Origin of the sequence: Pseudomonas sp. Leaf58, assembly GCF_003627215.1 — a bacterium.
Classification (GTDB): Bacteria; Pseudomonadota; Gammaproteobacteria; order Pseudomonadales; family Pseudomonadaceae; genus Aquipseudomonas.
This window is the reverse complement of the sequence record NZ_CP032677.1, coordinates 2,627,855-2,684,158: the sequence shown is the minus strand read 5'-3', so window position 1 is coordinate 2,684,158 and position 56,304 is coordinate 2,627,855. Positions and strand designations below refer to the sequence as shown.

Here is a 56,304-nt window from a genome sequence, read left to right as displayed (position 1 = left end):
ATGCTCGACGCGCAAGCGCGCCAGTTCATCACCGCGAAAGCCGCGCCAAAAACCCAGCAACAGCAAGGCAGCGTCGCGCCGCGCCCGGCGCAGGGCTGCCAGGTCGTGGCGTTCGCGCGCTTGGCGGGCTTCCTCTTCAAAACAGGCCACAGCCGTTTGCAGGTGTTGCAGCAACAGCGGTGCGGCCTGCTTGGGGGGCGTCGGGTGCAGGGTACGGATGCCGCGTAGCACCTGGCGCACCAGCGGCGCCTTGGTCGGGTCGGGGAAACCTTGGGCGACGTGCCATTGGCTGAGCGCGGCCAAGCGCTGGCGCAAGGTGCTGACCGCGTGCGTGTCGGCATGGTCGGCCAGGTAGCGGGCGATGCTCTCGGCCGTGGCCGGCAGAAAACCGCCCCAGTGGGTTTCGAAATGTTCGATGGCGGCCTGGTAGCTGCGCCGGGTGTTGTCACGGGTGGCGGCGCGAAGGTAGCGCTCGATGTCGGTCATGGTGCGGGAGTCGGTGTGCGATGGGCACACGATAAACGAAATGGGACAGTTGTGCAGGCCGGCACGGCCTTTGTGTGCGCCTGCGAAGGGGCCGCAAATCGGCCCTCGCAGAGTTGCCGGCAAAGTGCTTTATGGCGTGCCCTTATCTGCCAGAGGTGTTTGCAGGCGCGCGGTCTCTTCCTCCATGTAGCTCATCAACGCACTGACTTCGGCGTCACCCAGACGCATGTTGGGCATGGCCAGGCGGTTGTACTGTTCATACAGCAGCAACGCCAATGGGTCTTTCTCGGCCAGCATCTCATCAGGGGCTTTGAGCCAGCGGGTCAGCCAGCTGGCGTCGCGCTGGCGGGTCACGCCCAGCAGGTCCGGGCCGATGCCGGGTTGCCCGGGCTCGGCAGTGCCCAGGGTGTGGCAGGACGAGCAGCGGGTGCGGAAGATCTGTTCGCCACTGCTGGGCGGGCGCACTTCGGGCGCCTGGGCATAGTCCAGTGGCTTGGCGTTGGCTTGTTTCCAGTTATGCAGGCTGTTGCCCAAGCGGTCGGCGAGGATATAGGGGCTTTCGAAGGGGGAGGCTTTCATCCAGCGACCGGTGGCCTGGTTACCGATGATCAGGCTCAGGTTGTGGTCCTTGGAACGGCCGTTTTCCAGGCCCTCGATATAGAGGCCCAGGCTACGGCGCAGTTGCTCGATGTCGGCCGGCTCGCCGGTAAGCAGTGTCCAGCCGGGGCCAATGCCGAACTTTTCGGCGTAGCGCTTGAGGGTAGTGGGGGTGTCGTTGTAGGGGTCGATGCTGATGGAGTAAAGGAAGATATCCTTGCCGACCCGGTCACCGAGGATCTTTTGCACCTGGCGCAGGCGGGCGGTTTCCACCGGGCAGGAATCGGAGCAGCCGGTGAAGATGAAGTTGATGGCGACCACTTTGTCCTTGATCAGGTCGTCGAAAAACCGCACGTTTTCGCCGTCCTGGGTCAGCAGCGGGACATTCGGGAAGTAGTCAGCGCCCCAAGGCGATGCGGTTTCCTCAGCGACGGGTTGTTGCGGCTGCAGCGGCCAGAAGGGGATGCTGGCAGCGAACAGCGCGATTACCAGCAGGAAACGCCATGAGCCGGACATGATGCGGTCCTCGTCGATAACGGTATAGGGGTGGCTACTGTGCAGCCCATCGCCGGCAAGCCATGCGCCCCCTGTGGGAGCGGGCTTGTCCCGCGAAGGGCCGCACAGCGGCCCCCTTTTTCACCTATTTGATGCTGATTGGCACCGTCACGCTTTGCCCCAGCGCCGATTTCACCGTCACCGTGGCCGGCGTGGCCGGGCCAACGCCGGTGGTGGTTACCGACAACCGCCAGCGGGCGCCGCTGGTAGCGGTACTCAGCGTGGCAGCGCCCAGGTTAAGCGGGCCACTGGTGGTGGCTGCGGTCACGGTGATGCTGTTGCCGGTGGCCACCGAGGTAGTGCCGGCCAGGTCCCAGGTGTAGCGGTTGCCGCTGCGTACCTGCACCGTGGCACTGGTGACCTGGATCTGGTCCATCGCCACCAGCGGGCTGACCGCGATGCTGACCGTGGCCGGTGCCACCGACTCGGCGCCCTTGGCGTCCCGCGCCGTGTAGTTGAAGCTGGCGGTAAACGGCGTGGCGACCGTGGCCGGTGGGGTGTAGGTCACCGTGGTGCCGTCGGTGCTGGCAATACCCTGGCCGGAGTCCGGCTGGGTAAGGCCAATGACAGTCAGCGGCAGGTGGCCTTCCGGGTCGGTGTCGTTGGCCAGCACGTTCAGGGTGACAGGCTTGCCCGCCGTGGTTGCAGCACTGTCGTTGGCGGCGACGGGAGGCTTGTTGGCTGGGTCGTCGGTGCCATCATGGCCCTTGGTGCGGAAGGTCGGCAGACCAACCGAAGCCATGTACTGCACGCCATCCCAACCCGGCAGCGGGGTTGGCATAACTTGGAACTGGCCGGGGTGCTCAAGGTCCCAGCGCAGCAACATCGAGGAGTCCTCGTGCTGGGTGTTGTGGCAGTGTTCCATGTACGTGCCGGCGAATTCGCGGAAGCGGATGGCCATTTCCACTTCTTCCGACGAGTCGGCATCCGGGCCGATGCGGTAGACGTCCTTGCGCGCCCATTTTTCCCATTCTGGCGGTGCCTTGCCGTCGCGGCTGAGGATCACGCCTTCTTCGAAGTGCACATGCACCGGGTGGCTCCAGCCATTACCGCCGTTGATGATTTTCCACACTTCCAGGGTTCCGTCGCCGCTGAAGCCGCCATCGGTGGACTGGTTGGCCAGTTGTGGCGCCGCGCTGATGCGTCGTGGGTCCATGCTGTAGCCAAAGCCGCCGTCGGTCTTGATGGTCCAAGGGGTGGTGTCGGTGCCATCGGAGCGACCAAAGATGAACTCGCGATGGCGGGCATCCTTGAGCTTGGCCTGGTCGGTGGCCGAGTTGCGGTCAATCGGCAGCGGGATCATTTTCAGGCCTGCGGCCTTGCCCGGCTTGGCCGGTTCGTAGGCCAACGGATCCATGCTCAGGTCTTGGCCGGTATAAGGCTGCACCAGCAGTTGCAGGAACTTGCCGACGGCGGGGTCGCCGTTATCCCAAACTGGGCCCTTGCTGGTCTGCTTGATGACTGCCTTGTATTTCTCGGCCAGCACGTCGGCCAGCGAGATCGTACCTTCAGGGCCTTTGCCGGTACGGTGCTCTTCGAGGTTGACGAAGTACAGCTTGTCGCCCGCCTTGATACCGTTCTTGGCGAAGTTGATGATGATGTCGTAGCGTTCGGCAATGCCTTGTAGCGGCAGGATACCGTTGTTGTCCTTGGTATCACCGTCGCCGTTGAGGTCCATGGTGCCGTCGAATGGCACGGCGTGTTCCATGATGTTGCCGTCGTTGGCAATCATGTGGAACGGCACGCGGGCATACGACACGTTGGAGCCGGAAGGGCCCTTGAACTCGCCACTGCTACCGGCAATTTCACGCACCACGGCAAACTTGAAGTAGCGCGACACCGAACCGTTGAGGATGCGGAAGCGATAGCTGCGCGCGCGGACCTTGAGCTTGGGCTGGTACTGCCAGTTGACGAGGATCTGGTCGCCGAGGAAACCATCGGTGTTGAACGGGTTGAACCACAGCTGGCCGTTGGCATCCCAGGCCTTGTCGGCGACTACCAGGTTGACGTCGTAGTCACGGTTACCCCACGGCATGGCCGAGCCGCTCGGGAAGCGCAGGTTGACGCCATCCTGCAGGGCTTCGTTGCCGCGGTCCAGGGCGCTGTAGTAGTTCATCATCACGGCGTTGCCTTTGTAGACGTTCTGCGCCGTGAAATCCATCATGTGGTCGTGGAACCAGTGGGTACTCATGGTTTCGCGCCAATCACCGCGAATCTTGATGCTGCCGTTTTCGCAGGTTTTCAGGCCTGGCGAGGCGTCGTTGACGAACAGGGTTTCGCCCGGCGAGCAGGGGAATGCGGCACGGGGGTCCTGGGCGCGGGTATTGATGGTGTCGTAACCGGCCAGTTGCACCGGCCAGCGGTAGTCATAGTACTGGCCCGGGAAGAAGTAAGCGTTGGCAAAGCCGTCGCTCTCGGCCGGCGAATGGCCGTTGTGCTCGTGGGTAGAGATGGTGTGCAGGCCAAAGCCGCCGTTGGCCGACGGGTCGATCGGCAGGGCGTTGTAATGGCGCATCAGGATCGGCTGGCCATAGCGCACCATCAGCAGCTTGGGCGGGAAGGTGCCATCGAAGGTCCACAGCGACTTGTGGTTTTGCAGCGGGAAGTTCGGGTGGAAGCGGGTATCGATGCCCTTGGTAGTGCCCAGGGTGGTGGGGATGTCGGAGGTTTGGTAGTACAGGCCGCCCGGTGCGAATTCGCCAAGGGCATAGTTGTGCATTTGTTTGCGGTCACGCAGGCCAAGGTTGATGCGCGCGCCGGCCTGGGCGGTCTTGAACCCAGCCTGGGGATAAAACTCGTTCCAGCGCTGGTGCGACCAGCCTTTTCCTGGCGGCCGGCCTTCTGCCGGCGAACCGACGGGGTGGCGATTGAGGAACATCTCGATCTGTGCCTTCCATGGGTTGCGATCAAGCACGTTTGAGTATTGGGCCGGGAATGGATACAGGCCCGGCTGCTTGAGAAACGCTTCCAGCGCAGTGCCGCTGGGCCCGCTGCGGGCCACTACGTTAGGGTCTTGCGCTGGCGACGCGCCCAGGGTGGGGACCGGGAAGGTCAAGTCGGGTGGTGGCAGTGTCGGGTCGAGCTTTTCCGGGCCGAATTCTTCAAACAGCAGCAATTGCTGGGTAAACGGCTGGGCACCGTACAGCGGGCTGGGCTTGCCGTTGGTGGGGTACCTGTCCGAGGTTTGCATGAGTGGCGGCAGCACGTTGTCGGTGGTGACCGTGCTGCGGTCGCCCCAAGCGCCATCAGTCAGCTCCAGCGAGCCTTCATTGGCCTCGGGTAAGGTGCTCAGATTGAGCAATGCCGGGGTCGGATCGTCTGGTTGGTCGGAGTAGGCCGACGGGTCGGTCGGCGGGGGCATGCTGTTGTCGTCAAGGGGGGAGGCGATGGCCGTGATCAGCCCAAGACTGACCATCAGCACAGTGACGGAGGACAGCTGGAATGCGTGCCTGGTAGGGCGGATCAGGGGTGTTTTCATTGCGTTATGCCTCGCTCGGGGCTACATGGCTCTCAGCCATCAGTGGCGTTTTGCCTGGTTTAAGGGCCTGAGCAACGGCTGTGCCAACAGATATTTCAGTAATGCTTTGTTAAACAAATCCTTGTAGCGCCTGATGTGCACTAAATAATGGCGCGTCAAGAATGGGTATATGTCCCCATTAGCGGGTCACCCATTGCCCATTATTTGGGTGGCGCGGGTAGTGACAGCGCCGTTGTGCTGGGGTATACCTGAGCGCCACCAAGGGGAGCCCGGCATCGGGCTGAGAAACCGCTTCATGCTGCAGCGCGGTGACCCTTCGAACCTGATCCGGATCATGCCGGCGAAGGGATGGGGCTTGTAACCTGCCTTTTGCCGGCCTCACTGCGAGGCCCGTCCATGCCCACCCTCACGGTCTCGCTGTCACCCCTTTCAAGGACAGCTTGATGACCGAACGCTTCAGCCAGACCCTGCGCCGCCAGAGCGAGCCCACCTGGTCGGCGGCCGTTGGCCACCGCTTCGTGACCCAATTGTGCGACGGCAGCCTGCCGGACCCGATCATGGTCAGCTACCTGGTGCAAGACCACCGCTTCCTCGACAGCTTCCTGACCTTGCTGGGCGCAGCCATCGCCACTGCCGACACCTTCGAGGCGCGCCTGCGCTTCGGCCGCTTTGCCGGGATGATTTCCAGCGACGAGAACACTTACTTCCTGCGCGCCTTCGAAGCCTTGGGTGTTAGCCCCGCACAACGCAGCGAACCGGCTGATACCGCACCCACCGCAGGGTTCAAGGCAATCATGCGCGAAGCGGCGGCCACCCGGTCCTACGCGGCCGCGCTGGCGGTACTCAACGTTGCCGAAGGCCTGTACCTGGACTGGGCGCTGAAGGCGCCAAAGCCGATGCCCGGCAACTTCGTCCACGCCGAGTGGATCACCCTGCACGACAACCCGGCGTTCCAGGACTTCGTCGCCTTCCTGCAGGCCGAGCTCGACCGCGTTGGCCGGCAGGAAGCCGCGCTGGCGAGTGACTTCTACCAGCGCACCGTGGCGCTGGAGTTGGCTTTCTTCGACGCCGTTTACCCAGAGGACCAATAAGCATGGATATCTTTGACCGGCTCAAGGCGGCCGCTGCGCCGCAGTGGAACAGCTATGTCGACCACGACTTCGTGCGCCAGATGGGCGAGGGGACGCTAAGCGAGGCCGCGTTCCGGACCTACCTGGTGCAGGATTACCTGTTCCTTATCCAGTTCGCCCGTGCTTGGGCGCTGGCGGCCTATAAGAGCCGTCGCCCGGCTGACATTCGCGCTGCGCAGGCCGGGCTGGCAGCGATTCTGGACGAAACCGAGCTGCACTTGCGCCTGTGCGCGCGCTGGGGGCTAACCCAGGCGGATATCGAGGCGGCGCCTGAGCACCAGGCCACGGTGGCCTACACCCGCTATGTGCTGGACTGCGGCGCTGCGGGTGACTTGCTGGAGTTGCATGTGGCGCTGGCGCCTTGTGTTGTCGGCTATGCGGAAATTGGCCGGGCGCTGTCCGAACGCATTGGTGACTTGAGCAACCACCCGTACCGCGAATGGATTGGCGAGTATGCCGGGGCGGGTTACCAAGCTGTCGCAGCGGCGGCACGCAAGCACCTGGATGAATTGGCGGCACGGAGCATGACCGAGCAGCGGTTTACCGAACTGGTGGGGATTTTTGCCCAGGCCTCCAGCCTGGAGGCGGATTTCTGGCAGATGGGCTTGGCTAGCCAGTAACGCGCTGCATACCCCTAGCAACCTTACGACGCCCCGCCGGCTTGAAGCCGAGCGGGGCGTTTTGCTGTTTGGCGTACGGGTTTTGCCCCTAAAAAGCCTAAACATGCCATTCACATGCGATAAGCCGTGATTATTCCACCTTAGGAAAGGTTTGCAGGCAGCTTTGCATATCGTCATAATTGGTACGTAATTACATAGTACATAACACAGTACAAAATCGTAGGAGCAAGCATGGCCCGGGGCGGTATTAACAAGGTGGTAGTGCAGCAGGCGCGCCAGGCGCTGATTGCCCGGGGCGAGAACCCCAGCATCGATGCCATACGTATCGAGCTGGGCAATACCGGCTCCAAGACCACGATTCACCGCTACCTCAAGGAGCTGAACGGCCAGCAGCCGGTAGCCGCCGAGGGCGGCATAGCATTGAGCGACGTGTTGAGCCGAATGGTTGGGCAACTGGCAACCCAGTTGCAGGACGAGGCCGACCTGAGGATCGAGCAGGCCGAAAGCACCTTCACCGCACAACGCGAACAGTTGGAAGCACAGCTGGCGATTACCCAACAGGCGCTGGCTGCCGCGCACCAGCAGCATCAAATTGATGTCGCCGCACTGGCCGCCGAATCGGAAAAACTGCTTTCCACCCAAAGCACGCTGCAAGCCGAACAGCTGCGCAGTGCCAGCCTCAACCAGTCGCTGGGCGAATTGCAGGTGCGCCTGGCCGACAAGGACGAGCAGGTGAAGTCACTGGAGGATAAGCACCGGCATGCCCGCGACGCGCTGGAGCACTATCGCACCGCCAGCCGCGAACAGCGTGAACAGGAACAACGCCGCCACGAAGCGCAACTGCAACAGCTGCAAGTGGAAGTGCGCCAACTGCAACAGGGCTTGATCGTCAAGCAGGACGAGCTAACCCGCCTGCACCGCGATAATGAGCGTTTGCTGGGTGAGCACCGTCAGGCGGCCAGCGCTTGCAGGGCACAGGATGAATTGCTGGAGCAGCGCGATGCGCAGATCCAAGGCTTGCGCACCATCCTGGCCCAGGCACAGGGCGCCAGCGAGGAAATGCGCCGGCAGCTGGATGTGCAGGCAAAAAGCCTGGAGGAGCGGCGCGACCTGTGCGCCCAGCAGGCTCGTCAGTTGCTGCTGCTTGAAGAGCAACTCGCCACGCGAGATGCGGCGTTGAAGGAGTGTCAGCTGCAATTGTCGGCCGCTGTGGGGACGCCATAAGCCACAGACAGAAGCGCTCAATTTAGCGGCCCGGTGTCGCAAAAGGGCCGCAAAAGCGGCCCCGCGGTCTTGCCTAACAAGGGGGTGTGTTCAAGCCTCGGCTTGTCTGGCCGCTTCCACCCCAGCCGCCGACAGTTTGATCGGGTAGTTCACACTGATCTGGTGGTCGTGGCCCACCACCACGCTGCCATCCTGGATCAATCCGGCCTCCTGCAGGGCTTTCAACATGCCGGCCACCGCCTTCTCGCCGCGGTAGTTATCCAGTACTTCCTTACCCAGCCCATGAGGGTGAGCGTGCAGCAGGCGGGTCAGCACTTCGGCTTTCAATGCTTCATTACTCATGCGGGCCTCACTTGTCGTGTTTGGCCTGAAGCGCCTTGGCGTGCTTCAGATGCTGTTCCAATTTGGGCAGGGTTTCACTGGCGAAGGCCTTCAGCTCAGCCTTGTCTGACGATGCCGCTTCCTTCTTGAACAGCTCCACCGCCTTTTCGTGAGCGTCGACCTGGTTGTTGATGTACGACTTGTCGAAGGACTCCTCTCGCCATTCCAGGATCATTTTTTTGACCTTGTCGGTTATTGCCGCCTCATCGGGCACGGAAATATCCAGCTTGCGGGCGATGTCGCCCAGTTTCTGGTTAGCCTTGGTATGGTCAGTGACCATTTCCTGGGCGAATGTCTTGATTTCGCTGTTCTGGCTTTTTTCCTTGGCCAGGTTGCCGGTGACCACTTCGGCAATGCCGGCCTCTGTGGCCGCCTCGACAAAGTCATCGGAACTGGCCGCCAGTGCGTGTACCGATGCCAGGCCCAGCACCATGGAGAACCCGACGCGCTTGATGAAGAGATTGCTCATGCTTCACTCCTTAAACCGTGGCGCGACATCTGCGTCGCTTACGGTTGAGGGCAAAGCCGAGGCAAAGGTTTAATCTTTTTCGTGGCGGCGCTCAGGGAGCGCTGAACTATAGTGAATGGCGGCAAACGCAGTATGGCTAGGGATTTCAATGTGCGCAGCCAGGAAACAAGAGGAAGAGGGACTGTTCGCGGTAACCGGCGAGGGCCGCGCCGTGGCGTTGTTTCGCTTGGTCCTGGCGTTCATGTTGGTGGTAATGCTGACCTTCGTCATGGTGGAAGGCTGGCGCATCTGGCGCGACTACCGGCATGCCTTTAGCAACGCAGAGAACATGGTCACCAACCTGGCCCGGGCCACAGCGCAGCACGCCGAAGACGCCATCCGCCAGGTGGACGTCATCACCGCAGCGTTGGCCGAGCGCCTGCAAGGTGACGGTTTCGACCACATCGATCGGCCGCGCCTGCATGCCTTGCTGGTCCAGCAGAAAAATATCATGCCGCAGTTGCACGGGTTGTTCGTGTATGGCCCGGATGGCAGCTGGATCGTCACCGATCAGGCGGCCCCCCCGGCCAACGCCAACAATGCCGACCGAGATTATTTCATTTACCACCGCACCCATGCCGACCGTGGCGTACATATCGGCTCGGTGGTGCGCAGCCGTTCCACTGGCGACCTGATCATCCCCATTTCACGGCGCCTGGAGTACCCCGATGGCAGCTTCGCCGGGGTGCTGCTGGGCACGATCAAGGTGGGGTGGTTTGTACGTTATTACGGCGATTTCAAGATCGACGAGCGTGGCGCGCTGGTACTGGCCAAGCGCGACGGCACCGTTCTGGTCCGGCGCCCGTTCCTTGAGCAAGTGGTGGGTCGCAGCCTGGCCAGCAGCGAAATCTTCCGCAACCATTTGCCATATGCGTCGGAAGGGGTGGCCGAGGCAGTGGCAGTGGTCGATGGCACACCACGGCTGTATGCCTATCGCGCGCTGTCCAGCTACCCATTGGTGGTAGAAGCAGGCTTGTCGCGGGAGTCAATCGTCGCACCCTGGCGGCACGACGCGATCAAATCGGTGGCCGTGTTGCTGCTGTTGCTGGTGGGGCTGGCTGCATTTGGCGGCGTGGTACTGCGCCAGTTGCGCGAGCGCATTGTCATTGAGCGGGCATTGCACCAGGCGCACCAGACGCTGAAAGCCCTGGCCTTGACCGACAGCCTCACCGGGCTGGGTAACCGCCGGCGGCTCGATGCGGTTTTCGAGCCGGAGCTGCGCCGGGCACGACGCCAAGGCTACCCGCTGGCGCTGGTGATGCTCGACCTGGATTACTTCAAGGCCTACAACGACCGCTACGGGCACCCTGCGGGCGACCAGTGCCTGCGGCGCTTTGCCGAGGTGCTGCAACAGGCCTTGAAGCGGCCGGCCGACCTGGCGGTGCGCTACGGCGGCGAGGAATTCACCCTGCTGCTGCCTGATACCGATGGCCACGGGGCGCAACTGCTGGTGCAAGAGGTGCAACAACTGTTGCGTCGGCAACCGCTGGAACATGCCGGCAGCCCGTTGGGGCGAGTGTCGTTCAGTGCCGGGATAGCCGTGGGTGACCTGGCACGCGAGGGGGTGACAGCCGAGCGCCTGATGGCGGCAGCGGATGCGGCGTTGTACCAGGCCAAGCAGCAGGGCAGGGATGGTTATTGTGTGGCGCAAAGCGCGATGGTGGGCGCGGGTCAGTAATGCCTTTATCGCTCCAGGTAGTTTGTTTGCGCGGCAAAATCGATGAAGCGCTTGCTGGCCAGCGACAGGTATTCCCCCGAGCGCCAGCACAACCTGAAGCTCATTAGCTGCGCCGGGCGAAACGGCACACCGACGATGCCCGGCGTACGCTGTTGTACCGAACGCAGCAGGGTCGCCACGCCCATGTTGTCCAGCGCGGCCTGCACCACCAGCGAAACAAAGTTACTCTGCAGCGCGACTTGGTAAGTGATCCCATGTTCGGCGAAGAACGCATCCAGCAGGTGGCGTTGCACGAAGGTACGGTCGAACACCACCATGTCGGTATTGCGCAGGTCCTCGGCGGTGAGAAACGCCTTGCCGGCATAGGCGTGGTCGGGGTGCATGCACGCCAACATCTCGTCACTGCCCAGCAGGATCGATTCTTTGTCCGGCGGCACGCGCCGGGACTCGAGCAACGCCAGGTCGATTTCCCGTTGTTCCAGGCGATGACCAATGTCCTCGGCACTGCCTTCGAACACGGTCATGGCAATGCCCGGGTGCAGCTGGCGGAAGGCGTTCATAAGCCCAGGCACATAGTGCAGGCCGAACATCGGTGGGATGCCCAGGCGGACTTCGCCGCGCTTCAGGTCGGCCATGTCGCGTAGCTCTTGCCGGGCCACATCCATTTCGCGCAGGGCCGATTCAATACGGGGCAGAAAGCGCTCACCCTCGGCCGTCAGGATGACCTTGCGCGTAGTGCGGTTGAACAGGGTTACGCCCAGTTCTTCTTCCAGGCGGGTAACCGCCATGCTCAGCGCCGGCTGGGCGATATGCAGGTGCTGCGCGGCCTTGGTGAAGCTGCCCTGGCGCACGATCTCGACGCAGCAGCGCAATGCCTTGAGGTTCATTGTGGGGACTACCAATCCTAGGAGCTGCATTTATAACGAAGTGTGATCTCAGGCATCATAACAATATATTTATTATTATTAACCAGAGGGCCTACGATGCGCGCCACTGAGACATCCTGCAACATCTCAGTCACGCAGCTTAATAAATCTGCAATCCCACGAAGATTTTGAGGTAGTACCCCAAATGGCCAAGGCCGCCGATGTCGTTGTGCAATGCCTGGAAAACGAAGGTGTCGAGTATGTATTCGGCATTCCTGGTGAGGAAAACCTCGACCTGCTCGAATCCCTGCGCAAGTCGAAGATCAAGCTGGTACTTACCCGTCACGAGCAGTCCGCAGGTTTCATGGCTGCTACCTATGGTCGCTTGACCGGCAAGACCGGCGTCAGCCTGTCCACCCTCGGCCCTGGCGCGACCAACCTGGTCACCGCCAGCGCCTACGCCTACCTGGGTGGCATGCCGATGATGATGATCACAGGCCAGAAGCCGATCAAGAAGTCCAAGCAGGGCCGCTTCCAGATCATTGACGTGTGCGGCATGATGGACCCCATCACCAAGTACACCCACCAGTTTGCCTCGGCTGACAACATCCCGGCCCGTATGCGCGAAGCCTTCCGCCTGGCCGAAGAAGAGAAGCCGGGTGCCGTGCACCTGGAACTGCCGGAAGACATCGCTGCCGAGCAGACCGACGCACTGCCGATCCCGCGCAGCCTGCACCGCCGCCCGTTGGCCGAGCACGTGGCCATCGAAGCTGCCGTCGAGAAGCTGCAAAACGCGCGCAGCCCGATCCTGGTAATCGGCGCTGGCGCCAACCGCAAGATGACCGCCAAGGTTCTCAAGCAGCTGATCGACAAAACCGGCATCCCGTTCATCACCACCCAGATGGGTAAAGGTGTGGTCGACGAGCGCCACCCGCGCTTCCTGGGTAACGCGGCATTGTCGTCAGGTGACTTCGTGCACCGCGCCGTCGAAGCTGCCGACCTGATCATCAACATCGGCCACGACGTGATCGAAAAGCCGCCGTTCTTCATGGTCCGTGGCGGCACCGAAGTCATTCACATCAACTTCCGCTCTGCCGAAGTCGATGCCGTATACTTCCCGCAGGTAGAAGTGATCGGCGACATCGCCAACGCCGTGTGGCAGATCAGCGAAGCGCTGAACGACACCTCGCACTGGGACTTCACCCGCCTGCTGGCGATTCGTGAAGCCAACGAAGCGCAGATCGCCGAAGGTGCCGACGACGACCGCTTCCCGGTCTACCCGCAGCGCCTGGTTGCCGACATCCGTCGCGTGCTGCCGTCCGAAGGCATCGTCGCCCTGGACAACGGCATCTACAAGATCTGGTTCGCCCGTAACTACAAGGCGCACAAACCCAACACCGTGCTGCTGGACAACGCCCTGGCGACCATGGGCGCGGGCCTGCCATCGGCGATGGCCGCGCACCTGGTGCACCCAGAGCGCCCGGTGATTTCGGTGTGCGGCGACGGCGGCTTCATGATGAACAGCCAAGAGCTGGAAACTGCAGTGCGCCTGGGCATGCACATCACCGTGGTGATCCTGCGTGACGACGGCTACGGCATGATCCGCTGGAAGCAGGCCAACATGGGCTTCACCGATTTCGGCCTGGACTACGGCAACCCGGACTTCGTCAAATACGCCGAAGCCTACGGCGCCAACGGCCACCGCGTGGAAAGCGCCGAAGGCCTGCTGCCGCTGCTCGAGCACTGCATCAAGACCCCAGGTGTGCACGTGATCGACTGCCCGGTCGATTACAGCGAAAACGACCGCATCCTCAACAGCGAGCTGCGTGAGCGCGCGCTGGCGGTGTAAGGCCTGACAGGGGCGGCGCCACCGCAAGGCTGGCGCTGACCCCCTGGATTCAGCATCAATGCAACAAGCGCCGGGGCTGCTACGCAGCCCTCTCGCGACCCGCCAACTCAGCTATTTCTGCTCGACCGTGTCAACGCCTTATCCCCGTGCTTGCACCGCTGCCGGAGTCTTCTACGCTCTGGAGGGGGCAGGGGGAGCCGGTATTCATGGAAAGAACGAGCGCGCGATACATAGGTATTCGCGGCCTGATGCTGTCGCTTTTGTCGACCAGCGTCCTGGTCACCCTGGTCACTTGCCTGGTGGTGGCATATGGGGTGCTGCGAGATTCGCTGATCCATTCAGCCCTGGAGTCCCACAAGGCTTATGCCTACAAGGTGGCGTCGGGTATCGACCAGTTCATCCATTCAGTGCATGAGCGCCTGCAATACAGCAGCCAGTTGATCGGGCAAGACTTCAGCAACCAAGCCCTTGTGACCGCTGAGACGAAACGCCTGCAGGTGCAGGATTCCGAGCTTCAATTCGTGATCGTTGCCGATGCCTCGGGGAATATTCTCGGTGGTTACCCGCACCTGGACGTTGCGAAAGCCGCGAAACTTACCGATGCCGTCAGGCAGGCGGCAACGGCAGGGCGCCCGCTGGTTAGCCAGGCGTTCACCGCACCGGAGGGCCATTTCAGTGTGTTCATAGCCAACCCCATCCACGATGGCAGGGGCAAGGTACTCGGATTGATTGGTGGGGTGGTGAACCTTCAGCAAGGTGGGGTAATGAGTGTCCTGATTGGCGGGCATCAACTCGCCGACGCCTTTGCGTTCGTTGTGGATGAGAACCTGCAGATCCTCTACCACCCGGATGCAGCCAGGCTGGGGGCGGTGCTAAACGCCAGCGCCACTGCCCACGCAGCCTTACGAGGGGGAGAGGGGGAGCTGCAAGCAACGGACTACCGAGGCATACCGATGTTGGCCGGGTACGCCGAAGTCAAAGGTGCGCATTGGGCGGTGGTAACCCAGCAGCCGCGGCAGAACGCGCTGAGTCCGTTGCGTAACCTGATGCACGACATGCTGTTGAAACTGCTCCCGGTGAGCCTGATCGGGTTGTTGCTGATCTTGGCGGTATCCACCTGGGTTAGCCGCCCACTGCGCCAGTTGGCCCACACTGCCCACCACGTGCCTGAACTTGAGACAAGCCGGGAACTGCACGCGTTGAATGCTTGGTACGCAGAGGCTGCGGCCATTCGCAGCGCGCTGCTGGCCGGGGTTAAGTCACTGGACCAGAAGATCAGCAACCTCAACCACGCTGCAGAAAGCGACCCGCTGACCGGGTTGGTCAACCGCCGCGGCATGAATGCAGCGCTGGCGATCCTCGACCAGAACGCGCAGCAATATTGCGCGCTGGCGTTGGATATCGACCACTTCAAGCGTGTGAACGATACCTGGGGGCACGACGTAGGGGATGTAGCCCTGCAGCATGTCGCGGGCATCATCCAGTCCTGTTCACGCGCGGGCGACTTGGCTTGCCGCGCGGGTGGAGAAGAGTTCTGCCTGCTCTTGCCGGGCGCCAGCCTACAGATAGCGACCGAAATTGCCGAACGCATTCGCATGACGATACAGGCCAGCCCGTTGGACAAGGTGGGGGCGATGACGATTTCTATTGGGGTTGCCTGCCGCACGTCCGTTGAGCAAACGTCGGCCGCCATTCTCAAGTGGGCAGATGAGCGCTTGTACCGGGCGAAGGACACCGGGCGTAACCGGGTGGTCAGCGCAGAGTGATGGCCTCTGGCGCGCAAGAGCACAAATGTACTCTTGTCGAGCAACCCTTGTAGCTTGGCAGCGATCAATGGTCTTATCCCGCGCTTAGCCCGACTGGTAATGAAAAATGAACCGCCCGCTGTTTGTTTCCATCGATGGGCCCAAGGGCACCGGCAAAACCACACTGCTGGAAGCTGTTACCCAAGCCCTGAGGGCTGACAACTACAAAGTGATCCGGCTTTGCGAGAAAAAAAGCGACCCCTACCGGGGAGAAACCATGGCGCTGGTCAACCAACTCGTCAGAAACCCTTCGCGGGACCTGGAGTTAAACGTGTGTGAGCGCTTCGCCGAAAGCCGTGCCTGGATTTCCCGCCAGGTGCTGCCCAAGCAACCGCCGGGTAGCATCATCCTGATTGATCGTTGGTACCCGTCCGATGCTGCATTTCGCCGCATAATCCCGTTTGCCGAAATATTGCGCCTGAACATCGAGCGACAGGTGCAAGTACCGGATTTGCATGTCGGGGTGGTCACAGCCCCGGCTACTTCATGGGCAAGAGCCGCAGCGAGAACGCGTGGGCTGGGCAGTACGGTGATCCATAGCCTGGACGAACAGGTGGCGTGTACCGAGGCCTTCGAGCGTGCGGTGATGGAGCACGGCTGGGTACTGTGCCGTAATGAAGGGACGATCGAGGATGCAGCAAGCCAGGTAGCGGCCGAAATCGACAGCGTGCTTCGATCGCGCCCCTAAACCATTTGTGCGCCATGAACAACCGAGGAGAAAACAATGATCAAAACCGCTGATTTACTGCCCGACGTAACGCTTTACGCATACGGTAACGGGGAGGGCGCCTGCGCGGTTGGCCCGAGCGCTTTTTCCCTGCGCGAGCGCTGCAAACAGAAAAAGGTAGTAATTTTCGGCTTGCCAGGTGCTTTCACCCCCACCTGTTCTGAACGGCATGTTCCGGGCTACGTGGCCGCGGCACCGGCGCTGTTCGCCGCTGGGGTTGCCGAGATTCTGTGTGTTTCGGTCAATGATGCGTTCGTCATGAATGCCTGGGGCCTTAGCCTGCAGGTGGGTGATGCGGTTAATCTGATTGCCGACGGCAATGGAGAGTTCAGCGAGGCCCTGGGGCTGATGCAGGACCTTTCGGCGCGTGGCATGGGCCGGCGCTCGCAACGCTATGCCATGCTGGTCGACGACCTGGTGGTCAAACACATCGCCATCGAAGCACCCGGCAAGTTCGAGTGCAGCGATGCCGCGAGCATGTTGGCTTTGTTGCGCTAGTTCATGCGTCCTGAAAAAAACCGCTCCCAGTGAACCTGTGGGAGCGGATACTGCAGAGGCCTATCAACTACTACTGGCTGCTTCCCGGCCAGGTGACCTCAACTCAACCCCCTCCCAGCGGGCAATCACCAATGGCGCGATTGCATTGCCAAGCACATTCAGCGTGGTGGTACCGCTTTCAATCACTCGGAAGATACCTGCCACCAGCGCTACCGCCTCAAGCGGAAGCCCGGCGGATGCCAACGTGGCGGACAGGATGATAATTGCGAAGCCTGGAACACCGGCTGCGCCCTTGGAGGTGAGCACCATGGTGACCACCAGTAGTATTTGCTGAGACAGGGAGAGGTCTATGCCGTAAAGCTGCGCGATGAAGATTGTGGCAACTCCCAGGAAAATAGATGCACCGTCCAGGTTGAAGGCATAGCCGACCGGCACGACAAAACTGACGATGCGCCGGGGAACTCCATAGCGTTCGAGCTTCTCCATCAATTGGGGCATGACCGCAGCGGAAGCTGCACTCGAGCAAGCCAGAATCAACTCATCTTTGAAATAGCGCACAAGCTTCAGCAAGTTCTCACCGATCAACAGGCAAATGCCGCCGAGTACGACCAGCGCAAATAGCGTCAGCGCCAGGTAAACGACCCCGATCAACTTCATCAGCGGGAGCAGGGAGGCGAAGCCGAACGTCGCTACCGTGGAGCCGATCATACCAAACACCCCAATCGGGGCGTACGCCATGACATAGTTCACCAGCTTGAACATCGCATCGGCAGTGCCTTGCAGCGTTGCCACAACGGGGGCGCTTTTTTCGCGCGGCAGTGCATTCAGGGCCATACCAAACAGTACTGCGAAGAACAGGATGGAAAGCAGCTTGCCTTCGGACAGCGCCTGGAAGAGGTTGTCTGGCACGATATTCTGCAGGATCAACAGGGCGCCTTTGGCGGGTTCCGATTTAATACTCGCCTCACCATGCACGATGCCGGCGATCACTGTGCCCGAACCCGGCTCCAGAAGATTGGCCAGCACCAGCCCGACAACGATAGCCAAGGTGGTAATTGCGAAGAAATAGCCGAGGGATTTGACCCCCATACGGCCAAACGACTTGTTGTCGCCACCGCCTGCAATGCCGAGCACCATGCAGCAGAAAACGATGGGCACGACAATCATCTTCATCATTTTGATAAAGATGTCCCCCAAGGGTTTGAGCACCTCACTGCTAACCCATGCTTGATGCTCTGGGTGTGTATTCAAAAACCACCCAACTCCGATGCCGAGCAATAAACCGATGACGATCTGCCAGACCAATGGGACTTTTTTCATAACGCCAGCCTATTTTTATTGTGAGAGGGGGTGTGCTGCGCTGTGGGCAGTGACTGCAGGCGTGAGCGAGCCGCTCACGCCCAGTGCACGCGGGCAAACAAGTTATTTAGCGAAGATCTGCCCCCTGTCCTTGAAGGCTTTGAACTCCAGAGCGTTACCACACGGGTCGAACAGGAACATGGTGGCTTGTTCGCCCACCTGGCCTTTGAAGCGGATATAGGGCTCGATAACGAATTCGGTACCCAGGTCGGTCAGACGCTGGGCAAGTGCTTCCCACTCGTCCCACTGCAATATCACACCAAAGTGCGGGGCTGGCACATTGTGGCCATCTACCGGGTTGCTCAGTGCATGTTCCTGATAGGCCATCTTGGGATGTTCGTGAATGACCAGTTGGTGGCCGTAAAAGTTGAAGTCAACCCACTGGGCTGCCGAACGGCCTTCTTCAAGGTTGAACACCTCGCCGTAGAACTTGCGTGCCGCTGGAATATCGTAAACCGGGATGGCGAGATGGAAGGGGGACAGGCTCATCAGAGACTCCTAGGGGTTATGGGTAACCAGGTTGTTGTTGGGGCGGATGCTTGTTTCTTGTTGTCGCCGATTCTAGGAGTGGCTAAATGATAAAAAAATCAATATATTTTTCTTAAAAGCACAAAGGAAATTGATGAATGATCCGCGAGCTCAAGACACTGATCGCTGTGGCCCGCGAAGGCACGTTCGCTGCGGCCGGGCTTAAGGTAAATCTGACCCAGGCAGCCGTGAGTGCGCAGATGCAAAGGCTCGAGGCCGAACTTGGGTATGAAATATTTGAACGCAAAGGACGCAACGCCCAGCTAAACCGGCGTGGGCAACAGATTTTGGCGCAGGCCCAGGAAGTGATCCGGCTCTACAACAGCCTGGGTTCCAGTGCATTGGGCGCGGCGCCTACCGTACAGGTAGAGGTGGGTGCCATCGCGTCGGTACAGCGGACATTACTGCCACAGGCACTGGCGCAGTTTCATGGTGCGCGGCCTGAATGCCGCACGCGGATCATCCCTGGCTTGTCATTGGAGTTGCTCAGTGCGGTAGATGCCCGGGAAATCGACATTGCCGTGATCATCAGGCCGCCGTTCGAACTGCAAAGTGACCTTCACTGGACAACGCTGGCGAGCGAGCCCTACAGGCTGATAGTTCCAGCTGGGCTCGCCGATGGCGAGTGGACTGAAATGCTTTCGACGCAGCCCTTCATTCGCTACGATCGCTCGTCATTTGGCGGGCGACAGGTCGATCGCTTCCTTCAAAAATCTCATTTCAACACCCAAGACGTGTGTGAACTGGACGAGCTGGATGCAATCACCGAATTGGTGGGGAAGGGTGTTGGAGTGGCATTGGTGCCACAAACCGTCACCCGAAATGCCTGGCCTGCGTCCGTGCGTGCCCACGATCTTGGCGCCCACACATTTCATCGCGATATCGGCCTGGTTTACCCGGCAAACGTTGCCTTGAGCGTGCAGGTTGCGCTTTTGATCCAGCTGATCATCGAGGCGGCTGTTCAGCAGGCTTGAAGGATTGTGTGACCTTTGCGAATCGTGGACACTCCCCGTAAGCCCCGAAATCCATGGCCTCCAGCATTTCAATTTGCACTCAGGACACTTTTTGACGGAAAGTGTCCAGGTTGTTTGCAAAGTTTGCCCAGAAAGTGTCCGATTTAACTGGCAGATCGAGCTGAAAGTGTCCGCATTAGCCGCGCAAACTGCGGAAAGTGTCCAAATTACCTTACGCTTTTTTTGCCGTCCTGGCCAAGAAGATAGAGTCTAAAGAAAAATTTTGCACAAAAATGATTTGTGATTTCGATGCGAATGTGGCGAGATTGCTGAGCATATATCGATGGCATAAATACGATTTTTGTCAATATATATAATAATACTCCATTATTCGTCTCGTTTGGCAAATTTCTCATAAGCCCAGTTCAACCCCTCAAAGCCTGACGCCATTGGGCTCCCAGTATTTTTTTAGGCGTTTACAGCAGTAAAATAAATCGCCTCAATTGCTAGTCAATATATGAATAATTCAACTTTCACTCTTTTCTGAGTGGGGCTTGACCTTGCCGGTCTAGGAAGTAAAACTAGCTCGGCTTTCGCAGTGCCGCTCTTTAAAAACCTTCAAGTGATAACCACTACCCAAAACCAACGGGCTGATGCCATTTACCAATGGCAACTCGTCAAATGGTAGGCGGAATGACAAATCGCAATAAAAAACCTGAAAAAGACAATGAGCCAACGATAGCGCCCTCGCTGGTCGCAGAATCCAAATCGAGCTCAAAGCTAAACCTGGATAGTTCGGATAAGACCATTGCTCGCTTCGATCTTGCTAGTGACCGGATTCCGACGATCAAGCTTTATCTTTCCGGTCAAATCAGCGCTGTCGAGGCGGCGAAGGCGATCGGTATGAAGCCATCAGGCTTTCATAAAATTATCCGGCGAGTGAGGGCACGTGGCGGTGATCTAAGTGCCGTTACGTCCAGCATGCCCGGACGTCGTCCGACGCCGTTCGAGCTTGGGGGAGAACTTGAGGCGTTGATCGTTGACTCCATCAAGGCCTATGCAGGGAAGGCAGCAACCATCGAACGTGTTTGGGTGACCGCCCAAATGCTTGCTGACGAGCGTGGCCTCAAACGGCCTAGCTATCATGCTGTACGACGACGGCTTTTGAAGAAGGGCAAGCGGTTCCTGGCTAACATGAGGCTAGGGAAGGTTGATGCTGCTGACCTCTTCGAGGCTCGCCCCGGGTACAAGGTTACGTCCCGCCCACTTGAATGGGTTCAGATCGACCATACCCGTGTCGACATGATTGTCGTGGATGAGCATGATCGGACGGTGATTGATCGCCCTTGGGTTAGCTTTGCTATCTGCATACATACGAGGGCGATTGTCGGGTTTTACCTGAGCTTACTTCCGCCCAATTCTGTAACAGTAGCGATGCTGATCGAGAACTGCGTCCTTCCCAAAACGGCCATGCTCGCCAGTCTTGGGCTGGATGCAAGCGTCTGGCCTATGCACGGCGTGCCCGAGGTCATACACGCGGATAATGCGGCTGAGTTTCGCTCAGAGGTGCTGAAGGCGAGGTTAAAACGTTTTGGTGTGAGAGTTGAACACCGTGACGTCGGTAAAAAACATCAGGGAGGGCACATCGAGCGCTTGATAGGTACGATGATGCGATCTCATATCCATTTCTTGAGGGGGACAACCTATTCCAATACACAGCAGCGAGGTGATGAGAACAGTGTGGCTAGGGCATCCATCTCTATCACTGCACTTAGGAAATTCTTCGTCTGCGCCATTCATGCTTATAACGATCGCAAGCATCCGGCGATAAAGATGTTTCCCTCCCAAAAGTGGGATGAGCATTTCGGGAAGCATTCACAGCCTCGTCAGATCGACGATTCTTTGCATGAAGGATTTCGGTACGCACTTTACCCAGAAAGGCCAAAGCTCATCCGCGCAGGCGGGATCGAAATGCACGGACGGTTCTACTATGCACCGTGCCTGCAGAACAAAGTGCGAGAAGAACTGGTAGTTAAGTACGACCCAAATGATCTTTCGAGGATATTCGTAGTCCTTGAAGGAGATGGTAACTACGTAAGTATACCAGAGTACAGAAATCAGATGCGGCGTAGCCACGACTATGCCCTGTACAGGGTTGAGCGGCAGGCGAAGGGTGAGCGGGATGGCACCTACTCTGCTGACGCGACCGCGTCTCTTGCTTTGGGCAATGCAATCGTCCAAGAAGAGTATCGGCGGACTGCTCAAAGCAAACGCCAAGCTGCCAAAACGGCGGGCAAACGCGATCAGCGGAATTATACCGAGTCGCTTGATTCCAGGTCTCAAGTCAAGACGCAAGCCGAACCTGAGCTTACGGATCAGACGGAACACTTGGATAGCTTCCTTGACAATGCTGCAACTGCCAAGCCGGCCAGCAACGCAAACCCCAAAAAGCCCAAAAACACCACGAATCTCAAACCCGAAGGTTCCAAAGTTCGGAAAGGGCGTGCAGCACTTCGAGCTGTTGACGGAGGGCCAAAGGCCTCGGAGCGTCCCTGGCACGGCTTTTCGAGGAGCAACGTGGCAGAGCAGATCGACTTTGATGCGCCACCGACTCTCTACTGAAGCTGGCTTGAGCTTATGAGCGACTGGGACTAGGCCTCAGACTGGGATTCAGTCAAGACTCAGTCCCAGACTCACCCCAAGCCCAGTCCCAGAATTCAAAATTAGATTCCAAATCCCCGATCCAATCGACAAGTGTGAGCTAAAGAAAGCACAATAGTTACTTTCCAATTTCTACACCCTGCATGCAGGGTGCTTAAGATCGTGGTTATCACCTATTCGGCCTGCTTGCGCAGCCCATGCTGCTGATTAGATACAGAATAACTATAAGAATCAGTCAGCATCTAGTCAGCGCATCTGTAGGGCGCTACAGAGCGCTACAAAAATAAGCCTGGCAACTTATTGGCGCAGCCTAAAACTTCAGTTCAAAGATATAACTGAGGCTTCAGCGTGTCTTGTAATCATCAATACCTATTACACATATTTCTGGAGATAAATTATGGATCTTTCTCATGTGCACTGCAGTTGCCACAAACTGTTTGAGTTGAGCAATCATGATCGGGCTATGTCCTGCCTGAAAGATTTTTTCGTTCCGCACCCCTCCGCCGAGCGGTTGTTCAAAAAGATGGACATGATTATGTCCATGCCAAGGAAGGTTGTTGCCCCTTGCTTGTTGTGTTTGGGTCAGGGGGGCGTCGGAAAGACGAGCATGATCCAGCTGCATCAATTTATAGCTAAAGCTTCAAGGCCAGCGTTTTGCGAATCAGAATCTACTCAGACCTCCACGCCGAGTTCCACCGTTTCGACCCGCCGCCCCTCGACGCTGGGGTTGACCTAGTAATCCTCGCTGGCGACATCAACAAAAAGGCTAGGGGCGTCCAATGGGCCAACGAGACGTTCGCCTGCCAGGTCGCGTACATCACAGGCAACCACGAATATTACGACGGGCACCTTGATCGCACCTTGCAGAAGATGAAGGACACGGCGGCCGGCCACGTGCATGTTCTAGAAAACGAATCGCTAATTTTGGGGGATGTCAGGATCCTCGGCACCACAGCATGGACTGACTTCACCTCAACAGGGAACTGGGTCGCAGCTAGCGGTGCCGCTAGGCAGTGCATGAACGACTTTAAGTACATTCGGTGTGATTCCCACTACAGGCGACTTCGACCGGACGACCTGATTACCCGGAACCGCATCGCCAATGACTGGCTCACCCAAGAGCTTGCTCAACCGTTTGACGGCAAAACGGTAGTGGTGACACATCACTCACCATCTTCCGTGGTTAATGCGCAGCCTAAGTGGCAAAGACTACTACGTTATCGCTAGCGAGCTCAGCGAGTCGCAGTGAGCATCCACTTGGGTTGGCTCACCCAGCATGAAGGCCGCTTTCAAGCTGTAGTACCTGGCAAGGCGCGGCGAGCACCTTGGATTTAAAGCTTTATGTATCCGCTGACCAACCGGCTGGACGGCTTCGTGCCCGTCCGTATTCACGTGGCCTTTTTCAATGCACTAAGGAAAATGCATGCCTGATCTGAAACGAATTGAGCTTACCGTCAAGAATTACAATGTTAAAAACGCTGCTGACATTGATACGCTCTATAGCCAGGTTCTCCGGGGTGCTGGTCGCGACAGTAGTTGCGCGCGATGGCGGCATCCTGAGAGAAATCAGTCGTGATCTGCGGGCCTACATGGATGCGACCGTGCCGCGCAGGTTCCTTGCACCGATCGGGATTCCACAGAGCGCGAGAGCCTGGACGCTTCTCAAAACTTTCCTGATGAAGAACCCCACGCCCCGGGAGTATGGCTTCTCTAACTGGCTGTGCCTGCCCATCGGAGATGACGGAAAAGAAAACGCCTGGAGTCGGTTGACCAAGGTTACCTCCGCCGGGCAGGTCGATGACGTCGGCTTCACGCCTGCAGTCTCGGACGAGGTTCGTCATCAGGCTCTTGATGAGGCCGCTGAGCTGATTGAGGAGCACAAGCACAGCTTCCTGCCAAAACATAATGGCAACGCGCTCGCCCTATCCGATGGTTTTTTGTTCTTCGACCCCTCAAGTAATGTGGGCAAGGACTGCCAAAACGTACCGCAAAGCACGGTGTTCTTTACGATTGCTGCCGTCCTCCAGTTCGCTCGGGAGCACGAAAATCATGAGCTGCGCCTGCAACCGACGGGGTATGAATCCGTGGTGTTATCACCGGAGTGCTTCCTCCGGTTTAACGACAACGTCCTGCAGGCGTCATTCCTCCGGGCGTGTCTCCCTTCAGAGCTTGATTACTCAGCAAGCCCGGAATTGAGCAAGCTGATGAAGGAGTTCATCGCCAAGGTATTCGCCCGCTGGGAGCGGACTTACGGCGATGCCGCCTTAGAGTTTGCCGCTGCACTGGCTACCGGTACGCTGAAACTCACGCAGGAAGACGCCCGGGCACTGCTCGAGGAGGCTATCGAAAACCGTAAGGACAAGGCCTCCAGCCTGCTGGGATTGCTCCTGCTGAGCCAACGGGCGCTGTTCCCTGCCTCCGAAGGGTAGAGCAGAGGCTGTAAACCAATTTTTTATACTGTTAACCGCTGTGGTTTACAGTGCAAAAAGTTGGTTTACAGCTATCTGTGTGAGGCGACAGTGACTAGAAGACGCCGTTGAAATCTAAGGTTTACCTTAGTTTTTGCAGACTTCTGAGCGGTTGGGGTGAGAATCTAAGCTCTAGCTTAGTTTTTGCCTAGCTGTGCAAACCGCTGGCGCTTGTGCGGAAAAGGGCAAAGGCAAGGGCAGGGTGCCTGGAGCGGGCGTGGTCGACCCAATACTGTATATATATACAGCTTTAATGTCCAATCAGGCGGCGCAGCAGATGTGTAGTGAGCATGGTCGCAATTGACTTAGTTTATCTGATTGAGACTGAGTTTTTAGCCTGGCACAGGTAGGGTCTCCATGGGATACCAATGCTGCCCTGTGCGTATTGAGCTTGCCCTTTCATTATAGTGACGCAAGAGCAGGGCAGCGCAGTATCAGCCTCTGTCTCGCGTTCCTAAGTGTTTGACCGACCGCGCTCGCTCTTGATCATGTGAGTGGTAGTAGGTGTTTTGAGTTGTCGCCAAGTTGGAATGCCTTAGATCGTACTGGAGATCCTTCGCGTTTCTGAACGGCGCATCAAAGGTCGCCGAGGTATGACGTAGCCAGTGCGATGATGCTACGCGCAGGCTGTCCATTTCATAAGGCTCACGTCCTTCTGCACGCATTCTGACGAGCGCTTGGTCAAAAACGGTTTGGAGGAGGGCGCGCACCTGTCGATCCGAGAGGCCTGCGCGACCGCTCAGCGTTTTCAGAAGCGGAGTTTTCTCCTGATAAGTAGGCAATGGACTCAGTCCAATGAAGGTACGGTACCTTGTGAGATACTTCGTTACATACTCATCACGCACTGCGATTTTTCCGGACTTGTTGCCCTTACCCACAACATAGAACCACCAGTTTTCATCAGCATCCAGACGAAAATCTCCCATGGTGGGCTGCCAATTGGTACGCCCAACGATATCCGATATGCGCAAATACATGCTGAACATCGTAACGAGCACGAATAGGGTGCGCTCATGTTTCCTAGGATCAGCAGCGGCCATGGATTCTGCAGTGTCAATCACATAATCCCATTGCAAAGGGGTCAACGCCCGAGAAGTGCTGGATTCTAGCTGAGATGAACTATACTGCCCCTTTTTAGAAACCTTGCGGAACGGATTCGAAGTAGCGATTTCTTCTTCCACTAGATATTCATAAAAGCCGCTTGCAATTTTGAATACATTGCTCATGCTGCCGGATGATGAGTGATAGTCGGTCGACGAATTGTCCCCAGTACTTTCACTCAGGCTGCGATTTTGTTTCGGAGCGCGCAGTGTGAAAGGCTTCCATTTGGGGTTGGCCGCTAATTCCAGATCCGGTAGCTGATCAGCACTACTTAAAGCATTTTCTGAAATGAACCGATTGCGAATGACTGGCCCAACCCAAGTGGCTGGCGGGTGTTTGCAAAACTCAAGATACGCTTCGGCATCAAGCCGTTTCAACTCGTGCACAGGCTTCTGGCGCACAATCAGCGCCCAGAGAAATAGCCGCTCAACGTGGCCTCGGTACGTGCTGTATGTGAGCGCGTTGTCGGCATAACACCTCAGATAACCCCTGATAGCCAGGAACCCTGGGATGGCTTTGAGTTCGGGAGCAAAGCCTTCCAAGAATCGCTCGACGCTCGTGATTGATGGCCGGCCTACAGTGAAATCCTGATCCACGAAATCACTGTGAGATTCAAATATGGGCCGGGGAGTGCAGGTCATCTTACTTACCGTAATGGGCTGGCATACGTCAGCAATTGAAACTTCCTAATCTGGCTGTTTTAGGAAGTTTTCACCTCCTGTACCGCCCGCTTCAATCACTCACTTCAATCGACTGGCCATAGTTAATGGGAATTGCCGGATAGTAGCGCCAAGTTTGGCCGACCGCAACCTTGACAAATTTTTTGCCCATCAACACCATCCGTCCGTGACTATCATGCTTGCTTGACATATGACAAGAAACTCACTAGGCCATATTCGGAGTTATGGATCTGCCCGGCTGCGTCATATATGAGCAATTTGCATCTGGCAGCGTCAGACATTGGTGGTGCCGTGCCACTCAGATAAATTTCGGTTTATAAGAATATTGTTGTTTTAGCTTCAGTGGCCACCTTCGGGTGCAGGACTTTAGGAACTATGCGAATTTCCTCTATATTGTTTGCAGGATGAGGAAGCCTCTTTGAGGTTCTCTAGTCACTGGCGTGAATTGGCAATATAGGTATAAATACGCTTCGTCACTCCAATGTCCATTTCCCCCCCGAAAGTGTCCAAATTACAAGCTTATTCATACGAAAGTGTCCGCATTATTGTCGTGCAAGTCGATTTCGGAAAGTGTCCGCACTGACCGCAAATTACACCAAAGGCAGCAAAAACAGGGATCCCGCCTGGTGGTTGCTCAGGGCGGGCTTTGGAAAGTGTCCGCATTATCGTCGCGTTCGCAGAAAAACGGCTCGGAGAGTCGTTCGTGGATGAGCTGTGCGAAAGCTTTACTGCTAAGCGGTTTCCAGAGACCTCAATTCCAAGATCGAGATCGTGGAAACCGTTGTGAGGCCCGGAGCGCTTGGCTTGGAGCGATTTGTCTGCTTGGTGCTGCTGGGCTTCGGGGGCGGTTCAGGGTATATGTGTATTTCAGGTGAGAACTGTGGCTCGTTGAGCGTTGAATATGGAAAGTGTCCTGATTATGGGGTTCGCTGTGTGCGCAGGAAGGTGTCCGCATTAGGCGCAAACCACCCTGCAGGCGTTAGATTTACTGGCTTACAGGGGTGGTTTTGGAAATCCCGCAGATTACTCGAGTGTCCAGATAGCGTAGAAAACCGGAGCAACGGTTCAAACGATCGTTTTTTGAAGATACCTAATGGATTCAAGGGTTTGCGGAAGGCGCTCAGAGGCAAAAGTGTCCGCATTTCTGAGGTTTGCTGGAGTTCAGAAGCATCCCAGAAAGGCTGGAGGCCTTGTGGGCTGGGGGGTTCGGGGTTTTCAGGGGTAGGAGTGTCCGTGATTCGCGACGGTTACAGATTGCTCCGAGTCACATGGCCCGTCGAGAGAATGGACGCCAGAATAATATTAGATTTAACATAATACTCATTATGCGCATCTTCGCATGGAACTGTCGGGGGCGTGGGTGGGCAGATTTGATGCCAGGCTCATAATGGATCGGCCTGCTTGGCCGTCTTAGGCTGGAAATCAGCCGGCGTCATACCATGGCAAACCATGAACAAGTCGCGGCATCCTTGCTCGCGGTACCACTTCACAACGCACTCAATCAGGTCGTCCAAAACGTAAATCAGCGTGTCGTCATAACCGCCTGGCGCGCTGGCTTCATACGGATAACGCGCACTCGTGAAGACATTGCGGTAACGCTCAATGTATTTTTCCTGCCGGCCAAAGCCAAGATGGTCCCTGACCTCAACCGATACAGCGTGGAACAGCGTCAGCAATCGTGCTTATCCAGCCTCGGTGCAGCTCAACCAGAACGCTCAAGTTCAAGGTGAGCTGCCTTGATCTTACTTGCGTCCAGGTCGTGAGTGTCATGGACCTGGCCGTGGTTTCCGTTTGGACAGGCAACGAAGCTTTTAAGATTTCCCATGCCAATTGCCGCATTTATCTGGGCAATAGCCATCATGTCGTGACCGGTACGCAGGTGCTTTACTGCCTCGCAAAGCGGTAAGCGCTTTCGATCATCCAAGGCGTAAGGTGCTGCTGCATCGAAATTCTCCGTCAGTTGAGCTACCTAGCTCATTCTTGAACGCTAGCGTACGGGCGTGAGCGTTAGCGATCATGCGTGAGCTACCCCTAGCTCAGCAGATGAGTTACCCTACCCTTATAATATGACAATGTTGAATAACTACACTAAATATTCATTTAGTTTAGTTATAAATAACCCATCGTCTCACGCAGGTTTGCTCAGGCCAAAGGCAGCGACAAAACGGCGGCCAATCCCCCACTCTCCCTATTCTCGAGACGCACCCGTCCGCCAAGGCGGTCGATGATGGTAGCGACGATAGACAACCCCAAACCGGCACCACTCGGGCTGTTACGGCTGTAGAAGCGCTCGAATACGCGCGCGAGTTCAGCCTTTTCAATACCCGGCCCCTCATCCTCGACAATCAGTTCGAAGCGGGTCTCCAGGCGCTTGAGCAACACTGTTATACGGCCGCCTGGGGGTGAGTGCTCCACCGCGTTGGAAACCAGGTTCTGCAGCGCGATCGCCAAAGCACTGGCATCGATGGCCAGATGATGATCACCTTCGCCAATATCCAGTGACGGCTCCAGGCCACGGTCCAGTATCCACGGGGTCAGTTCAGCCAAAGTATCGGTGACCAATCCGGCAAGGTCGACCTGGGCAGTGACACGCTGCCCCACCCGAGGTTCGACGCGGGCCAGTGTCAGCAATTGGTTGACCACCCTGGTCAGGCGGTCCACCCCGGCGATGAGGTAACCCAGCGCCTTGCGACGCTCGGAGTCATTGTTGGCCGCAACTGCATTCTGTGCATGCAGACGTAACACCGCCAGAGGCGTGCGCATTTCATGGGCGGCATCGGCAATGAACCGATGCTCACGCTTCAACAAATCATCGATCTGGGCCAACAAGCGATTGATAGCCGCCTGCATGGGCTCCAGTTCGGATGGCAATGGCACCAGTTGCAGTGGTTCCAGCGAATCGGCATGACGCCCACGGATAACATTGGCCATATTCTGCAACGGGCGCAGCCCCCAGCCGATCGCGGCCCATACCAGCAGTGCCAACGCCAGGCTACCAAGCAAGAACGGGAACAGGGTGTGGCGAACGATGCGGTCAATCAGGTCGTAGCGCACATCGTCGCGTTCGCCAACCCAGATGACCCAGTGCTTTTCCGGGATTGGCAACACGAAACCGCGCCATTGTTCGCCACCGCTGGCAAAGTCGTAGAAGCCCGGGGTAGTCGGCGGCGGGTCAAGTTTGGGCGCACTCGGTGTTTGCACCAGCAGCGAACCGCCCTCCCCCCATACTTGAAATGCCAGCTTGCTTTCGTAGGGGTGACCAACGCGGTGCTGCCCGGCTTGCCCCAGTGCTTCATTGAACGCGCGGTACATGGCGTCACGCGAATTGTCCTGCACAGGCATGCTCATTACGCCCTGCAACAAGCGAGCGTTTTGGGCAAGGTGCGCGTCATACACCTCGTTAATCTCATGACGGCTGTCGTGATAGTTATAAAGCACCAGCAGGCCTGTACCGAGTAACAGCAACAGCATCACCCGCCACAGTGTGCGTTGGCGCAACGAACTCATGCCTTGACCTCGACTCGCCAAGCATTGCCACGCACCGTCGGCAAGAAGCCCTCCTGGCACAAACCATTGCCAATGCCCTCAGCCAATGCAACATCGTCCTCAACCCGCCACCGCCGCATATTCAGTCCTGTTTCTCCTTGATGGCTTTGAGTAAAGCATCGATATCGGCACGCCGGCCCTGGTCCGCCAATTCACGCCCTGGCCGAGGGGGTGCCTGCAAGGCCTTGTGCAAGGCTGTTGTGGCTTCAGGATAGCGTTTTTGCCGGTACAGATGATCGGCCCAGAAGTAGTTGCTGTCGATTCCGTTTGGGTTGATCCGCAGGGCCTCACGCAGCATGGCCTCGGCCTTGGCGGCATCGCCGAAACCGATCGGCCAGCCAGGTACCTGGTCGTACAGTGTGCCTAGGCTGGTGTAGGCCGAGCCTTGCAGGGCATCGGGGTCCAGCTTCATGGCTTGCTCCAGGCTAGCCTTCGCCGCCTTGACCTTGCTCAGCGCGCCCAAGCCACCGACAGCGCCGGCCCAGCTGCTGTTAATGATGCCCTCCCAGATCAACGGCTCAGGTGTGCCGGGGTATTGATGAACGAATGCCGTTGCGTCGCCGGCCAGTTTTTCGAAGGCGTCGGCACGTTTTTCTTTCGGCAGTTGATACTGGATCTGCGCCCAGCGCTGCTGCAGATCATTCAGGTGTTGTGTACCGGTTTGGTCCAGTGCCCAAGTGAAGGGGGCAAAGGCCAACAGGCTGACGAAGTACAGACGCTTCATTTGCTCGACTCCTTGGAATGACTCCCGATGTACCGCCGGATCACTGGCAGTTGCTTGCGCAGCGCACGGTCGACCACCCCCGGCAACATGCTATTGATACGCACGAACAACTTCTCCGGCCAGCCCAGGTACAGTTCGTTACGCTCGGACTGCACCGCCTCGAGCACGGCGCGGGCGACATCGGCAGGGTCGTCCACGCCAACTTTAAGCGCCTGATTAAGCGCCGTCGCGGCGCTGCTGTTCATGCCCGTGCGGGTGGCCCTGGGCGCCGCGTACAGCACATTCACCGTGGTATCGGCCAACTCGCGGCGTAGCGCTTCCGAAAAGCCACGCAGTGCAAACTTGCTGGCGCAGTAAGTGGCATAACCGGGGTAGCCGATCGAGCCATAAGTGGAACCGACATTGACCACCAGCCCCTTAGGTTGCGCGCGCAGCAGCGGCAGGCAGGCACGCGTCAGTTGCAGAGGGGCTTTGAGGTTGATATCCAGCAACTCGTCCAGCGCGTACTCGTCCAGTTGGTCGAGCAAGGCGAAACGGTTCACGCCGGCGGCATTGATCAGCACATTGATCCCGCCCATCTCGCGGGCCCGGCTGACGACCTGCTCACGACCTTGCTGGGTGCGCAGGTCTGCTGTTTGCCAGCGCAAGTGCTCCGGGTAGCGGTTCATCAGGCCTGCCAGCTTGCCCAGGTGTCGACTAACCGCCAGCACCCGGGCACCCGCGGCGCACAGTTGCTCGGCAAGCTCCAGGCCGATACCACCACTGGCCCCGGTCAGCACCACCACCGATTCAGACAAGCGCATGGTGCACCTCTGGCTGGCCCGCCTGCGGCAAGCCTTCGAACATCCCGGTATACAGGCGGTAAACCACCTTGGCGGCGTGTATCACCGCCTGGTGATCTTCGACGTCTTCCAGCCGGTCCATCAACCGCTTGTAGGTCACCATGTGGTCCTGGTCCAGAGCCCCGTGGGAGCTGAGGTAGCTGAACGCGCTATCCGGCAACCCCAGGCTGTTCTGGATCGAACCGGCGGCATGGGTGGCCAAGGCGATGCTGGTACCTTCGAGCACGTTGACCATGCCGAACAGCCCCACCGGGTTGCCGCGGGCGATAAGGTCGTAAAGGTAGGCGACCATCAACTCGATCGGCATGGCCGGCCGGCCGTCCCGCACCGCTTCCCAGTCACCGCCACAGGCCTTGATATCGTTGAGGATCCACTGCTCGTGGCCATACTCCTCTTCGATGTACTCGCACACGGCGCCACGCAGCCATTCCAGCCGCGCGGGTAAACGCGCACCGCAGGCCATCATCAACGGTACGGTGTGACGTACATGGTGGTAGGCCTGGGTCAGAAAAGCGATGTAGCTGTCCCGGCTGACCTGGCCGGCCAGGGCTGCACGAATGACCGGCACCGCGAACAGGGCCTGGCGTTCGTGGGCAGTTTGCAATTGAAGCGTGTCGAAAAATGACATGACGGACCTCACTGGATGTCGGACAACAGAGCGTGATAACGCTGCAAGATCGCCTCGCGTCGCGGGCGGCCATTGGCAGTCAAGGTATGCTCGGCAGGCGTGAGCGGGCCCGGCAGGCGCCGCCAGGCATGCACCCTGGCGTAATCAGGCAAAGTCGCATTACTGAGTTGCACGGCCTGCTCGATGGCCTCATCAGTGGCGCCTGGATCAAGCGGCCAGAGCAATGCCAGGTTGCGCGGCAGCCCTTCGCCGTGTACGAACGCCTGGGCGATGACGCCGCTCTGGGTCAGCTCGGCTTCCACCCATTCCGGGTTGACGTTGCGACCGAAGCTGGTAATGAACTGGTGTTTCTTGCGCCCATTCAGGTACAGGTAACCCTGGTCATCGAAGTAACCCAGGTCGCCTGTGGCCCACCAGGTTGACGAGACCGGTGCCTCCCCCAGGTAACCCAGCAGCACCGAACCGGCGACCAATACCTCGCCATCCTCGGCGATACGCACCTGCACATGCGGCAATGGCCGGCCGACGCTGCCTGGGCGCTTTGCCCCCGGGCGATTGAGCGCCACCACCGAGGCACACTCCGACAGGCCGTAGCCTTCGAATACCGGCAAGCCAACCGCCTCGGCCCGCGCCAGCAGGCTGGGCGATACCCGTGCTCCGCCGACCGCGACGAAGCTCAGTGCACCAACCGGCATCAAGCCACGCTCGATCGCCGTCACCAGGCCCATCAGCAGTTGCGGCACCAGGATCAGGCTCTGCGCCCGGCTAAGGGCTATGCTCGCCAGCAGCCGCTTGAAATCGACCTGGCTGGCGCCGCCCATGCCCAGTTGCGCTTGTGGGTACAGCAGCACACTCGCCCCTGCCATCAAGGCAGCATAAACGCCCAGGTTTTCCAGCAATACGCCCAACGGCAACACCGCCAGGTAGCGCTGGGGCTCGGTGGGCCGGCTGGCCATCGCCAGTTCATGGGCTACGCGCAGCATGGCATCCGCGCCCAGGCACACACCTTTTGGGGTCCCTGTACTACCAGAGGTGTAGGTGACCTTGGCGGTACCTTCTGGCAACGCCACAGCTGCTTGCAGCGTGCGCGCCCAGAACGCATCGTGCTTGGCGAAGCCAAGTTGACCAAGCGTGTCCTCCCAAGCCGGCAGGCACAAGGCCAGGGTCGCGCCGCTCTGCTCGATGCAATGACGAACCTGCGATGGGCTGAAGAATGACGGGACGATCACACAGGCTCGCCCCGAAACCAGTGCCGCCAGGTCCCAGAACAGCAGTTCTGGCCCATTATCCAGTGCCAGCACCAGCGCGCCTGGCTGTTGTTGACGCAGTACATCAGCACGCAGGTCCACCTCGGCGAGCAGTTGCATATAGCTGAACCGCTCAGTTGCACCCTCCACCGCCACTGCATCACCGTGCGCTTGGGCATGCTCGAACAACACGCGTTTGAAGCGCTCCAACTCATGCGGCATGGCCGGTCTCCTCGGACAGCACTGGCAAGCCCAGGCGCTGGAACACGCCGGCCTGGTTCAAGCGATCGAAGCCATAGCGGATGTCACCGACGAATACTTGCGGGTGCTGGGCGTAATAACTTCCCCAATGCTCCGCCGGCTCGTTCAGGCGGGCCGGGTCGGCCTCAGCCAGCACGTGCGGCACCAATCCCAGACGCTGGAAGCTGTTGATCAGCGTCGACGCCCCGGTAAACACCACCCACCGAAGGCCCCGTGTAGCGAGCAGCCAGGTCACTGCTATGATCATGATCCGGGCACTGCCGGCACTCAGCGAAGCCAGGTTGCCGACCTCGACTACGCTTTCGCGCTCAAGGGGCTGGCCCGCTATGCGCGAAACCGCGCTTTCCACGGGCTCATCCAGGTAATGCTCAAGAAACAGCAGCCCGCTGCTGGCCGGGCGCATACCCGCCGCAGCGATCAAACGCCCATGGCTGTCATGTAACGCCAGCAGTTCAGGCAGGAAATGATGAATATCGGCGTGATGCGTCGTGGCAAAGCACTGATGGATGAACTGCTCAAGCTCGCCGCGCTTGGGGTCACCGTGCAGCAGAAGCGATAAACAGGCGTGATGATCGATGTGGCTGCCAATCGGCAGCGGGAGCAGGTTGCTCCAGGTATATTGAGTCATGAAACTCCCCCCGATAGGGTTGGTTAGGGGGAGTATTCATGGCGAATCTGAAGGGAATCTGAAGTGGCGGTATCGACGTTCGTCTCGCTTGACCGATCGGTCGATAACCTAGCGGGGCTGGTTCCAGCTTATCCGTTTCGGCTTGACTGACCGGCGCCAATCGCCTCCATCCAGTTGAACAGCAGCATGCCCGTCAGCATCGCCGCCACGAATAGCCAGGCTTGCCAATAGCCGCCGGGGAGCAACACCAGCGCAGGCCCAGGGCACACCCCCGCCAGCCCCCAGCCAACCCCGAACACAACGCTCCCACCCACAAGCCGCCGGTCAATGTCACGCCGGGAGGGCAACTGCATCTTGCCCCCTAGCAACGCCACGGGGTGTCGACGCGCCCAAGCCATCGGCAACAGCGCAGCACCGATGGCACCGACCATTACCAGCGCCAGCGACGGATCCCATTGCCCAGCCAGGTCAAGAAAGCCAAGCACCTTGGCGGGGTTCGCCATGCCGGACAGCAATAGCCCCATGCCGAACAGCACCCCCGCGATGAAACCACTGACACGGTTCATTTCACGCTCCTGACAGAAGATGCCGAGCCACGAAGACGGTGGCAAAACCGGCCGCTATGAAACACAGCGTCGCCACTGCCGAACGGGGCGACATTCGCGACAAGCCGCACACACCATGGCCACTGGTGCAGCCAGCGCCATAGCGCGTGCCCAAACCTACCAGAAGCCCCGCCACCACTAGCAACCACGGCGCCGTGTTGAAGTGAACAGGCGGCATGGCCACGAACGCTTGCCATAACAGTGGCGCGGCGATAACGCCCAGCAAAAAGAACACGTTCTCGCCACGCCCTTCTCCTGCGCGTTGCAGCAGCGAGCCGAGCAAACCGCTAATACCCGCAATGCGCCCGTTCGCCACGGCAAACAGGCCAGCGGCCAAACCGATCATTGCCCCCCCAATCAATGCCGACCACGGCGTGAAGGCAGCCATATCAATAAGCATCTCAGCGCTCCGTAACAAACGACAGGCAAAAACCAGATGCCATCTTAACGCTGTACCCATGCCGCTGATATCCACGCGTTGTGGCGGCCCGTCGGGTCTATGACGGGCGTCAATTGCTGCTACGCTTTGAGTACCTGTTCAGGAATCCGTCACGCTGGACTGACGGTTTAGCACAGCTGAGTTCCGCTATTCTTCAGGCCCCCCTTCTGCCCATGACCTTTGCCCCACAAAGGTGCCGATATGTCTGCGTTCAACAGGCGTTTGAACAGACGGATGCGGGCTGCGCATGCCGAGTGGAAATCCACCTCGAAGCACCGCGATCCCGTGGATCTGATACATGGCCACGCCCTGCATTAAAAGCGTATGCATGAACGCTATCACTGCACTCAGCGCGCGACGATCTGAAAGGCAGTGGAAGTTATCTTAGGTCAACAATACGCGTAGTAACCATGCGCAATCGCCCAGGCCAGGACACCGCCAGAGTCAGCCAGCGGGCGTGGGCCTAACTGTCAGGATGCTGCACGGGGCATGACTGACCAGCCGTTCGGTGGTATCACCAATCAGCTTTGCCCAACGCCTGGCCTGCAGAACACCGACCACCACCACATCGATGTTCAGGGAAACGATATGGGACTCGATGATGCGCAATGGCGCGCCTTCCTTGAAGTGCCGGTGAGCGTGGGCGATACCATGGCTGTCGGCCAACGCGTCGAACGGCACCTGCAGTGACGCGCGCACTTCGTCAGCCCAAGGCGCGGCGAGGTCCGGGTTGGCCAGCATGGCGATGGGCAGGTCGTACGCCGAGAGCAGGTGAAGCTGGCCCTTGCATTGCGCGGCCAGTCGCTGACCTGCCGCAACCAGCGCATGGTTGAGGGCATCGTTCTCCGCCGATGGGTTGCTTACATCGGTGGCGACCAGGATGTTGCCAGGCATTGCTGGGGCGTTCGCCGGTACCAACAGCAGCAGCCCTGCGTGCGCATGCAACAGCACATGGTCTAGCGATGTCTGAGTAATTTGACCGAGCGTGGAGCAGCCGGTGCAGTCCTTGATCACCAGGTCAGGTGCATAGAGGGCGATGCAGGCCGGTACCACATCACGCCGGCTGAAGGTTTCTACGGCCTCGACCGTTGGCCGTAGGCAGGTTGCCGGCTGCTCCGCTAGCAACGCTTTGAGCGCCGCACTGAACCGCACGAACGCTGCTGACGGCAGCGGGGCTCCCTGCAATTCATGATGCACGCGTAATTCGGCGGGTTCATGGATACCCAGCACGTGCAAGGACGCAGCTGACGCCTCGGCCAATGCCATGGCACGGCAAAGTGCTGCACTGGTCTGGACTTCGGTCATGATCAGCATGATTCGGCGGTACGGGCTCATCGGTCACCTCCCGGCGCAGCGCCAAGACTTGCGCACGCCAATCATTATCAAGGCCAGTGCAAGGTCCATCTTGATAAAAATCAAGGCCCCCCGGTGCGATAGCGCCACCATAGGGCTGTACTGGTGCGCTATCAACGATGGCGGCCATCACTGCGGAGGCCATCATGAATGCATTTTCGCGGCTGTTGCTGATCTGCCATCCGGACCTGCACCCCTCACCCGCCCTGGCGCGAGCCCAAGCGCTGGCCAAGGCCACAGGCGCCACCTTGCACTTGGTGGTACTGAGTCAACTGCCATCACGCCTGGCCACCTTGGACCAGATATTACGGAGCAACGCCCGCAAGCAGGACGCCGAGCACCGCAAGGCATGGCTGAACGACCAAGTGAAGGCGCTTGGCGAGCTGGGCATCACTGCCTATGCCCAGACGCTGGATGACGACGACCCGCTCAAGGATCTGATCCGCCTGGCGCAATTGCACCGGGTGGAAATGTTGATCAAGGATATCCACCACGAAACCCTTGTCAGCCGTGCCCTGCTCACGCCACTGGACTGGCAACTGCTGCGCCGTTGCCCGATCCCGCTGCACCTGGTGACACGGGCTGATGCAACACTCCCACGCCGCGTACTGGCCACCGTGGACCTGGTCGAGCACGACCCTGCGGTCGACAAGCTCAACGACCGCATCGTGCAGACCGCCCAGGCGCTGGCGCAGCGCTGCAAGGCGCAACTGCATCTGCTCCAGGCGTATGACGTCAGCCCCAGTTTCGTCGCCTATGCTGCCGCGCCGGTGGCGTGGACAGACGAACTGATCGAGGACATAACCGGTCGGGCACGGGAGCGCCTGACGAAGTTCGGCAACAACTACGGTATCAAGCCGGATAACCTGCATTTGCTGCGCGGCGCTGCCCGCAACGTCGTCAGCGAATACGCCAATCAGCATGGCTTCGACGTGGTGGTCATGGGTACGCTCTACCATGAAGGGCAGACTAAAGTCATCGGTAGCACAACCGAGCAAAGCCTTTATAAAGTTAACACCAGCATCCTGGCGATCCACGGCTAATCAACCGCCTGGTTGCACGATCTTCCCGTCCCGGTAACCAGGCAGCTGCTTCACGCTCGATGCCAGTTCGTCCCCCCACTCGTGGCGCTCATGCCCCTACCCTAGAGCACTCCAGCACAGCTGTTGATCGGCAAAAGCAGTGAACCTCCAATCCCGGCAAGAATACCCGCAATGCTTACTGTCACACTGATCAACATGCTGGTGGTGATCCTGGTGGTGATCATTCACTACGAATGCCTGCTGCGCCTGAATGACTGGCTACCGCACCTCAAACTGTGGAGCCGATTTCGCATCGTCGTGGGCGTATTCGGTGCGTTGCTGGCCCATGCCTTGGAGGTTTGGTGCTTTGCCCTGGCATATTACCTGATGGCCCATGCTGAGGGCTGGGGCACGCTCAGCGGCAATTTCGACGGGAGTTTTCTGGACTGCGTGTACTTTTCCTTTACCACCTACACCACCATAGGCTTCGGCGATATTGCGCCCACCGGCCATCTCAAATACCTCACCGGTCTGCAAGCACTCACGGGCCTGGTGCTGATCACCTGGACCGCTTCGTTCCTGTTCCTGGAAATGCAGAAGTACTGGAAAGCCAAATAGGCCTGGCGCGGCAGTGACCACACCACGGTTACGAAATTTGCCAATGGGCATCATGTTCGCCTGACCTTTATCAATCTGCGGGGCGCCGTTGTCACTCGTTGGTTTGATCCTGATCAAAGCGCTGCAATGGCCTGGGCCTAGGCTGATTTGAGCAGGTTCAGCAGACATACAGTGAGGCAGCCATGGGCGGTAATGGCAGTGCCAAGGTCCGCTTGCTCGAAGCGTTGCCGGGCCCGGGTATCCAACAGTACCTGCGCCTGGCGCATTGCGGCCAGCAACGCAGCGAAGCGATGGCGGGCCAGTACTGCCTGTTAAGCCGTCATAGCGCTTGCTGGCCTTGCCGGTACGTGAGCTTGCCGAGTGGCGCCGGGTGCTTCCTGGTGGCCACCCAAAGCGCGCTGCCCATCGGCCAGGCGGGCGAGCTGTTCAGCTACTCCGGGCCGCTCGGCAGCGCCTGGCCGCTGCCCTTGCAGAGCGCAAGGCTCCTGGCCATCAGTCGTGCCGACGGCCTGCTGCCGTTACTCGGTGCACTGGATGAAATACGTTGCTGGCTTCCCTGGGTACAGTTGAGGCTGGCCCACCAAGGCATCGCTGCCGAACAGCTGCCAGACGAGTGTCGAACTTGGCTTTCGGCGCTTGCATCGCCGCCGCGCGACGGTAGCAGCGGCTGGCTGCAGACGAAGCAACTGCTGGAGACCTTCAAACCGGACACGGTATTCTGTTGTGCTCCGCCTCAGGTGGGCCGTGAGGTTGCCCGGCTGTGTTGGCTAAGTGGCATAGCGCCACGGCGCATCTGGTTGAGCACCGATCACGCGCCCCACTCCAGCGGGCTTGGGCACCCTCCTCAAGGTTGGCTTGTACAACGCTATGACAGGGTCCTCGCTGCACTCAAGTGGGTTCCTCCAGGCGGCATAGGTTGATCAGCCCTTGTGAGTCGACCAGCCTGACCTCCCGCCCAACGCATTGCATGAACCCTGCGTGGATGAAACGGCTGAACAGTCGGCTGACCGTTTCCTGGGTCAAGTCCAGGTAGTTGGCAATGTCGCCTCGCGACATCGGCAGGGTGAACACATCCTCTCGCAACCCTAGCGCCTGGTAGCGCGCCGACATACCCAGCAGGAACAGTGACAGCCGCTGGTCAGCGCGCCCGTGGCAGCAGCGAAGGTGCTCGTCCTTGCCCTGGATCCCCAGGCTGAGCATGTGCAGCAGCTGGTAACGCAGCCCCGGGATCTGCCCGGAAAGGTCCACCAACTGGTCCAGCCTGATGGAGCAGACCAGCGAGGTTTCCAGCGCCACGGCGAAGCTTCGGTAATGGCTGGCGCCGATAGCGTCCAGCCCCAGCATTTCCCCTGGCAGGATGAAGCCGGTTACCCGCTCGTTGCCGTCGGCATCGAGCAGAAAGTTCTTGATAGCCCCCGAGCGCAGGGCAAACACGTGCTCCATGGGCTCATTGGCCTTGGCTAGCTGTCCGGCTGAAGGCTTGCGAGGTTGCCGACCAAGGGTCGGCCTGACCGGCGCAGAGCTGGCAATTGACAAGTGTCAAGTCAACGCAGGGCCGAATGTCGACACTGAACCTCCATTGTTCATTCGACGCAGAGGACACGGTCATGGCACCTGTTGAGAGTTCCCGTCAAAGTTCAACACCTTCGTTTCCAACGCCCTCCGGCGAGCATTGGATCGAAGCCCTCGATAATGGCACTCACGTACTGATCAGGCCGCTCCAAGCCAAGGACCGACAACGCGAAAAGGCCTTCATCGAACGGCTGTCGCCAGAGTCGCGGCATTTTCGATTTCTGTGCCAGCTTAGGGAACCGGGTGAGGCGATGCTTGACCAGTTGATGAAGGTCGACCAAGACCAGCAGGCTGCCTTCGTCGCCCTTGCCCACGTGGATGGTGAATTGCAGGAGGTGGGTATTTGCCGCTACGCAGCTTGCACCGGCAAGAAGGATGAGTGTGAATGTGCCGTTACAGTACTGGACAGCTGGCAGCACCACGGCCTGGGGCGCCTGTTGCTCAAGCACCTCATCGACTGGGCTCGGGCCAAGGGCTTTCGGCAGATGTATTCGATCGATGCGGTGGGCAACCAAGCCATGCGTGACCTGGCCAAGGCGGCAGGGTTTACCACAACCACTGACCCGGATGACCCCAGCCAAGTCATCCATCGGCTCGCCCTGAACTGAACCTGGATGGCCGCACCATGCTCCTCATTGCGCGGCCATCCTGCGCAGGTCAAGGTGTAGTTGCCCGAGCCTCCTCGGGCAACAGGTCGAACTGTTCCAGGCAACGCTGCTCATCTGCCGATGTCAGCGCCTTCAAACCGCTCACTTCCTGCATGGGCGTTTTGAACAAGGCCAAGCGTATTACCCCATTGCGGTCCAAAAAGGTCTGCGCCAGGCACGTGCACACGGGTTTACCGACCACCGCGCCAAGCGTTTCATCGTCGGGGGTTTGCACCTGGGCCCGCAGGTTGGCTTCGCAATTGTCCACGATCTGCGCCACCGAGCGCCCCGCCAGCCACAGTGTGCCGCCACCCGTCAGCGCCAACAGCACAAGCGCCACCAGCAGCACGTTCGATTCCCGGGTAACCGAACTCAGGAAGGCAAGCCGGGCCTGCCAACCCGTTTCCTGGCCAATGAAAATGGCCTTGCCGACTGTGCGCTTCACGCTCCGCTGCACGGCCCACCCCAGCACGCCACTCAAGCCCAGCAATGTCAACAGCACCGCCGGATCGCGCATGGGTAGACGCCAGGTCGGGCTCAGGGCCAGGTAGGCGGACGCCGCGATAAATAGCGCGATGATAGCCACGATCCAACCCAGGCTGCCCCTGGGCCGATGTATCCAGGCGCGTAGTTTTGCCCTTGCTTGTGTGTTCATTAATACCTCCCGCACCAGGCTAGCGCACTGGGTCGATGGCAACGGTTTGCTGATACTCCGGCACGTATACCTGCCAGCCCAGCTCAAGGCTGATCCGCCGTCGCAAGGTGTCGGCCGCGTGCGGCTCACCATGAATGACGTAGGTCTGACGGGGTGGCCGGGTGAACCCACGCAACCATTCCATGATTTCATCGGCGTCGGCATGCGCGGAGAGGGTCTCCAGGGTGTGCACCTGCGCCCGAATCGGTACGTCCTCGCCCTGCAGGCGCACGCTGTGAGCACCGGCGACGATATCGGCACCGCGCGTACCACCGGCCTGAAAGCCGGAAAAAAGGATGCTGTTGCGTGGGTTGGGTGCCAGCGCCTTGAGATGGTGCAGCACCCGCCCGCCGGTCGCCATGCCGCTGGCGGCGATGATCACCGCCGGCTCGCGCAGCTGGTCCAGATGCCGAGACTCATCGACCGTGCGGATAATGTGGGCGCCCTGGCACATGGCGGCGCACTCCGTCGCAGTCAGCCGATGCTCGCGCCTGAACTGCTGGTACAGTGTTGTAGCATCGGTGGCCATCGGGCTATTGAGGTAAACCGGGATGTCCGGGATCAACCTGTCGCGCTTGAGTTTGTACAGGTAGTACAGCAGCAGTTGGGCACGGCCCACGGCGAACGACGGTACTAGCGTGATGCCATGGCGCAGAAGCGTCTCATTGATGACCTTGGCCAGGTAATGCTCGGTTGATTCAGCAGGGTGCTGGCGATCACCGTAGGTGGACTCCACTAACAGCACATCGGCCGTCCTGACCAGTTCTGGCGCACGCATGATGGGGTCTTGCGGGCGGCCTAAATCGCCCGAGAACAGCAAGGTCTGCCCCTCTGCGCTGATCTGCACCGTCGCCGCGCCCAGAATATGCCCGGCGGTACGCAACAGCAGCTCCATGCCCTCGGCGATCGGCGTTGCATGATGCAACTCCACCGGGCGAAACAGTGCCAGGGCCCGTTTCGCGTCGTCCTCGGTATACAGCGGTCGTGCCGGCGTGTGCTTGGAATAACCGTGGCGATTGGCATGTTCAGCCTGCTCTTCCTGCAATCGGGCACTGTCGAGCAACAGGATTTCCGCCAGCGCACACGTCGCAGGTGTGGCGTAAATCGGCCCGCTGTAGCCTTCCCGGGCCAGTACCGGTAGATAGCCGCTGTGGTCAAGGTGGGCGTGGGTCAACACCACGGCATCGAGCGCGCGCAACGCCGGTGAAGGCGGCTCCCAATTGCGCAGGCGCAGTTGTTTGAAACCTTGGAACAGCCCACAGTCGACCAGTATCCGCGTACTGTCGCGGGTCAACAGGAATTTGCTGCCGGTCACGGTGCCAGTGCCGCCCAGAAAGGTCAGTTAAATGGCGATGGCTCCCAGGTTTCGGCCACCTCAGGGTGAACCGCGAGCACGCTGCATGGCGGGCGGCTGACAATACGTTCAGTGGTGTCGCCCAACAGCTTATCCAGGCCCTTGGGCTGCACGACGCCCATCACCACCGCGTCAATGTCCAGTGCCGCCACCTGTTCGCGAATCACCTGTACCGGGCCGCCCTCCATGAAGTGTCGGCGGTCCAGCGCGACCCCTTCGGCATCGGCCAGTGCGTCGAAGGGCTCTTGCAGTGCCTCGCGCATCTCATCGATCCATGCCTGGGTGACACTCATGTCCGAGGCAAATACCCCGGCAAGGTTGTAGGCCGAAAGCAGGTGCAACTGCGCATCGCACTGCAATGCCAGTGCTCGCGCGGCAGCCACGAGCCCCCGATTGAAGCGTTGCTGGACGGCCGGTGTCTCGCTAAAAGCCGTATCCACCGCCACCAGAATACGTTGCGGCAATGAACTGGCCGCCGCTGGCACGAACTGGGTAATGCCCTTGAAACCTCGCATTAGCGCACAGTCCAACGGGGTGCCGAACAGCCGCACAAGGGCCGACGCGGTTTCGCTGTCCTTGATGACCATCTCGGGCTGCAGTTCGCTGATGTAATCGATCGCCTGGCTGCGGATATCGTCTGCGTTCAGGCTGTCGACCGTCAGCGTCAGGTGGCTGCTGCGGTGCCGCTCAACCAGTTCCGCCAGGCGCCTACGGTAGTGCTCGTACTGGCGCTTGATATCGGCCTCGTTCAGCCGCTCTTCGCGTAGCAGGTGCTCCTCGCTCGGCTCGAACAACCCCAGCACATGCACGCTGGCGCCGCTGACATGCGCCAAGGCAAGGCCCCTGCGCAGCGCGGCTGAATGCGGATCGACCTCGGTGAGCAGCACCAGCAGTTGTCGATATTGCCCCATGGTGAACCTCCGCGCTTACGCTACTGGGTGTGATGCAGAGGATATTCCGCGCGCACGGCCGATGTAGCTTGATGCAGATCAGAAAACCGCTACCCGGCCCGAACTTGATGATTGTCAGAACCAAACCGGCCCGCCACGTTAAAACTGCTGCAGCAGGCACTGATCAGGTAACCAGGAGGCGCCATGAACGGGCAGCAACCAGCACAGCCACAGACGTGTGAACACTGGGTGGAAAACCTTGAGGACGGTTCGGCGGTGCTGATCCGCCCGCTGCGTGAGGAGGACCACGAAAGGGACAAGCGCTTTCTGAGCACAATCGCCTATGAATCGCGGCGCTTTCGCTTCATCGCCGGGCTCAGCGGCGGCTTGCCTAGCTTGGACACGCACTGCATGCCCGTCGATTATCACCAGCGCATGGCCTATGTCGCATTGGTTCATGTAGACGGTAAATTGCAACAGGTCGGCGTCAGCCGTTATGCCGGCATACCGGGCAGCCAACGTTGCGAATGTGCCGTGGCGGTCAGCGAAGACTGGCAGCGCAAGGGGTTGGGCAGGCGCCTGATGCAACACTTGATCGCAGCAGCACGACGCAATGACTTTCAGTGCATGGTCTCCAGGGACCTGGCGAACAACTATGCCATGCACCGGCTGCTCAAGGCACTGGGCTTCAGCTCACGCTACTTGGGTGGGGACGTCAGCGAGATCCTCCACGAACTTGACCTGCGCCCTTGAACAGACAAGGCCCTTGCGGGCCTTGTGCTTTAGCCTTGGGAATGCTCCGGGGAAATCACCAGCACGCTGCTGTACAACCGATGCATCACCCGCTCCGCAGTACTGCCGATGAACCAACCGATGCCATGGTGGTGATAACTGCCCATGACCAACACATCGATATCATTGTTCTCCATGAACACTCCCAGCGCTTTGGCCGGGTCGCCTATGCGCATGTGCCGGTGTTCGGCGGCGATGCCATTGCGTTCGGCAAGCGCTTGGAACGCAGCGCTTTGGGCTTCGTGAAGCGTCTGGGCCAGGTTCGACTCGAACAAAAACGAATGCTCCCGGCTGCCGCCGGCATCCAGGTACATGGAGCCCAGGTCGTAGGCGTATAACAATTCGATCTGGGCATTGCACTGCAATGCCAGTTTCAGCGCTTCGCTGATGATCTGGTCGTTGAACCCTTCATATTGATCTTCAGGCCTGGACAGGTCCACGGCCGCAAGAATCCTGCGGGGCAATGCATGGCTGGCCTTGTGCACCAGGTGCAAGGGGATTCGTGTTTCACGCAGCAACTGGATATCGAGCGAGGTGAACATGGCGCGCATCCACCACGGCTCATGCTCGAACGCCTTGATCAGCATGGCGAACGGTTGCTCGCGCAAATGCACCAGGATCTCATTCAAAGGTTGCTGCACCCACACCACTTCGGTAGTGACCGTGACACCACTGCGCCGCATCGACAACGCCTGGCTTTCCAGCCATTCACGGTGCTGCTGCACATAACCCTCGCGCATCACCGCCAGTGCCTGGTCGTTGACCAACCCCGCCGTGGCAAGCCCTTCCAAATAGTCGAAGGCCAGAATATGCAGCGCCATGCCCTTGGCTTTGGCCAGCGCCGCGGCACGGTCATAGACCGGGGTTCGGCGCATCAGGGGGGACGCGATCATCAGCAGTCTTTGCGCAGTTTCCATGGCACACCTCGGCAGTTGCGATACGTGCCTAAAGCATCTGCCAACCCCGTCCGGCGTGCTTGATGTTTATCAAGTGGCGTCGCCTGCAGACAAACGGCGATGTCGAAGGGCCGAGAATTTGATGCGGATCAATGCTTCGAGACGTTAGCGGCGCACGCTCTGCCCTACCAACATGAGTCCCACCCCGGTTCGCGGCAAGGACGCCTTCATTTCGCATTGTTCTGCATTGATTTTGCTTATACATGCTTGGAGGCTCCAATGAACGTCTACGTTGAAAAGCACACCGAGCACGACCGCTGGTGGGTCCGCATGGATGAGTGGCGGGTCAGTTTCAGCACGGCTGTCGAAGCCAACCAGTTTGTCGAACGGCTCACAACCCGCCTCAATGCCCCCCACTCACTTGACATGCTGGCTGATTGTTCGCCCCGTACTGGGGCCACCGGCGCGCGCAATGCCCGCAATGGCGTAAAAGCTCAAGGCGATCTGCACTGCGCGAAGGAGGCCTGAAGATGTCAGGCCAACTTAAGGTCACGCTGCTCGACCCGCCGGATACCTCGCACACGGCAAACCCTATCCACTTAAAACCTCTGGCGACACTGTGTAGGGCGTGCCGCGTCAGAGGCCTGTGCCTACCCACTGGCCTGCCCATTCACGAAAATAGCTGCCTGGGCGCGTTGATAGGCCCACGTATGCGTATTCGCAAGGGTTCAGCGCTGTTCAATGCCAACGATCCGCTGACCACGCTCTATGCCGTGCATTGCGGTAGTTTCAAGACCAGCTTGAACACCGCCGAGGGGCAAGGCGTGGTGATCAACTTCTGGATGCCGGGTGACGTACTCGGCCTTGATGCCATTGCCACCGAGCACCATGTTTGCGACGCCATTGCCCTGGAAGACAGCGAAGTCTGCCCGGTGCCCTATCACCGCTTGCAAGCCCTGGCACGCGACTTTCCGGTCCTGCAACAAAGCCTGAATCGCTTGATGAGCCGGGAGATCGTGCGGGAACACCAGCGCGTGCTGATGTTATGCAACCTTACCGCCGAGCAGCGGTTGGCCAGCTTCCTGGTGGGGCTGTCCAGGCGCTTCGTCAGTCGCGGCTACTCTGCCCATGGTTTCATGTTGCGCATGTCCCGCGAAGACATGGCCTCGTACTTGGGGTTACGTCTGGAAACCGTATGCCGATCAGTCGCACGCCTACGGGCGCTGGGTATCGTCAACCTGCATGGCAGGCTGGTAGCAATTCTCGACATGCCTGCCCTGATAGCCCTCGAACAGGGCGGCGGTGAATACGAAGACAGGGTCGCCTTGAAAGCGCCATGCTCGACGCCGTAAATGTCGGCCATGGCGCCGTGGCGTTGGGCATCGGCATGTTGGTGGGGCTTGAACGCGAGCGCAAGAAAGGCCGTAACGAAGACCACGCTGCCGCCGGCCTGAGGACCTTCGCCATCACCGCGTTGCTGGGCTTCGTCAGCATGTTTCTGGCAGGCGCGCTGCTGGTCGCGGTGGCGAGCCTGGGCCTGGTACTCATGCTCTGCATGCACTATCGCAAACATGCCGACAAGGACCCTGAAGTTACCAGCGAAATTGCCCTGCTGCTGGTGCTGACACTGGGCGCGTTGAGCCTGAGCGAACCCGAACTGGCCGCCGCTGCAGGCGTGGTATTGACCGTGCTGTTGGCGCTGCGGCGCGAACTGCATCATTTCGTGCTGCAACAACTGAGCGAGGAGGAGCTGCGCGATGGCTTGATGCTGTCGACCGTGGCATTGGTGGTGCTGCCGCTGACGCCGGACCAGTTTCTGGGCCCGTACGGCGTGCTCAACCCACGCACAATTTGTAACCTGGTGGTTTTGCTGATGACCGTGGGTGCACTAGGGCACATAGCCATGCGCCTGATGGGGCCTCGGTACGGCCTGCCCCTGAGTGCGATCGCGTCGGGCTTTGCCTCGAGCTCGGCCACCATCGCCCTGCTCGCACATCGCGTGCGCCAGCAAGGCAGCGCTGCCAGGCCAATTGCCGGGGCTGCCGTGCTGTCCAACCTCGCCAGCATCACACAATTTGCCTTGGTCCTGGGGATCGTCGAGCGTCGCTTGCTCGAGCCTTTCTGGTCATCGATTGGCTTCGGTGCAGTGGTCACCCTGGTTTATGGCGTGTTTCTGCTTGCGCCTTGGCGTTCGGCTCATGCCGGGTCGGCGGCGCATCCGGGGGATGGCGCGTTCAATCTGTGGACCGCGCTGGCCATCACCGCTGCCATAACCGGGATTGCATTGTTCTCGGCATTTCTGCTTCAGCATCTGGGCCACAACGGCGTCAGTATCGCGGCCTTCGTCAGCGGTTTGGCCGATGCCCATGCGGCCATTGCCTCGATCGCCTCGCTGGTCGTTGCCGGCAGGCTCAGTGCGCATGACCTGGTGATACCGGGCTTACTCGCATTGACCGGCAACACGTTGACCAAATGTGTTCTAGCCCTGAGCAATGGCGGTTTGAGCTTTTCGCGATACCTCATTCCCGGCCAGCTGCTCATCCTTGCGGCAATGTGGTTGGGGGTACTCTTATAATGCTCAGGCAAGGCCACCAAAACGCTTGTAGAAGCCCTCGTTCACATCCGGTAAAGGCCCATCCGCCGTCTCCAACGCGGTATTCAGCCATTCTTCCGCCTTGGCACACACCAGGCGATAAAGGTTGCGGCACAGCTGTCGCGCAGCCCTTCCCTCCCAATCCCCTGGCAGCAGCTCGTCCGGCAGTTGTGGGTCGCGCAGCAACAGCCGGCGGTACTCATGAATAAGTAGCGTACGTGCCAGGAAGCAATCCTGCGCATCGAGTTGTTGCTGCTCCTTCAAACCATGCCATAGCGGCCTGAACAGCTGAATGAACTCGCTGTATTGCGCCCCCAGCTCGTCGATACGCCAGCTTTCCCGCACCTGGGCGCGCATGGCCTTGGATGCCAGCACCTCCTGGGTGTGGGTTTCAAAGACGATGCTGTCGTCGCTGGCTTCCAGGTCGCGCAGGGTGGCGGCCAGGTCGGCGCGATCTGCCCGTGGGCAGCCCAGCAGGTTCGGCGCCATGGCACCAAACCCCTGCCACTCCAGCTCCTCACGCAACGCCTTGCGCTTGCCGGCCTCCAGTTGCGACAGCAATACCAGCGTCCAGGCACCGTCCCAAGCGGGCTGGCTAGGGCTGTAGACCCGTTTGAAGGCCTTCTCGAACCGCCGACGGCCAGTACCGGTCAGGCTGTAGTAACTGCGTCGGCCAACCTTTTCGGCGGTGAGCCAGCCTTCCTTGGTGAGGCGAAAGATCGACGTGCGGATCAGCCGCTCATTGATGCCGATCGGCTCCAGCAGGTTGATCAAGCTGCCCAGCCAGACGGTTCCGCCGTGCGGCTCGATGGCATCGCCATACAAGGTGATGATCAACGAACTGGCTCGAATCGGCGTCTGTTCCTGGAAGCGGGTAATCAGGTTGTTCAGTGGGGCGAGAGTGCTCATGGGCGAACTGTGCGCGGATAAAGCACCGACTATACCTGCGCGGCGGGCCGGCTGGCGAATGCGTGACGCAACCTCGTTCATGCCTGTGCCTGGCCTTTGGGCCTGACGCCAGAGTCTTCCATGCGCGGGCGCTGTGCCTCGGCCTCGGTCAGTGGCGGGCACTCGACCATCGTGTTCATGCAGCGCTGCGTCAGCTGCTGGTACTGCGCCGTGCCGCGTTGCTTCCAGGCCAGCTCCTGTTCGGTCAATGGGCGTTTGACCTGAGCTGGCGAACCCATCACCAGGCTTTGCACCGCACATTCAAAACCCGCCTTGACGAACGCCGTGGCGGCGACGATGCAGCGTGGCGCTACATGGGCACCGTCCATCACTACCGCGTTCATGCCGATCAAGGCGTCCTCGCCTACACGACAGCCGTGCAGCACGGCGCCATGGCCGACATGGCCGTTGCGTTCGACCACCGTGTCGCCGCCCGGAAAACCGTGCATTACGCAGGTGTCCTGCAAGTTGGCGCCCTCCTCCAGCACGATGCGGCCGAAATCCCCGCGCAGCGATGCCAGCGGGCCCACGTAGCAACGCGGGCCGACAATCACATCACCGATCAGCACGGCACTTGGATGCACGTAGGCTGTGGGGTGAACCACCGGCGTCAGGCCGTCCAGTCGATAACAAGGCATGGCAAAGCTCCAGAAATGATGCGAAGTACGACTCAATCTTGTATCACAAGCTATTTACCCGTCAATCACCATGCGGGTGTATCGCTTTATTGGGCGCCGGCATTTTCGTTATAAATCACAAAATATCTATTACAAACAATAGATTGAACGTTTTACACGCTTAAATGCCATCCACAACCCTACAGCCAACCCCCACAAATAGATACATGAAACAATTTTGTATATTGCATTCTCGTATCACATTGAGCATATACTGGCTGCACCTGGACGCGACCCAGCGTCACGCCCCTGCAAACAATTCCAAGAAATGCCGGCCCCACGATGTGCCGTGCGTGCAGCCAGAGGAACCCCACATGCTGCGATATCTCGATGTGCAGGCGCCCGAACACGGCGTCCAGCTCATTACCCTGCAACGGCCCGAGGCCCTGAACGCCCTGTGCACCGAACTGCTGGCCGAGCTGGCCGCTGCGCTGGAAGCGGCCGGGCAAGACCCGCAGACTCGCGCCGTGGTGCTCACCGGCAGCCGCAAGGCATTCGCCGCCGGCGCCGATATTCGCGAGATGGCCGAACGCGACTTGGTCGGCATCCTCAATGACCCGCGCGTGGCCCACTGGCAAAGCATCGCCGCCTTCCCCAAGCCGCTGATCGCCGCCGTCAATGGCTATGCCCTGGGCGGCGGCTGTGAACTGGTGATGTGCGCCGACATCGTCGTCGCCGGCAGCGATGCCCGGTTTGGCCAGCCAGAAATCAACCTCGGCATCATCCCCGGCGCCGGTGGCACCCAACGCCTGCTGCGTGCGGTCGGCAAACCACTGGCCATGCAGATGGTGCTGACCGGCGAAGCCATCAGCGCCCGCCATGCCCTGCAGGCCGGCCTGGTCAGCGAAATCACCCAACCTGAACTCACCCTGGAGCGGGCCGTGCAGGTAGCCCGCAGCATCGCCGCGAAAGCACCGCTGGCGGTACGCCTGGCCAAGGAAGCCCTGCTCAAGGCCGGTGACACCGACCTGGCCAGCGGCCTGCGCTTTGAACGCCACGCGTTCACCCTGCTGGCCGGCACCGCCGACCGCGACGAAGGCATTCGCGCCTTCCAGGAAAAACGCCAGGCCCGCTTCCAGGGCCGCTGATCATCTTTCCCTCGACTGACGGAGCGAGTCTGTCATGACTTTCCAGCACATCCTGTTTTCCATCGAGGACGGCGTCGCCCTCCTCTCGTTGAACCGCCCCGAGCAGCTGAACAGCTTCAATACCGCCATGCACCTGGAAGTGCGCGAGGCGCTCAAGCAAGTGCGCCAGAGCAGCGAAGCGCGGGTACTGCTGCTGACCGCCGAAGGCCGTGGTTTTTGTGCCGGCCAGGACCTGTCCGACCGCAACGTCGCGCCGGGCGCCGAAATACCCGACTTAGGCGAGTCGATCGATAAATTCTACAACCCGCTGGTGCGCACCCTGCGCGACCTGCCGCTGCCGGTAATCTGCGCGGTCAACGGCGTGGCCGCCGGTGCCGGTGCCAACATCCCGCTGGCCTGCGACCTGGTGCTGGCCGCCCGTTCGGCCAGCTTCATCCAGGCCTTCTGCAAGATCGGCCTGGTGCCGGACTCTGGCGGTACTTGGCTGCTGCCGCGCCTGATCGGCATGGCGCGGGCCAAGGCCTTGGCCATGCTGGGCGAGCGCCTTGGCGCCGAACAGGCCCAGCAATGGGGGCTGATCCACCGCGTCGTGGACGATGCGGCCCTGCGCGACGAGGCCCTTAGCCTCGCCCGCCAACTCGCCACCCAGCCCACCTACGGCCTGGCCTTGATCAAGCGCAGCCTCAACGCCAGTTTCGACAACGGTTTCGATGAGCAATTGGAGCTGGAGCGTGACCTGCAACGCCTGGCTGGGCGTAGCGAGGATTACCGCGAAGGCGTGAGCGCCTTCCTGAATAAACGCACGCCGGCATTCAAGGGGCGTTGATCATGAGTGCACTCGCAAGCAATGCGCAGGTGGCGGTGATCGGTGCCGGTGCCATGGGGGCCGGCATCGCCCAGGTGGCCGCCCAGGCCGGCCACCCGGTAAAGCTCTACGACAACCGCCCCGGCGCAGCGGCCCAGGCGGTGGCTGGCATTGACCGGCAACTCGCCCGCCTGGTGGAAAAGGGCAAGTTGCAGGCCACAGCGCGGGCCGCGATCAGCGCCCGACTGTGCCCGGTGGATACCCTCGAGGCCCTGGCCGATGCCGGCCTGGTGATCGAAGCCATCGTCGAAAACCTGCCGGTTAAACAGGCACTTTTCCGCCTGCTGGAGGCCATGTGCGGCGCCGACTGCATCCTCGCCAGCAACACCTCGTCACTGTCTATCACCAGCCTGGCGGCCGGCCTGCAGCGGCCACAGCAAGTGGTCGGCATGCACTTCTTCAACCCGGCCCCGCTGATGGCCTTGGTCGAGGTGGTCTCGGGCCTGGCGACCGACCCAGCCATTGCCACGGGCATCTATGCCACCGCCCAGGCCTGGGGCAAGCAGCCCGTGCACACCCGCTCCACTCCGGGTTTCATCGTCAACCGGGTGGCGCGGCCGTTCTACGCCGAAAGCCTGCGCCTGCTGCAAGAAGGCGCCGCCGATTGCGCCAGCCTCGACGCGCTGCTGCGTGATGCCGGTGGTTTCCGCATGGGCGCATTCGAGCTCACTGACCTGATCGGCCATGACGTCAATTACGCGGTTACCTGCTCGGTCTTCGACGCCTTCTATGGTGATTTCCGCTTCCAGCCATCACTGGTGCAAAAAGAGCTGGTGGACGCCGGGCGCCTTGGGCGCAAGAGCGGCCAAGGCTTCTATAGCTATGCCGAAGGCGCCGAACGCCCGCAGCCACTTGAGCTGCATAGCCCGGCCACCGCCCAAGCGTGCGTGGTCGAAGGCCATTTGGGGGTAATGCAACCGCTGGTCGAGCGCCTGCGCCAAAGCGGCGTCGCCGTGGCCCAGCGCGCCGGCAGCGGCCTGATCCAAGTGGGCGATGCCACCCTCGCACTGTCCGATGGCCGCCTGGCCAGCCAGCGCGCACGCGAAGACGGCCTGCGCAATCTGGTACTGCTCGACCTGGCCCTGGACTACGGCACGGCCACACGCCTGGCCATCAGTTGGTCGGCCGACACCAGCGACACCGCCCGCGACCAGGCGGTGGCCTTGCTGCAGCGTGCGGGCCTGAAGGTAACCGCCGTCGCCGACCTGCCCGGCCTGGTGGTGCTGCGTACCGTGGCAATGCTCGCCAATGAGGCCGCCGACGCTGTGTTGCAAGGCGTCGGCAGCGCCAGCGACATCGACCTGGCCATGCGCGCCGGCGTCAATTACCCCTGTGGGCCGCTGGCCTGGGCCGCCAACATCGGCATCCGCCACACCCTGCGCGTGCTCGACAACCTGCAGCGCAGCTACGGTGAGAGCCGTTACCGGCCTTCCCTGCTGCTACGCCGCTGCGAAGCCAAAGGAGCCACCCTGCATGACTGAAGTCGAACTGGCACAAGCTTGTGCCGAGGCCATGTACGCCCGCGACTCGGCCACCCAAGGCCTGGGCATCCGCCTGCTGGAGGCCGGCCCCGGCCAGGCATGCCTGCGCATGCCGGTACGCGCCGACATGATCCAAGGCCATGGCACCTGCCACGGCGGCTTCCTGTTCGCCCTGGCCGATTCGGCATTTGCCTTCGCCTGCAACAGCTACGACCAAGCCACCGTCGCCTTGGGCTGCAGCATCGACTACCTGGCCCCGGCACTGTGCGATGACCTGCTCACCGCCCGCGCCAGCGAAGTCAGCCGCAAGGGCCGCACCGGCCTGTACCACGTTCGCATCGAGAACCAGCGCGGCGAGCTGGTGGCGATGTTCCAAGGTAAATCCTACAAAGTGCGCGGCACCGTGCTGGCGCAGGAGACGCAAGATGACTGAACACACCCTGGCCGATGCCTTGATCATCGACGCCGTGCGCACGCCCATTGGCCGTTATGCCGGGGCCTTGAGCGGCGTGCGGGCCGATGATCTGGCCGCCATCCCGCTCAAGGCCCTGCTCCAGCGCCACCCCGAACTGGACTGGAAAGCCATCGATGACCTGATCCTCGGCTGTGCCAACCAGGCTGGCGAGGACAACCGCAACGTGGCGCACATGGCCAGCCTGCTGGCCGGGCTACCGCTTGAAGTGCCGGGCACTACCATCAACCGCCTGTGTGGCTCTGGCCTGGATGCCATCGGCAATGCCGCCCGCGCCTTGCGCTGTGGCGAAGCCGAGCTGATGCTAGCCGGTGGCGTCGAGTCGATGTCGCGCGCGCCGTTCGTCATGGGCAAGGCGGAGCAGGCATTCAGCCGCGCCGCCGAGCTGTTCGACACCACCATCGGCTGGCGTTTCGTCAACCCGCTGATGAAGGCGGCCTTCGGTACCGATTCGATGCCAGAAACCGCCGAGAACGTTGCGCAACAGTTCGGCATTTCCCGCGCGGACCAGGACGCGTTCGCCCTGCGCAGCCAGCACAAGGCCGCCGCTGCCCAGGCTCGCGGCCGCTTGGCACGGGAAATCGTGCCGGTCGAAATCCCGCAGCGCAAAGGCCCGGCCAAAGTGGTCGAGCACGACGAACACCCCCGCGCAGACACCACCCTGGAGCAACTGGCCAAGCTCGGCACCCCGTTCCGTGAAGGCGGCAGCGTCACCGCCGGCAATGCTTCCGGGGTTAACGACGGGGCCTGCGCCTTGCTGCTGGCCAGCAGCGCCGGCGCCCGCCGCCATGGCCTGAAGGCCCGCGGCCGCATCGTTGGCATGGCCGTGGCCGGGGTCGAACCCCGGCTGATGGGCATCGGCCCGGTACCGGCAACCCGCAAGGTACTGGCGCTTACCGGCCTGTCCCTGGCCGACATGGACGTCATCGAGCTCAACGAGGCCTTCGCTGCCCAAGGCTTGGCGGTATTGCGCGAGCTGGGCCTGGCCGACGACGACAAGCGGGTCAACCCCAATGGCGGCGCCATCGCCCTGGGCCACCCGCTGGGCATGAGCGGCGCTCGCTTGGTCACCACCGCCCTGCACGAACTGGAAGAAACTGCCGGACGCTACGCCCTGTGCACCATGTGCATTGGCGTCGGCCAAGGCATTGCCATGGTTATCGAACGCCTCTGAGCGGTTCAGACCAGCGGCTTGTTACCGAACCGTACGCAGCCGTATATGCTGCGTCCATGACACTCACCGCGCGGCCTGCAACCTGCACCGCACGGCGTACAAGAACAATTCGAGTGAAGCCATGAACATGTACCAAAGTGCCGATCGTGCCCTGCTGGACCCGATGGAAACCGCCAGCGTCGACGCCCTGCGCCAGCACCAGCTGGAGCGCCTGCGCTGGAGCTTGAAGCACGCCTACGACAACGTGCCGCTGTACCGCCAGCGCTTTGCCGAGTGCGGCGCCCACCCCGACGACCTCACTTGCCTCGAAGACCTGGCGAAGTTCCCCTTCACCGGCAAGAACGACCTGCGCGACAACTACCCCTACGGCATGTTCGCGGTGCCCCAGGAAGACGTCGTGCGCTTGCACGCCTCCAGCGGCACCACCGGCAAGCCGACGGTGGTCGGTTACACCCAGAACGACATCGACACCTGGGCCAATGTGGTCGCCCGCTCGATCCGCGCCGCTGGCGGGCGCAAAGGCGACAAGGTGCATGTCTCCTACGGCTACGGCCTGTTCACCGGCGGGCTGGGCGCGCATTACGGTGCCGAGCGCCTGGGCTGCACGGTGATCCCTATGTCTGGCGGTCAGACCGAGAAGCAGGTGCAGCTGATTCGCGATTTCCAGCCCGATATCATCATGGTCACGCCGTCCTACATGCTCAACCTGGCCGATGAAATCGAGCGCCAGGGCATCGACCCGCAAGACCTCAAGCTGCGCTTGGGTATTTTTGGCGCCGAACCTTGGACCGACGAGCTGCGCCGCTCGATCGAGCAGCGCCTGGGCATCGACGCCCTGGACATCTACGGTCTGTCGGAGATCATGGGCCCCGGGGTGGCCATGGAGTGCATCGAAACCAAGGATGGCCCCACCATCTGGGAAGACCACTTCTACCCCGAGATCATCGACCCAGTCACCGGCCAGGTGCTGCCTGACGGCCAACTGGGCGAACTGGTGTTCACCTCGCTGAGCAAGGAAGCGCTACCGATGGTGCGCTACCGCACCCGTGACTTGACCCGGCTATTGCCAGGCACCGCCCGGCCAATGCGGCGTATCGGCAAGATCACCGGCCGCAGCGATGACATGCTGATCATCCGCGGGGTTAACGTGTTCCCGACCCAAATCGAGGAACAGGTACTTAAAATAAAACAGCTTTCAGAGCTTTATGAGATTCATCTGTATCGCAACGGCAACCTGGACAGTGTCGAGGTGCATGTGGAGTTGCGTGCGGAGTGCCAGCACCTCGATGAGGGCCAGCGCAAGCGGGTGGTCGGGGAGCTGAGTAAACAGATCAAGACCTATATCGGCATCAGCACCCAGGTGCACCTGCAGCCTTGCGGTACGCTAAAACGCTCAGAAGGCAAGGCTTGCCACGTCTTTGATAAACGGTTGGCCAGCTGATTTAGTCGGCTGCCTTTTCGGCCCCGGTATTGTCCGGGGCTTTTTTTTGCATTTTTTCTGCCGGCCTCTTCGCGGGTTTGCCCGCCCCCACAGGACTGCGCGGTCCCTGTGGGAGCGGGCGCGCCTGCGAAGAGGCCAGCGATGTGATACACAAATCTTATTTGATACACATAAAACTGTTTGACGTTCCGTTTTGTATCGCTTACAAATGACTCATGCCTTAGCAGGAGTCGCAGCACATGTACGCACAGCTAGTGGAAACCGGAGTCAAGCGCGTCAAGTCGCTGGAAGAGATGTCGCCCGAAGAGCGCAACTTCCAGGAAAAGATCGACGCCGAAATCAAGATCGAAGCCAAGAACTGGATGCCCGAGGCTTACCGCCAGACCCTGATCCGGCAGATTTCCCAGCACGCCCATTCGGAAATCGTCGGCATGCTGCCCGAAGGCAACTGGGTCACCCGCGCCCCCAGCCTCAAGCGCAAGCTGCAGCTGATGGCCAAGATCCAGGACGAAGCGGGCCACGGCCTGTACCTGTACAGCGCCATGGAAACCTTGGGTGCCGACCGCGACGAAGAAATTGCCAAGCTGCACAGCGGCAAGGCCAAGTACTCGAGCATCTTCAACTACCCCACCCTCAGCTGGGCGGACATGGGCGC

General features: G+C 60.0%; 53 protein-coding genes, 2 pseudogenes and 1 riboswitch (2 of these 56 only partly in view). Of the genes and pseudogenes, 28 read left to right on the top strand and 27 right to left on the bottom strand.

Annotated features, from left to right (window positions below):
• The 3 genes from DV532_RS12490 to DV532_RS12480 form a co-directional block, all read right to left on the bottom strand.
• Positions 1-486 carry the 5' portion of a site-specific integrase gene (locus tag DV532_RS12490; protein WP_056804328.1) on the bottom strand. Its footprint begins 465 nt before the window's first position, so 486 of the gene's 951 nt are visible here — the first part of the coding sequence; it begins with the start codon at positions 484-486; the stop codon falls past the left edge of the window.
• 129 nt (positions 487-615) lie between these two features.
• On the bottom strand, positions 616-1,599 hold the full coding sequence (locus tag DV532_RS12485) for an SCO family protein (RefSeq protein WP_056804331.1): 984 nt from the start codon (positions 1,597-1,599) through the stop codon (positions 616-618).
• A gap of 124 nt (positions 1,600-1,723) precedes the next feature.
• Positions 1,724-5,116, bottom strand: coding sequence for an Ig-like domain-containing protein (locus tag DV532_RS12480; RefSeq protein ID WP_056804334.1), 3,393 nt, complete (start codon positions 5,114-5,116; stop codon positions 1,724-1,726).
• A 251-nt stretch (positions 5,117-5,367) separates the two neighbouring features.
• Positions 5,368-5,482, top strand: a riboswitch (TPP riboswitch).
• Positions 5,483-5,559: 77 nt separating this feature from the next.
• Here DV532_RS12480 and DV532_RS12475 point away from each other — a divergent pair.
• The 3 genes from DV532_RS12475 to DV532_RS12465 all read left to right on the top strand — a co-directional run bounded on the left by DV532_RS12475 (position 5,560) and on the right by DV532_RS12465 (position 8,090).
• Positions 5,560-6,207, top strand: a complete 648-nt coding sequence (locus DV532_RS12475) for a TenA family protein (RefSeq protein ID WP_056804340.1) — start codon at positions 5,560-5,562, stop codon at positions 6,205-6,207.
• Positions 6,204-6,866 (top strand): thiaminase II, encoded by a 663-nt coding sequence (gene tenA, locus DV532_RS12470; protein WP_056804342.1) that lies wholly within the window; start codon positions 6,204-6,206, stop codon positions 6,864-6,866. Before DV532_RS12475 ends, tenA begins: the two co-directional genes overlap by 4 nt.
• A 231-nt stretch (positions 6,867-7,097) precedes the next feature.
• Positions 7,098-8,090, top strand: a complete 993-nt coding sequence (locus DV532_RS12465) for a DNA-binding protein (protein WP_056804345.1) — start codon at positions 7,098-7,100, stop codon at positions 8,088-8,090.
• A gap of 90 nt (positions 8,091-8,180) precedes the next feature.
• Here DV532_RS12465 and DV532_RS12460 read toward each other — a convergent pair whose 3' ends face one another.
• Entirely contained in the window at positions 8,181-8,432 is a 252-nt protein-coding gene (locus DV532_RS12460) for a hypothetical protein (protein ID WP_056804349.1), read from the bottom strand.
• A gap of 7 nt (positions 8,433-8,439) precedes the next feature.
• Positions 8,440-8,940, bottom strand: coding sequence for a DUF4142 domain-containing protein (locus tag DV532_RS12455; RefSeq protein ID WP_056804351.1), 501 nt, complete (start codon positions 8,938-8,940; stop codon positions 8,440-8,442).
• Positions 8,941-9,088: 148 nt separating this feature from the next.
• On the opposite strand from DV532_RS12455, the gene DV532_RS12450 reads away from it, so the two are divergent.
• A complete protein-coding gene (locus DV532_RS12450; RefSeq protein ID WP_056804354.1) occupies positions 9,089-10,657 on the top strand; it encodes a sensor domain-containing diguanylate cyclase in 1,569 nt (522 codons plus the stop codon).
• A gap of 5 nt (positions 10,658-10,662) precedes the next feature.
• Here DV532_RS12450 and DV532_RS12445 read toward each other — a convergent pair whose 3' ends face one another.
• Positions 10,663-11,544 (bottom strand): LysR family transcriptional regulator, encoded by an 882-nt coding sequence (locus DV532_RS12445; RefSeq protein WP_056804357.1) that lies wholly within the window; start codon positions 11,542-11,544, stop codon positions 10,663-10,665.
• 184 nt (positions 11,545-11,728) lie between these two features.
• On the opposite strand from DV532_RS12445, the gene DV532_RS12440 reads away from it, so the two are divergent.
• From DV532_RS12440 to DV532_RS12425, 4 genes are all read left to right on the top strand, one after another.
• Complete coding sequence (locus DV532_RS12440; protein WP_120715342.1) at positions 11,729-13,372, top strand: acetolactate synthase large subunit; 1,644 nt, start codon at positions 11,729-11,731, stop codon at positions 13,370-13,372.
• Between the two features lie 206 nt (positions 13,373-13,578).
• On the top strand, positions 13,579-15,138 hold the full coding sequence (locus DV532_RS12435; protein WP_056797209.1) for a sensor domain-containing diguanylate cyclase: 1,560 nt from the start codon (positions 13,579-13,581) through the stop codon (positions 15,136-15,138).
• 106 nt (positions 15,139-15,244) lie between these two features.
• Positions 15,245-15,865 (top strand): dTMP kinase, encoded by a 621-nt coding sequence (locus tag DV532_RS12430; RefSeq protein ID WP_056797205.1) that lies wholly within the window; start codon positions 15,245-15,247, stop codon positions 15,863-15,865.
• Positions 15,866-15,901: 36 nt separating this feature from the next.
• Positions 15,902-16,402, top strand: a complete 501-nt coding sequence (locus tag DV532_RS12425; protein ID WP_056797203.1) for a peroxiredoxin — start codon at positions 15,902-15,904, stop codon at positions 16,400-16,402.
• A 63-nt stretch (positions 16,403-16,465) separates the two neighbouring features.
• On the opposite strand, the gene DV532_RS12420 is transcribed toward DV532_RS12425, so the two are convergent.
• Together DV532_RS12420 and DV532_RS12415 are read right to left on the bottom strand one after the other, a co-directional pair.
• Positions 16,466-17,722 (bottom strand): cation:dicarboxylate symporter family transporter, encoded by a 1,257-nt coding sequence (locus DV532_RS12420; RefSeq protein WP_056797200.1) that lies wholly within the window; start codon positions 17,720-17,722, stop codon positions 16,466-16,468.
• 102 nt (positions 17,723-17,824) lie between these two features.
• Entirely contained in the window at positions 17,825-18,250 is a 426-nt protein-coding gene (locus DV532_RS12415) for a VOC family protein (protein WP_056797197.1), read from the bottom strand.
• 137 nt (positions 18,251-18,387) lie between these two features.
• Between DV532_RS12415 and DV532_RS12410 the strand changes: the two genes are divergently transcribed.
• Positions 18,388-19,263 (top strand): LysR substrate-binding domain-containing protein, encoded by an 876-nt coding sequence (locus DV532_RS12410; protein WP_056797194.1) that lies wholly within the window; start codon positions 18,388-18,390, stop codon positions 19,261-19,263.
• A 672-nt stretch (positions 19,264-19,935) separates the two neighbouring features.
• Positions 19,936-21,864, top strand: coding sequence for a Mu transposase C-terminal domain-containing protein (locus tag DV532_RS12405; protein WP_056797191.1), 1,929 nt, complete (start codon positions 19,936-19,938; stop codon positions 21,862-21,864).
• 382 nt (positions 21,865-22,246) lie between these two features.
• On the opposite strand, the gene DV532_RS30905 is transcribed toward DV532_RS12405, so the two are convergent.
• On the bottom strand, positions 22,247-22,525 hold the full coding sequence (locus tag DV532_RS30905; protein WP_236707484.1) for a hypothetical protein: 279 nt from the start codon (positions 22,523-22,525) through the stop codon (positions 22,247-22,249).
• Between DV532_RS30905 and DV532_RS31225 the strand changes: the two genes are divergently transcribed.
• From DV532_RS31225 to DV532_RS12390, 3 genes and pseudogenes are all read left to right on the top strand, one after another.
• A complete protein-coding gene (locus DV532_RS31225; protein WP_372340000.1) occupies positions 22,427-22,639 on the top strand; it encodes a hypothetical protein in 213 nt (70 codons plus the stop codon). The two genes, DV532_RS30905 and DV532_RS31225, sit on opposite strands and share 99 nt — an antisense overlap.
• A pseudogene (locus DV532_RS12395) lies at positions 22,558-23,088 on the top strand (metallophosphoesterase); the annotation flags it as partial. The gene DV532_RS31225 and the pseudogene DV532_RS12395, both read left to right, overlap by 82 nt.
• 281 nt (positions 23,089-23,369) lie before the next feature.
• Positions 23,370-24,332, top strand: a complete 963-nt coding sequence (locus DV532_RS12390) for a hypothetical protein (protein ID WP_236707483.1) — start codon at positions 23,370-23,372, stop codon at positions 24,330-24,332.
• Positions 24,333-24,805: 473 nt separating this feature from the next.
• On the opposite strand, the gene DV532_RS12385 is transcribed toward DV532_RS12390, so the two are convergent.
• From DV532_RS12385 to DV532_RS12335, 11 genes are all read right to left on the bottom strand, one after another.
• On the bottom strand, positions 24,806-26,113 hold the full coding sequence (locus DV532_RS12385) for a site-specific integrase (RefSeq protein WP_056797188.1): 1,308 nt from the start codon (positions 26,111-26,113) through the stop codon (positions 24,806-24,808).
• Between the two features lie 1,421 nt (positions 26,114-27,534).
• Positions 27,535-27,828 (bottom strand): hypothetical protein, encoded by a 294-nt coding sequence (locus tag DV532_RS30900; RefSeq protein WP_236707482.1) that lies wholly within the window; start codon positions 27,826-27,828, stop codon positions 27,535-27,537.
• Between the two features lie 466 nt (positions 27,829-28,294).
• Positions 28,295-29,659, bottom strand: a complete 1,365-nt coding sequence (locus DV532_RS12375) for an ATP-binding protein (protein WP_056797186.1) — start codon at positions 29,657-29,659, stop codon at positions 28,295-28,297.
• A gap of 121 nt (positions 29,660-29,780) precedes the next feature.
• The gene (locus DV532_RS12370; RefSeq protein WP_056797182.1) at positions 29,781-30,422 is read right to left on the bottom strand and encodes a hypothetical protein; all 642 of its coding nucleotides are present in this window, start codon (positions 30,420-30,422) and stop codon (positions 29,781-29,783) included.
• The gene (locus tag DV532_RS12365; RefSeq protein ID WP_056797180.1) at positions 30,419-31,225 is read right to left on the bottom strand and encodes an SDR family oxidoreductase; all 807 of its coding nucleotides are present in this window, start codon (positions 31,223-31,225) and stop codon (positions 30,419-30,421) included. Before DV532_RS12365 ends, DV532_RS12370 begins: the two co-directional genes overlap by 4 nt.
• Positions 31,212-31,892, bottom strand: coding sequence for a TenA family transcriptional regulator (locus DV532_RS12360; RefSeq protein ID WP_056797177.1), 681 nt, complete (start codon positions 31,890-31,892; stop codon positions 31,212-31,214). Before DV532_RS12360 ends, DV532_RS12365 begins: the two co-directional genes overlap by 14 nt.
• 8 nt (positions 31,893-31,900) lie before the next feature.
• Positions 31,901-33,361 carry an AMP-binding protein gene (locus DV532_RS12355; protein WP_056797174.1) on the bottom strand — a complete coding sequence of 487 codons (1,461 nt, stop codon included), beginning with the start codon at positions 33,359-33,361 and terminating at the stop codon, positions 31,901-31,903.
• Entirely contained in the window at positions 33,351-34,028 is a 678-nt protein-coding gene (locus DV532_RS12350) for a thermostable hemolysin (protein ID WP_056797171.1), read from the bottom strand. The genes DV532_RS12355 and DV532_RS12350 overlap by 11 nt, the downstream gene beginning before the upstream one ends.
• 128 nt (positions 34,029-34,156) lie before the next feature.
• The gene (locus DV532_RS12345; RefSeq protein WP_056797170.1) at positions 34,157-34,594 is read right to left on the bottom strand and encodes a DUF6691 family protein; all 438 of its coding nucleotides are present in this window, start codon (positions 34,592-34,594) and stop codon (positions 34,157-34,159) included.
• Position 34,595: 1 nt separating this feature from the next.
• On the bottom strand, positions 34,596-35,033 hold the full coding sequence (locus tag DV532_RS12340) for a YeeE/YedE family protein (RefSeq protein ID WP_056797167.1): 438 nt from the start codon (positions 35,031-35,033) through the stop codon (positions 34,596-34,598).
• A gap of 483 nt (positions 35,034-35,516) precedes the next feature.
• Positions 35,517-36,407: a universal stress protein gene (locus DV532_RS12335; RefSeq protein ID WP_056797166.1), complete on the bottom strand. Its 891-nt coding sequence runs from the start codon at positions 36,405-36,407 to the stop codon at positions 35,517-35,519.
• A gap of 164 nt (positions 36,408-36,571) precedes the next feature.
• On the opposite strand from DV532_RS12335, the gene DV532_RS12330 reads away from it, so the two are divergent.
• The 3 genes from DV532_RS12330 to DV532_RS12320 all read left to right on the top strand — a co-directional run bounded on the left by DV532_RS12330 (position 36,572) and on the right by DV532_RS12320 (position 38,985).
• Positions 36,572-37,468, top strand: coding sequence for a universal stress protein (locus DV532_RS12330; protein ID WP_056797216.1), 897 nt, complete (start codon positions 36,572-36,574; stop codon positions 37,466-37,468).
• A gap of 171 nt (positions 37,469-37,639) precedes the next feature.
• Complete coding sequence (locus DV532_RS12325) at positions 37,640-38,065, top strand: potassium channel family protein (protein ID WP_056797163.1); 426 nt, start codon at positions 37,640-37,642, stop codon at positions 38,063-38,065.
• 182 nt (positions 38,066-38,247) lie between these two features.
• Positions 38,248-38,985, top strand: coding sequence for a hypothetical protein (locus DV532_RS12320; RefSeq protein WP_056797160.1), 738 nt, complete (start codon positions 38,248-38,250; stop codon positions 38,983-38,985).
• Here the strand turns inward: DV532_RS12320 and DV532_RS12315 are convergent.
• Positions 38,954-39,529: pseudogene (locus tag DV532_RS12315) on the bottom strand (helix-turn-helix domain-containing protein); the annotation flags it as partial. The gene DV532_RS12320 and the pseudogene DV532_RS12315 overlap by 32 nt on opposite strands.
• A gap of 143 nt (positions 39,530-39,672) precedes the next feature.
• Between DV532_RS12315 and DV532_RS12310 the strand changes: the two are divergent.
• Complete coding sequence (locus DV532_RS12310) at positions 39,673-40,245, top strand: GNAT family N-acetyltransferase (RefSeq protein ID WP_056797157.1); 573 nt, start codon at positions 39,673-39,675, stop codon at positions 40,243-40,245.
• A gap of 49 nt (positions 40,246-40,294) precedes the next feature.
• On the opposite strand, the gene DV532_RS12305 is transcribed toward DV532_RS12310, so the two are convergent.
• Genes DV532_RS12305 through DV532_RS12295 form a run of 3 tightly spaced genes read right to left on the bottom strand, consistent with a single transcriptional unit; the run spans position 40,295 to position 43,243 of the window.
• Positions 40,295-40,939 carry a hypothetical protein gene (locus tag DV532_RS12305; RefSeq protein ID WP_236707481.1) on the bottom strand — a complete coding sequence of 215 codons (645 nt, stop codon included), beginning with the start codon at positions 40,937-40,939 and terminating at the stop codon, positions 40,295-40,297.
• A gap of 19 nt (positions 40,940-40,958) precedes the next feature.
• Complete coding sequence (locus DV532_RS12300) at positions 40,959-42,320, bottom strand: MBL fold metallo-hydrolase RNA specificity domain-containing protein (protein ID WP_056797151.1); 1,362 nt, start codon at positions 42,318-42,320, stop codon at positions 40,959-40,961.
• Positions 42,317-43,243: a universal stress protein gene (locus DV532_RS12295; protein ID WP_056797148.1), complete on the bottom strand. Its 927-nt coding sequence runs from the start codon at positions 43,241-43,243 to the stop codon at positions 42,317-42,319. The genes DV532_RS12300 and DV532_RS12295 overlap by 4 nt, the downstream gene beginning before the upstream one ends.
• Before the next feature lie 183 nt (positions 43,244-43,426).
• Between DV532_RS12295 and DV532_RS12290 the strand changes: the two genes are divergently transcribed.
• Positions 43,427-43,975 carry a GNAT family N-acetyltransferase gene (locus tag DV532_RS12290; protein WP_056797145.1) on the top strand — a complete coding sequence of 183 codons (549 nt, stop codon included), beginning with the start codon at positions 43,427-43,429 and terminating at the stop codon, positions 43,973-43,975.
• Between the two features lie 29 nt (positions 43,976-44,004).
• Here DV532_RS12290 and DV532_RS12285 read toward each other — a convergent pair whose 3' ends face one another.
• Complete coding sequence (locus DV532_RS12285) at positions 44,005-44,931, bottom strand: universal stress protein (RefSeq protein ID WP_056797142.1); 927 nt, start codon at positions 44,929-44,931, stop codon at positions 44,005-44,007.
• Positions 44,932-45,189: 258 nt separating this feature from the next.
• Between DV532_RS12285 and DV532_RS12280 the strand changes: the two genes are divergently transcribed.
• From DV532_RS12280 to DV532_RS12270, 3 genes are read left to right on the top strand one after another with little or no spacing between them, the layout of a single operon-like run.
• Positions 45,190-45,438: a hypothetical protein gene (locus DV532_RS12280; protein ID WP_056797139.1), complete on the top strand. Its 249-nt coding sequence runs from the start codon at positions 45,190-45,192 to the stop codon at positions 45,436-45,438.
• A 2-nt stretch (positions 45,439-45,440) separates the two neighbouring features.
• On the top strand, positions 45,441-46,262 hold the full coding sequence (locus DV532_RS12275; RefSeq protein WP_056797136.1) for a helix-turn-helix domain-containing protein: 822 nt from the start codon (positions 45,441-45,443) through the stop codon (positions 46,260-46,262).
• Positions 46,247-47,485 carry a DUF4010 domain-containing protein gene (locus tag DV532_RS12270; protein WP_056797133.1) on the top strand — a complete coding sequence of 413 codons (1,239 nt, stop codon included), beginning with the start codon at positions 46,247-46,249 and terminating at the stop codon, positions 47,483-47,485. The genes DV532_RS12275 and DV532_RS12270 overlap by 16 nt, the downstream gene beginning before the upstream one ends.
• A gap of 3 nt (positions 47,486-47,488) precedes the next feature.
• Here the strand turns inward: DV532_RS12270 and paaX are convergent, their stop codons facing one another.
• Both paaX and paaY read right to left on the bottom strand, forming a co-directional pair.
• Positions 47,489-48,412 (bottom strand): phenylacetic acid degradation operon negative regulatory protein PaaX, encoded by a 924-nt coding sequence (gene paaX, locus DV532_RS12265; RefSeq protein WP_177339524.1) that lies wholly within the window; start codon positions 48,410-48,412, stop codon positions 47,489-47,491.
• A 77-nt stretch (positions 48,413-48,489) separates the two neighbouring features.
• Positions 48,490-49,089, bottom strand: a complete 600-nt coding sequence (gene paaY, locus DV532_RS12260) for a phenylacetic acid degradation protein PaaY (RefSeq protein ID WP_056797128.1) — start codon at positions 49,087-49,089, stop codon at positions 48,490-48,492.
• A 353-nt stretch (positions 49,090-49,442) separates the two neighbouring features.
• Between paaY and paaF the strand changes: the two genes are divergently transcribed.
• The 7 genes from paaF to paaA form a co-directional block, all read left to right on the top strand.
• Entirely contained in the window at positions 49,443-50,216 is a 774-nt protein-coding gene (paaF, locus tag DV532_RS12255) for a 2,3-dehydroadipyl-CoA hydratase PaaF (RefSeq protein ID WP_056797125.1), read from the top strand.
• 34 nt (positions 50,217-50,250) lie between these two features.
• Positions 50,251-51,042 (top strand): 2-(1,2-epoxy-1,2-dihydrophenyl)acetyl-CoA isomerase PaaG, encoded by a 792-nt coding sequence (gene paaG / locus DV532_RS12250; protein ID WP_056797122.1) that lies wholly within the window; start codon positions 50,251-50,253, stop codon positions 51,040-51,042.
• Positions 51,043-51,044: 2 nt separating this feature from the next.
• The gene (gene paaH, locus DV532_RS12245) at positions 51,045-52,562 is read left to right on the top strand and encodes a 3-hydroxyacyl-CoA dehydrogenase PaaH (RefSeq protein ID WP_056797118.1); all 1,518 of its coding nucleotides are present in this window, start codon (positions 51,045-51,047) and stop codon (positions 52,560-52,562) included.
• Positions 52,555-52,995 carry a hydroxyphenylacetyl-CoA thioesterase PaaI gene (gene paaI, locus DV532_RS12240; RefSeq protein WP_056797115.1) on the top strand — a complete coding sequence of 147 codons (441 nt, stop codon included), beginning with the start codon at positions 52,555-52,557 and terminating at the stop codon, positions 52,993-52,995. Before paaH ends, paaI begins: the two co-directional genes overlap by 8 nt.
• Positions 52,988-54,208 (top strand): 3-oxoadipyl-CoA thiolase, encoded by a 1,221-nt coding sequence (gene pcaF / locus DV532_RS12235; RefSeq protein ID WP_056797112.1) that lies wholly within the window; start codon positions 52,988-52,990, stop codon positions 54,206-54,208. Before paaI ends, pcaF begins: the two co-directional genes overlap by 8 nt.
• Positions 54,209-54,329: 121 nt before the next feature.
• Positions 54,330-55,649 carry a phenylacetate--CoA ligase PaaK gene (gene paaK / locus DV532_RS12230; protein WP_056797110.1) on the top strand — a complete coding sequence of 440 codons (1,320 nt, stop codon included), beginning with the start codon at positions 54,330-54,332 and terminating at the stop codon, positions 55,647-55,649.
• A gap of 239 nt (positions 55,650-55,888) precedes the next feature.
• Positions 55,889-56,304, top strand: the 5' end (the start) of a protein-coding gene (gene paaA / locus DV532_RS12225; protein WP_056797107.1) for a 1,2-phenylacetyl-CoA epoxidase subunit PaaA. 574 nt of this gene lie beyond the right edge of the window; 416 of the gene's 990 nt are visible here — the first part of the coding sequence; its start codon is at positions 55,889-55,891; its stop codon lies off the right edge, out of view.

Coding starts and splice junctions, on each gene's coding strand:
- DV532_RS12270 (WP_056797133.1), top strand. CDS start 46,247: ATGCTCGACGCCGTAAATGTCGGCCATGGCGCCGTGGCGTTGGGCATC.
- DV532_RS12425 (WP_056797203.1), top strand. CDS start 15,902: ATGATCAAAACCGCTGATTTACTGCCCGACGTAACGCTTTACGCATAC.
- DV532_RS12365 (WP_056797180.1), bottom strand. CDS start 31,225: ATGCGCTTGTCTGAATCGGTGGTGGTGCTGACCGGGGCCAGTGGTGGT.
- DV532_RS12350 (WP_056797171.1), bottom strand. CDS start 34,028: ATGACTCAATATACCTGGAGCAACCTGCTCCCGCTGCCGATTGGCAGC.
- DV532_RS12310 (WP_056797157.1), top strand. CDS start 39,673: ATGGCACCTGTTGAGAGTTCCCGTCAAAGTTCAACACCTTCGTTTCCA.
- DV532_RS12385 (WP_056797188.1), bottom strand. CDS start 26,113: ATGACCTGCACTCCCCGGCCCATATTTGAATCTCACAGTGATTTCGTG.
- DV532_RS12405 (WP_056797191.1), top strand. CDS start 19,936: ATGACAAATCGCAATAAAAAACCTGAAAAAGACAATGAGCCAACGATA.
- DV532_RS12275 (WP_056797136.1), top strand. CDS start 45,441: ATGTCAGGCCAACTTAAGGTCACGCTGCTCGACCCGCCGGATACCTCG.
- DV532_RS12475 (WP_056804340.1), top strand. CDS start 5,560: ATGACCGAACGCTTCAGCCAGACCCTGCGCCGCCAGAGCGAGCCCACC.
- DV532_RS12440 (WP_120715342.1), top strand. CDS start 11,729: ATGGCCAAGGCCGCCGATGTCGTTGTGCAATGCCTGGAAAACGAAGGT.
- DV532_RS12285 (WP_056797142.1), bottom strand. CDS start 44,931: ATGGAAACTGCGCAAAGACTGCTGATGATCGCGTCCCCCCTGATGCGC.
- DV532_RS12460 (WP_056804349.1), bottom strand. CDS start 8,432: ATGAGTAATGAAGCATTGAAAGCCGAAGTGCTGACCCGCCTGCTGCAC.
- DV532_RS12430 (WP_056797205.1), top strand. CDS start 15,245: ATGAACCGCCCGCTGTTTGTTTCCATCGATGGGCCCAAGGGCACCGGC.
- DV532_RS12290 (WP_056797145.1), top strand. CDS start 43,427: ATGAACGGGCAGCAACCAGCACAGCCACAGACGTGTGAACACTGGGTG.
- DV532_RS12360 (WP_056797177.1), bottom strand. CDS start 31,892: ATGTCATTTTTCGACACGCTTCAATTGCAAACTGCCCACGAACGCCAG.
- DV532_RS12355 (WP_056797174.1), bottom strand. CDS start 33,361: ATGCCGCATGAGTTGGAGCGCTTCAAACGCGTGTTGTTCGAGCATGCC.
- DV532_RS12345 (WP_056797170.1), bottom strand. CDS start 34,594: ATGAACCGTGTCAGTGGTTTCATCGCGGGGGTGCTGTTCGGCATGGGG.
- DV532_RS12370 (WP_056797182.1), bottom strand. CDS start 30,422: ATGAAGCGTCTGTACTTCGTCAGCCTGTTGGCCTTTGCCCCCTTCACT.
- DV532_RS12435 (WP_056797209.1), top strand. CDS start 13,579: ATGGAAAGAACGAGCGCGCGATACATAGGTATTCGCGGCCTGATGCTG.
- DV532_RS30905 (WP_236707484.1), bottom strand. CDS start 22,525: ATGCAGCTGGATCATGCTCGTCTTTCCGACGCCCCCCTGACCCAAACA.
- DV532_RS31225 (WP_372340000.1), top strand. CDS start 22,427: ATGGACATGATTATGTCCATGCCAAGGAAGGTTGTTGCCCCTTGCTTG.
- DV532_RS12450 (WP_056804354.1), top strand. CDS start 9,089: ATGTGCGCAGCCAGGAAACAAGAGGAAGAGGGACTGTTCGCGGTAACC.
- paaX (WP_177339524.1), bottom strand. CDS start 48,412: ATGAGCACTCTCGCCCCACTGAACAACCTGATTACCCGCTTCCAGGAA.
- DV532_RS12485 (WP_056804331.1), bottom strand. CDS start 1,599: ATGTCCGGCTCATGGCGTTTCCTGCTGGTAATCGCGCTGTTCGCTGCC.
- DV532_RS12415 (WP_056797197.1), bottom strand. CDS start 18,250: ATGAGCCTGTCCCCCTTCCATCTCGCCATCCCGGTTTACGATATTCCA.
- DV532_RS12480 (WP_056804334.1), bottom strand. CDS start 5,116: ATGAAAACACCCCTGATCCGCCCTACCAGGCACGCATTCCAGCTGTCC.
- DV532_RS12320 (WP_056797160.1), top strand. CDS start 38,248: ATGGGCGGTAATGGCAGTGCCAAGGTCCGCTTGCTCGAAGCGTTGCCG.
- DV532_RS12295 (WP_056797148.1), bottom strand. CDS start 43,243: ATGGGGCAATATCGACAACTGCTGGTGCTGCTCACCGAGGTCGATCCG.
- DV532_RS12375 (WP_056797186.1), bottom strand. CDS start 29,659: ATGAGTTCGTTGCGCCAACGCACACTGTGGCGGGTGATGCTGTTGCTG.
- paaI (WP_056797115.1), top strand. CDS start 52,555: ATGACTGAAGTCGAACTGGCACAAGCTTGTGCCGAGGCCATGTACGCC.
- DV532_RS12335 (WP_056797166.1), bottom strand. CDS start 36,407: ATGAGCCCGTACCGCCGAATCATGCTGATCATGACCGAAGTCCAGACC.
- DV532_RS12410 (WP_056797194.1), top strand. CDS start 18,388: ATGATCCGCGAGCTCAAGACACTGATCGCTGTGGCCCGCGAAGGCACG.
- DV532_RS12280 (WP_056797139.1), top strand. CDS start 45,190: ATGAACGTCTACGTTGAAAAGCACACCGAGCACGACCGCTGGTGGGTC.
- paaH (WP_056797118.1), top strand. CDS start 51,045: ATGAGTGCACTCGCAAGCAATGCGCAGGTGGCGGTGATCGGTGCCGGT.
- pcaF (WP_056797112.1), top strand. CDS start 52,988: ATGACTGAACACACCCTGGCCGATGCCTTGATCATCGACGCCGTGCGC.
- DV532_RS12390 (WP_236707483.1), top strand. CDS start 23,370: ATGTTAAAAACGCTGCTGACATTGATACGCTCTATAGCCAGGTTCTCC.
- DV532_RS12455 (WP_056804351.1), bottom strand. CDS start 8,940: ATGAGCAATCTCTTCATCAAGCGCGTCGGGTTCTCCATGGTGCTGGGC.
- DV532_RS12420 (WP_056797200.1), bottom strand. CDS start 17,722: ATGAAAAAAGTCCCATTGGTCTGGCAGATCGTCATCGGTTTATTGCTC.
- DV532_RS12465 (WP_056804345.1), top strand. CDS start 7,098: ATGGCCCGGGGCGGTATTAACAAGGTGGTAGTGCAGCAGGCGCGCCAG.
- DV532_RS12445 (WP_056804357.1), bottom strand. CDS start 11,544: ATGAACCTCAAGGCATTGCGCTGCTGCGTCGAGATCGTGCGCCAGGGC.
- DV532_RS12325 (WP_056797163.1), top strand. CDS start 37,640: ATGCTTACTGTCACACTGATCAACATGCTGGTGGTGATCCTGGTGGTG.
- paaY (WP_056797128.1), bottom strand. CDS start 49,089: ATGCCTTGTTATCGACTGGACGGCCTGACGCCGGTGGTTCACCCCACA.
- paaK (WP_056797110.1), top strand. CDS start 54,330: ATGAACATGTACCAAAGTGCCGATCGTGCCCTGCTGGACCCGATGGAA.
- DV532_RS12305 (WP_236707481.1), bottom strand. CDS start 40,939: ATGAACACACAAGCAAGGGCAAAACTACGCGCCTGGATACATCGGCCC.
- DV532_RS12340 (WP_056797167.1), bottom strand. CDS start 35,033: ATGCTTATTGATATGGCTGCCTTCACGCCGTGGTCGGCATTGATTGGG.
- paaF (WP_056797125.1), top strand. CDS start 49,443: ATGCTGCGATATCTCGATGTGCAGGCGCCCGAACACGGCGTCCAGCTC.
- paaG (WP_056797122.1), top strand. CDS start 50,251: ATGACTTTCCAGCACATCCTGTTTTCCATCGAGGACGGCGTCGCCCTC.
- DV532_RS12330 (WP_056797216.1), top strand. CDS start 36,572: ATGAATGCATTTTCGCGGCTGTTGCTGATCTGCCATCCGGACCTGCAC.